56 protein-coding genes, 1 tRNA gene and 1 pseudogene (1 of these 58 running past the window's edge) are annotated in these 55,663 nt (G+C 60.9%); 37 read left to right on the top strand and 21 right to left on the bottom strand.

Going from position 1 to position 55,663, the window contains the following annotated elements; translation table 11 throughout:
- The 3 genes in view from H147_RS0106755 to murJ are tightly spaced (at most 22 nt apart) and all read left to right on the top strand, a layout consistent with a single transcriptional unit that may run on beyond the window.
- On the top strand, positions 1–621 hold the 3' portion of the coding sequence (locus tag H147_RS0106755) for a penicillin-binding protein activator (RefSeq protein WP_019954594.1). The gene continues 558 nt to the left of window position 1, outside the view; 621 of the gene's 1,179 nt are visible here — the last part of the coding sequence; its start codon lies beyond the left edge, outside the window; its stop codon occupies positions 619–621.
- On the top strand, positions 602–3,394 hold the full coding sequence (locus tag H147_RS0106760; protein WP_019954595.1) for a [protein-PII] uridylyltransferase: 2,793 nt from the start codon (positions 602–604) through the stop codon (positions 3,392–3,394). Before H147_RS0106755 ends, H147_RS0106760 begins: the two co-directional genes overlap by 20 nt.
- A 22-nt stretch (positions 3,395–3,416) precedes the next feature.
- Positions 3,417–4,979, top strand: coding sequence for a murein biosynthesis integral membrane protein MurJ (gene murJ / locus H147_RS0106765; protein WP_026352320.1), 1,563 nt, complete (start codon positions 3,417–3,419; stop codon positions 4,977–4,979).
- Between the two features lie 52 nt (positions 4,980–5,031).
- Here murJ and H147_RS0106770 read toward each other — a convergent pair whose 3' ends face one another.
- Complete coding sequence (locus tag H147_RS0106770; protein WP_019954597.1) at positions 5,032–5,709, bottom strand: rhomboid family intramembrane serine protease; 678 nt, start codon at positions 5,707–5,709, stop codon at positions 5,032–5,034.
- 93 nt (positions 5,710–5,802) lie between these two features.
- Here H147_RS0106770 and trpS point away from each other — a divergent pair, with 93 nt between their 5' ends.
- The 15 genes from trpS to H147_RS0106845 all read left to right on the top strand — a co-directional run bounded on the left by trpS (position 5,803) and on the right by H147_RS0106845 (position 18,811).
- On the top strand, positions 5,803–6,819 hold the full coding sequence (gene trpS, locus H147_RS0106775) for a tryptophan--tRNA ligase (RefSeq protein WP_019954598.1): 1,017 nt from the start codon (positions 5,803–5,805) through the stop codon (positions 6,817–6,819).
- 93 nt (positions 6,820–6,912) lie between these two features.
- Positions 6,913–7,407 carry a VOC family protein gene (locus H147_RS0106780; RefSeq protein WP_026352321.1) on the top strand — a complete coding sequence of 165 codons (495 nt, stop codon included), beginning with the start codon at positions 6,913–6,915 and terminating at the stop codon, positions 7,405–7,407.
- A gap of 192 nt (positions 7,408–7,599) precedes the next feature.
- Positions 7,600–8,055, top strand: coding sequence for a universal stress protein (locus H147_RS0106785; protein WP_026352322.1), 456 nt, complete (start codon positions 7,600–7,602; stop codon positions 8,053–8,055).
- 87 nt (positions 8,056–8,142) lie between these two features.
- Positions 8,143–8,706: a NifU family protein gene (locus H147_RS0106790; RefSeq protein WP_019954601.1), complete on the top strand. Its 564-nt coding sequence runs from the start codon at positions 8,143–8,145 to the stop codon at positions 8,704–8,706.
- On the top strand, positions 8,696–9,280 hold the full coding sequence (tsaB, locus tag H147_RS0106795; RefSeq protein WP_019954602.1) for a tRNA (adenosine(37)-N6)-threonylcarbamoyltransferase complex dimerization subunit type 1 TsaB: 585 nt from the start codon (positions 8,696–8,698) through the stop codon (positions 9,278–9,280). The genes H147_RS0106790 and tsaB overlap by 11 nt, the downstream gene beginning before the upstream one ends.
- Positions 9,277–9,696, top strand: coding sequence for a GNAT family N-acetyltransferase (locus H147_RS0106800; RefSeq protein ID WP_019954603.1), 420 nt, complete (start codon positions 9,277–9,279; stop codon positions 9,694–9,696). The genes tsaB and H147_RS0106800 overlap by 4 nt, the downstream gene beginning before the upstream one ends.
- A gap of 187 nt (positions 9,697–9,883) precedes the next feature.
- A complete protein-coding gene (locus H147_RS0106805; protein WP_019954604.1) occupies positions 9,884–10,879 on the top strand; it encodes a BMP family ABC transporter substrate-binding protein in 996 nt (331 codons plus the stop codon).
- A 78-nt stretch (positions 10,880–10,957) separates the two neighbouring features.
- Positions 10,958–12,562 (top strand): ABC transporter ATP-binding protein, encoded by a 1,605-nt coding sequence (locus H147_RS0106810; protein ID WP_019954605.1) that lies wholly within the window; start codon positions 10,958–10,960, stop codon positions 12,560–12,562.
- Between the two features lie 2 nt (positions 12,563–12,564).
- The gene (locus H147_RS0106815) at positions 12,565–13,659 is read left to right on the top strand and encodes an ABC transporter permease (RefSeq protein ID WP_019954606.1); all 1,095 of its coding nucleotides are present in this window, start codon (positions 12,565–12,567) and stop codon (positions 13,657–13,659) included.
- Positions 13,656–14,078 carry a hypothetical protein gene (locus H147_RS0106820; protein WP_019954607.1) on the top strand — a complete coding sequence of 141 codons (423 nt, stop codon included), beginning with the start codon at positions 13,656–13,658 and terminating at the stop codon, positions 14,076–14,078. Before H147_RS0106815 ends, H147_RS0106820 begins: the two co-directional genes overlap by 4 nt.
- A complete protein-coding gene (locus H147_RS0106825) occupies positions 14,079–15,047 on the top strand; it encodes an ABC transporter permease (RefSeq protein ID WP_019954608.1) in 969 nt (322 codons plus the stop codon).
- Positions 15,031–15,843, top strand: coding sequence for a purine-nucleoside phosphorylase (locus H147_RS0106830; protein ID WP_019954609.1), 813 nt, complete (start codon positions 15,031–15,033; stop codon positions 15,841–15,843). Before H147_RS0106825 ends, H147_RS0106830 begins: the two co-directional genes overlap by 17 nt.
- A 325-nt stretch (positions 15,844–16,168) precedes the next feature.
- Entirely contained in the window at positions 16,169–16,786 is a 618-nt protein-coding gene (locus tag H147_RS0106835) for an imm11 family protein (RefSeq protein ID WP_019954610.1), read from the top strand.
- A 361-nt stretch (positions 16,787–17,147) separates the two neighbouring features.
- A complete protein-coding gene (locus H147_RS0106840) occupies positions 17,148–18,065 on the top strand; it encodes a sulfite exporter TauE/SafE family protein (RefSeq protein WP_019954611.1) in 918 nt (305 codons plus the stop codon).
- Complete coding sequence (locus H147_RS0106845) at positions 18,062–18,811, top strand: TIGR02186 family protein (RefSeq protein WP_019954612.1); 750 nt, start codon at positions 18,062–18,064, stop codon at positions 18,809–18,811. The genes H147_RS0106840 and H147_RS0106845 overlap by 4 nt, the downstream gene beginning before the upstream one ends.
- Here the strand turns inward: H147_RS0106845 and H147_RS0106850 are convergent.
- The 4 genes from H147_RS0106850 to H147_RS0106865 form a co-directional block, all read right to left on the bottom strand.
- Positions 18,808–19,518: an SDR family oxidoreductase gene (locus H147_RS0106850; RefSeq protein WP_019954613.1), complete on the bottom strand. Its 711-nt coding sequence runs from the start codon at positions 19,516–19,518 to the stop codon at positions 18,808–18,810. The genes H147_RS0106845 and H147_RS0106850 overlap by 4 nt on opposite strands.
- On the bottom strand, positions 19,515–21,041 hold the full coding sequence (locus tag H147_RS0106855) for an ATP-dependent DNA helicase (protein ID WP_019954614.1): 1,527 nt from the start codon (positions 21,039–21,041) through the stop codon (positions 19,515–19,517). The genes H147_RS0106850 and H147_RS0106855 overlap by 4 nt, the downstream gene beginning before the upstream one ends.
- A 133-nt stretch (positions 21,042–21,174) precedes the next feature.
- Complete coding sequence (gene ccrA / locus H147_RS0106860; RefSeq protein ID WP_026352323.1) at positions 21,175–22,470, bottom strand: crotonyl-CoA carboxylase/reductase; 1,296 nt, start codon at positions 22,468–22,470, stop codon at positions 21,175–21,177.
- Positions 22,471–22,585: 115 nt separating this feature from the next.
- On the bottom strand, positions 22,586–23,983 hold the full coding sequence (locus H147_RS0106865) for a 1-acyl-sn-glycerol-3-phosphate acyltransferase (RefSeq protein ID WP_026352324.1): 1,398 nt from the start codon (positions 23,981–23,983) through the stop codon (positions 22,586–22,588).
- A 137-nt stretch (positions 23,984–24,120) separates the two neighbouring features.
- Here H147_RS0106865 and H147_RS0106870 point away from each other — a divergent pair, with 137 nt between their 5' ends.
- From H147_RS0106870 to H147_RS0106885, 4 genes are all read left to right on the top strand, one after another.
- Positions 24,121–26,088, top strand: coding sequence for an ethylmalonyl-CoA mutase (locus H147_RS0106870; RefSeq protein ID WP_019954617.1), 1,968 nt, complete (start codon positions 24,121–24,123; stop codon positions 26,086–26,088).
- A gap of 97 nt (positions 26,089–26,185) precedes the next feature.
- A complete protein-coding gene (locus H147_RS0106875) occupies positions 26,186–26,512 on the top strand; it encodes an H-NS histone family protein (protein WP_026352325.1) in 327 nt (108 codons plus the stop codon).
- An 81-nt stretch (positions 26,513–26,593) separates the two neighbouring features.
- Positions 26,594–27,298, top strand: a complete 705-nt coding sequence (gene deoD, locus H147_RS0106880; protein WP_026352326.1) for a purine-nucleoside phosphorylase — start codon at positions 26,594–26,596, stop codon at positions 27,296–27,298.
- Positions 27,299–27,431: 133 nt separating this feature from the next.
- Positions 27,432–28,010: a hypothetical protein gene (locus H147_RS0106885; protein ID WP_162561642.1), complete on the top strand. Its 579-nt coding sequence runs from the start codon at positions 27,432–27,434 to the stop codon at positions 28,008–28,010.
- A gap of 45 nt (positions 28,011–28,055) precedes the next feature.
- On the opposite strand, the gene H147_RS0106890 is transcribed toward H147_RS0106885, so the two are convergent.
- Together H147_RS0106890 and H147_RS0106895 are read right to left on the bottom strand one after the other, a co-directional pair.
- Entirely contained in the window at positions 28,056–28,901 is an 846-nt protein-coding gene (locus H147_RS0106890) for an urea carboxylase-associated family protein (RefSeq protein WP_019954621.1), read from the bottom strand.
- A 40-nt stretch (positions 28,902–28,941) separates the two neighbouring features.
- Positions 28,942–29,721 carry a succinate dehydrogenase iron-sulfur subunit gene (locus H147_RS0106895; protein ID WP_026352327.1) on the bottom strand — a complete coding sequence of 260 codons (780 nt, stop codon included), beginning with the start codon at positions 29,719–29,721 and terminating at the stop codon, positions 28,942–28,944.
- A gap of 201 nt (positions 29,722–29,922) precedes the next feature.
- Between H147_RS0106895 and H147_RS0106900 the strand changes: the two genes are divergently transcribed.
- On the top strand, positions 29,923–30,960 hold the full coding sequence (locus H147_RS0106900) for a glycosyltransferase family 4 protein (protein WP_043699467.1): 1,038 nt from the start codon (positions 29,923–29,925) through the stop codon (positions 30,958–30,960).
- 13 nt (positions 30,961–30,973) lie between these two features.
- Positions 30,974–31,768 (top strand): FkbM family methyltransferase, encoded by a 795-nt coding sequence (locus H147_RS0106905; RefSeq protein ID WP_019954624.1) that lies wholly within the window; start codon positions 30,974–30,976, stop codon positions 31,766–31,768.
- A 31-nt stretch (positions 31,769–31,799) separates the two neighbouring features.
- Here H147_RS0106905 and H147_RS0106910 read toward each other — a convergent pair whose 3' ends face one another.
- The 8 genes from H147_RS0106910 to H147_RS0106950 all read right to left on the bottom strand — a co-directional run bounded on the left by H147_RS0106910 (position 31,800) and on the right by H147_RS0106950 (position 37,508).
- A complete protein-coding gene (locus H147_RS0106910; protein WP_019954625.1) occupies positions 31,800–32,075 on the bottom strand; it encodes a hypothetical protein in 276 nt (91 codons plus the stop codon).
- Positions 32,075–33,880: a succinate dehydrogenase flavoprotein subunit gene (gene sdhA, locus H147_RS0106915; RefSeq protein ID WP_019954626.1), complete on the bottom strand. Its 1,806-nt coding sequence runs from the start codon at positions 33,878–33,880 to the stop codon at positions 32,075–32,077. The genes H147_RS0106910 and sdhA overlap by 1 nt, the downstream gene beginning before the upstream one ends.
- An 18-nt stretch (positions 33,881–33,898) precedes the next feature.
- Entirely contained in the window at positions 33,899–34,270 is a 372-nt protein-coding gene (gene sdhD / locus H147_RS0106920; protein ID WP_019954627.1) for a succinate dehydrogenase, hydrophobic membrane anchor protein, read from the bottom strand.
- A gap of 12 nt (positions 34,271–34,282) precedes the next feature.
- On the bottom strand, positions 34,283–34,666 hold the full coding sequence (sdhC, locus tag H147_RS0106925; RefSeq protein ID WP_019954628.1) for a succinate dehydrogenase, cytochrome b556 subunit: 384 nt from the start codon (positions 34,664–34,666) through the stop codon (positions 34,283–34,285).
- 230 nt (positions 34,667–34,896) lie between these two features.
- The gene (locus H147_RS0106935) at positions 34,897–35,922 is read right to left on the bottom strand and encodes a MaoC family dehydratase (RefSeq protein WP_019954629.1); all 1,026 of its coding nucleotides are present in this window, start codon (positions 35,920–35,922) and stop codon (positions 34,897–34,899) included.
- Positions 35,919–36,122 (bottom strand): DUF1737 domain-containing protein, encoded by a 204-nt coding sequence (locus H147_RS0106940; RefSeq protein ID WP_019954630.1) that lies wholly within the window; start codon positions 36,120–36,122, stop codon positions 35,919–35,921. The genes H147_RS0106935 and H147_RS0106940 overlap by 4 nt, the downstream gene beginning before the upstream one ends.
- 4 nt (positions 36,123–36,126) lie before the next feature.
- Positions 36,127–36,672, bottom strand: a complete 546-nt coding sequence (locus H147_RS0106945) for an NnrU family protein (RefSeq protein ID WP_019954631.1) — start codon at positions 36,670–36,672, stop codon at positions 36,127–36,129.
- A complete protein-coding gene (locus H147_RS0106950; RefSeq protein WP_019954632.1) occupies positions 36,669–37,508 on the bottom strand; it encodes an HpcH/HpaI aldolase/citrate lyase family protein in 840 nt (279 codons plus the stop codon). The genes H147_RS0106945 and H147_RS0106950 overlap by 4 nt, the downstream gene beginning before the upstream one ends.
- A 174-nt stretch (positions 37,509–37,682) precedes the next feature.
- Between H147_RS0106950 and H147_RS0106955 the strand changes: the two genes are divergently transcribed.
- Entirely contained in the window at positions 37,683–37,985 is a 303-nt protein-coding gene (locus tag H147_RS0106955) for a hypothetical protein (protein ID WP_245541117.1), read from the top strand.
- On the opposite strand, the gene H147_RS0106960 is transcribed toward H147_RS0106955, so the two are convergent.
- On the bottom strand, positions 37,986–38,741 hold the full coding sequence (locus H147_RS0106960) for a sulfite exporter TauE/SafE family protein (RefSeq protein ID WP_019954634.1): 756 nt from the start codon (positions 38,739–38,741) through the stop codon (positions 37,986–37,988).
- A 157-nt stretch (positions 38,742–38,898) separates the two neighbouring features.
- On the opposite strand from H147_RS0106960, the gene mdh reads away from it, so the two are divergent.
- The 9 genes from mdh (at position 38,899) to H147_RS0107010 (ending at position 50,326) form a co-directional block, all read left to right on the top strand.
- Positions 38,899–39,861, top strand: coding sequence for a malate dehydrogenase (gene mdh, locus H147_RS0106965; RefSeq protein WP_026352329.1), 963 nt, complete (start codon positions 38,899–38,901; stop codon positions 39,859–39,861).
- Between the two features lie 249 nt (positions 39,862–40,110).
- Positions 40,111–41,304 carry an ADP-forming succinate--CoA ligase subunit beta gene (gene sucC, locus H147_RS0106975; RefSeq protein ID WP_019954637.1) on the top strand — a complete coding sequence of 398 codons (1,194 nt, stop codon included), beginning with the start codon at positions 40,111–40,113 and terminating at the stop codon, positions 41,302–41,304.
- A gap of 598 nt (positions 41,305–41,902) precedes the next feature.
- Positions 41,903–42,784: a succinate--CoA ligase subunit alpha gene (gene sucD, locus H147_RS0106980; protein WP_019954638.1), complete on the top strand. Its 882-nt coding sequence runs from the start codon at positions 41,903–41,905 to the stop codon at positions 42,782–42,784.
- A gap of 76 nt (positions 42,785–42,860) precedes the next feature.
- The gene (locus H147_RS0106985; protein ID WP_019954639.1) at positions 42,861–45,821 is read left to right on the top strand and encodes a 2-oxoglutarate dehydrogenase E1 component; all 2,961 of its coding nucleotides are present in this window, start codon (positions 42,861–42,863) and stop codon (positions 45,819–45,821) included.
- The gene (gene odhB, locus H147_RS0106990; protein ID WP_019954640.1) at positions 45,821–47,038 is read left to right on the top strand and encodes a 2-oxoglutarate dehydrogenase complex dihydrolipoyllysine-residue succinyltransferase; all 1,218 of its coding nucleotides are present in this window, start codon (positions 45,821–45,823) and stop codon (positions 47,036–47,038) included. Before H147_RS0106985 ends, odhB begins: the two co-directional genes overlap by 1 nt.
- A 25-nt stretch (positions 47,039–47,063) precedes the next feature.
- Positions 47,064–47,531, top strand: a complete 468-nt coding sequence (locus H147_RS0106995; protein WP_019954641.1) for a hypothetical protein — start codon at positions 47,064–47,066, stop codon at positions 47,529–47,531.
- Positions 47,528–47,938: an MAPEG family protein gene (locus H147_RS0107000; protein ID WP_019954642.1), complete on the top strand. Its 411-nt coding sequence runs from the start codon at positions 47,528–47,530 to the stop codon at positions 47,936–47,938. The genes H147_RS0106995 and H147_RS0107000 overlap by 4 nt, the downstream gene beginning before the upstream one ends.
- A gap of 16 nt (positions 47,939–47,954) precedes the next feature.
- Positions 47,955–49,343, top strand: a complete 1,389-nt coding sequence (lpdA, locus tag H147_RS0107005) for a dihydrolipoyl dehydrogenase (RefSeq protein WP_019954643.1) — start codon at positions 47,955–47,957, stop codon at positions 49,341–49,343.
- Positions 49,344–49,489: 146 nt separating this feature from the next.
- Positions 49,490–50,326, top strand: a complete 837-nt coding sequence (locus H147_RS0107010) for a TerB family tellurite resistance protein (protein ID WP_110570929.1) — start codon at positions 49,490–49,492, stop codon at positions 50,324–50,326.
- On the opposite strand, the gene H147_RS0107015 is transcribed toward H147_RS0107010, so the two are convergent.
- Together H147_RS0107015 and H147_RS0107020 are read right to left on the bottom strand one after the other, a co-directional pair.
- Positions 50,323–50,973 carry a GntR family transcriptional regulator gene (locus tag H147_RS0107015; RefSeq protein ID WP_019954645.1) on the bottom strand — a complete coding sequence of 217 codons (651 nt, stop codon included), beginning with the start codon at positions 50,971–50,973 and terminating at the stop codon, positions 50,323–50,325. The two genes, H147_RS0107010 and H147_RS0107015, sit on opposite strands and share 4 nt — an antisense overlap.
- 30 nt (positions 50,974–51,003) lie before the next feature.
- The gene (locus tag H147_RS0107020) at positions 51,004–51,735 is read right to left on the bottom strand and encodes a M48 family metallopeptidase (protein ID WP_019954646.1); all 732 of its coding nucleotides are present in this window, start codon (positions 51,733–51,735) and stop codon (positions 51,004–51,006) included.
- 62 nt (positions 51,736–51,797) lie between these two features.
- On the opposite strand from H147_RS0107020, the gene H147_RS0107025 reads away from it, so the two are divergent.
- Positions 51,798–52,124 (top strand): TIGR02300 family protein, encoded by a 327-nt coding sequence (locus H147_RS0107025; protein WP_019954647.1) that lies wholly within the window; start codon positions 51,798–51,800, stop codon positions 52,122–52,124.
- Between the two features lie 81 nt (positions 52,125–52,205).
- Positions 52,206–52,281, top strand: a tRNA-Ala gene (locus tag H147_RS0107030).
- Positions 52,282–52,397: 116 nt separating this feature from the next.
- Here the strand turns inward: H147_RS0107030 and H147_RS0107035 are convergent.
- Entirely contained in the window at positions 52,398–53,279 is an 882-nt protein-coding gene (locus H147_RS0107035; RefSeq protein WP_019954648.1) for a bile acid:sodium symporter family protein, read from the bottom strand.
- A 30-nt stretch (positions 53,280–53,309) separates the two neighbouring features.
- Complete coding sequence (locus H147_RS0107040; protein WP_019954649.1) at positions 53,310–54,959, bottom strand: long-chain-fatty-acid--CoA ligase; 1,650 nt, start codon at positions 54,957–54,959, stop codon at positions 53,310–53,312.
- A 230-nt stretch (positions 54,960–55,189) separates the two neighbouring features.
- Here H147_RS0107040 and H147_RS0107045 point away from each other — a divergent pair, with 230 nt between their 5' ends.
- Positions 55,190–55,513, top strand: coding sequence for a hypothetical protein (locus H147_RS0107045; protein ID WP_019954650.1), 324 nt, complete (start codon positions 55,190–55,192; stop codon positions 55,511–55,513).
- Between the two features lie 50 nt (positions 55,514–55,563).
- Here H147_RS0107045 and H147_RS21340 read toward each other — a convergent pair.
- A pseudogene (locus H147_RS21340) lies at positions 55,564–55,663 on the bottom strand (ATP-binding protein); the annotation flags it as partial.

The raw sequence follows: 55,663 nt of genomic DNA on the forward strand, positions 1-55,663 counted from the left end.
GGCGAAATGGGCCGGGACGCGATCAGCGCAGCGGTCCGTCAGAACGGGGCGCAGGTGGTCGCGATCGAATCCTATCCATTGTCGCAAGCCGGGATCTTCTCATCGACCCGCCGGATCGTCGGCACCGCGCGGTCCTCCGGGGCGCAGGCGATCTTTACCACGGCGGGGGCGAATGCCGATCTGCCGATCATCGCCACGGGCCTGCCCGAGGCTGGCCTTGCCGTCGCCGACACCCGGCTGATCGGGCTGACCCGCTGGGATACCGTGCCGCAGCTTTTGTCTATCCCCGGTGTCCAGGGCGGCTTGTTCGCCCTGCCCGATCAAGGCCCCGCGACATTGTTCCAGAACCGCTACAGCGCGATTTACGGATCGCAGCCGCACCCGCTGGCCGGGCTTGCCTATGACGGGATCGCCGCCGTCGGGGCGCTGATGGCCACAGGCGATGGCGCGCTGACCCGTTCCGCGCTGACCACACCCCAGGGGATCCGCGGCACTTCGGGCATGTTCCGGCTGCTGCCCAACGGACGGAATGAACGTGGCCTGGCCGTGGCCACCATCCAACAGAATCAGGTCGTGATCCTTGAACAAGCCCCTAGAAGCTTTGGCGCAGCCGGGTTCTGAACCCGTCCGCACCCGCCATGTCGAAGCGCCGGACGGATTGATCTGTCCGGCGTCCGTCATTTTTGACACGGTCGCCGTCACTGCGCGCATCAATGATGAAACCGCCGGCGTCACGTCCGAAAAAGAGGTGCGCGCCATCGTCGTGCGCATCCTGACCGAGGCGCGCCAGGCGGGTCTTGCCGAGATCAGTACCGCATTTGCGATGCAGCCTTTCGCGTCGCGCCCGACGACCCGGTCCTATTCATGGCTGACCGACCAGATTGTCACAATCATCCTCGATGTGGCCACACGCCGCCTGCATCCCGCTCCGAACCCGACAGACGCGGAAAAGCTGTCACTGATTGCCGTTGGCGGCTACGGGCGCGGCGAAATGGCCCCCTATTCGGACGTCGACCTGCTGTTTCTGACGCCCTACAAAATAACCCCCTGGGCCGAAAGCGTGATTGAATCCATGCTTTACATGCTCTGGGACCTGAAGCTGAAGATCGGCCATGCCAGCCGCACCGTAAAGGATTGCGTGCGCCTTGCGCGCGAGGATTACACCATCCGCACGTCGCTCGTTGAATATCGTTATCTGGCGGGCGATGCGGCACTGGCGCGATCACTGGGACAGCGGCTCTGGCAGGACCTGTTCCGCAATACCGCCAGTGATTTCATCGAAGCCAAGCTGGCCGAACGCACCGAACGCCACCGCAAGCAAGGCGGCCAACGGTATATGGTCGAACCCAACGTGAAGGAAGGCAAAGGCGGGCTGCGCGACCTGCAATCGCTGTTCTGGATGAGCAAATACGTCAATGGCGTGAAGGACGCGGCCGAACTGGTCGGACTTGGCGTTTTCACGCAGGACGAATTTGAAACTTTCGTGAAGGCCGAGGATTTTCTGTGGTCGGTGCGCTGCCATCTGCACCTGATCGCAAACCGGGCAATGGACCAGTTGACCTTCGACATGCAGGTCGAGGTGGCGTCCGCCATGGGCTATACCGATCATGGCGGCCGGCGTGCGGTCGAACATTTCATGCAGGCCTATTTCCGCGAGGCGACACGGGTCGGCGAATTGACCCGCATTTTCCTGACCGCGCTCGAAGCCACGCACACCAAGCCCGAACCGATGCTGATGCGTCTGCTGGCCCGCCGCAAGGCAGCCAAGCCACCCTACACGATCAAGCAGAACCGCCTGACCGTGGCCGACGAAAAGGCATTCTTTGCCGACAAGCTGAACATGCTGCGCATCTTCGAGGAAGCCTTGCGGACCGGCACATTGCTGCATCCCGATGCCATGCGCCTGATCGCGTCGCATCTGGATGTGATCGACGATGATTTGCGGCAGAACCGGGAAGCCAGCCGCATCTTTCTGGATATGATGCTGAAACACGGCAACCCCGAACGGGGCCTGCGGCGCATGAACGAACTGGGGATGCTGGGTGCCTTCATGCCCGAATTCGCGCCCATCGTCGCGATGATGCAGTTCAACATGTATCACCATTACACCGTCGACGAACATACGATCCAATGCATCAGCAACCTTGCCCAGATCGAACGGGGCGAGTTGATCGAGGAATTGCCCGTCGCCAGCGGGATTCTGAAGCGCGGGATCAACCGCAAGGTGCTTTATGTGGCGCTGCTCCTGCATGACATCGGCAAGGGCCGGACCGAGGATCACGCCATTCTGGGCGCACAGATCGCGCGCAGGGTCTGTCCGCGTCTCGGGCTCAACAAGAAGGAATGCGAAACCGTCGAATGGTTGATCCGCTATCACCTGCTGATGTCTGACGTGGCGCAGAAACGCGATATCGCCGAACCGCGCACGGTGCGCGGCTTTGCCAATGCGGTCAAATCAGTGGAACGGCTGGACCTTTTGACCGTGCTGACGGTCTGCGACATCCGCGGCGTCGGCCCCGGAACCTGGAATAACTGGAAAGCGGTGCTGATCCGCAATCTCTATAAGGCGACCAAGGCCGCGCTGGAAACCGGCCTCGAGGACCTCAACCGCGAAAGCCGCGAAACCGAAGCGAAACGCGCCCTGCGCGCCGCGCTGTCGGACTGGGACGCCAAGGCGCTGAAAACCGAGGTGGGCCGCCATTACGGCCCCTATTGGCAGGGCCTGCCCAATGCCGCACAGGTCATTTTCGCCAATCTCTTGCGCGAGATCGACGATAACCAGATCTGCATCGACCTGATGCTGGACGCCGACCGTGACGCGACCCGCGCCTGTTTTGCCATGGTGGACCATCCGGGCCTGTTCAGCCGGATGACCGGCGCGCTGGCGCTGGTCGGCGCGAATATCGTGGATGCACGCACCTATACGTCCAAGGACGGCTATGCCACGGCCGTATTCTGGGTGCAGGACGACGAAGGCAACCCCTACGAGGAAAGCCGCCTGCAACGCCTGCGCCAGATGATCGTGCGCACCCTGCGCGGCGAAGTGGTGGCGCGCGAAGCGCTCAAAGACAAGGACAAGATCAAGAAACGCGAACGCGCCTTCAAGGTCGATACCAAGATCACCTTCGACAACGAAGGGTCCGAAATCTACACCATCATCGAGGTGGATACCCGCGACCGCCCCGGCCTGCTCTATGATCTGACGCGGACCTTGGCCAACGCGCATGTCTACATTGCCTCCGCCGTGATTGCGACCTATGGCGAACAGGTGGTCGATACCTTCTACGTCAAGGATATGGTCGGGTTGAAATATTATTCCGAAGCCAAGCGCCAAAGCCTTGAACGCAAACTGCGCGAGGCGATCGCGCAAGGCGCACAGCGGGCGATATCGTGATATTGTCCCAATGGGTGCAGGCATGAAACAGGTTCGCCTGATGTCCGGTTTCTTCACGGTCGGGCTCTGGACCCTGCTCAGCCGCGTGGCGGGGTTTGTGCGCGACATTTTCATCGCGGCCTATCTCGGCACCGGTCCGGTCGCCGAGGCGTTTCTGGTCGCCTTCTCGCTGCCCAACCTCTTTCGCCGGTTCTTCGCCGAAGGCGCGTTCAACATGGCCTTCGTGCCGATGTTCGCCAAAAAGGTCGAGGCGGACGACGGCGCGCATCAATTCGCGCAGGATGCCTATCTTGCGATGTGGGTGATCCTGTCGGTTTTCACCGTGATCGGGATCGTGGCGATGCCGGCCCTTGTCACGGCCATGGCCAGCGGGTTCATCGGGTCGGAACGGTTCGATCTCGCAGTCTACTACGGGCGGATCGCCTTTCCCTATATTCTGTTCATCTCGTTGACGGCCCTTCTGTCGGGCGTGCTGAATGCGACAGGCCGTTTCACCGCCGCCGCCGCTGCCCCCGTGATCCTGAACGCGGGCTTCGTCGTCGCCTTGCTGATCGCGGCGGCAACGGGCAACGGCCCCGCGATGGACGATCCCGAACGGATGGGTCTCTGGCTGGCCTATGCGGTGCCGCTGGCAGGGATCGGGCAATTGACGATGGTCTGGTGGGCGGCCAAGCGCGCGGGCTTCGCGCTCCGGATCGGCAGACCGCGCTGGACGCCCGCGCTGAAACGGCTGGCGATCATCGCAGCCCCCGCGGCACTTGCAGGTGGCGTCGTGCAGATCAACCTGCTGGTAGGCCGTCAGGTCGCCAGCTATTTCGACGGGGCGGTGGCCTGGCTGAACTACGCGGATCGACTGTATCAACTACCGCTCGGCGTCGTCGGCATCGCCATCGGCGTCGTGCTGTTGCCGGACCTGTCACGCCGCCTGCGCGCGAATGACCTTGCAGGCGGCAAGGATGCGTTCAACCGCGCTTGCGAAGTTTCGCTCGCCCTGACGATCCCGGCGGCTGTGGCGCTGATGGTCATCGCCCTGCCCTTGGTCGGCGTGCTGTTCGAACGGGGTGCCTTTGACGCCGCCGACACCGCCACCACGGCGCTGGCGGTTGCGGTTTACGGCCTCGGCCTGCCCGCCTTCGTGATGCAGAAAACGCTGCAACCTTTGTTCTTCGCGCGCGAAGACACCAAGCGCCCGTTCTATTACGCCCTTGTGGCGCTGGTACTGAATGCCGCGCTTGCCATCGGGCTGTCGCCTGTTATCGGCTTCATCGCCGCCGCATGGGGCACCAGCCTGACGGGCTGGGCCATGGTCTGGCTTCTCTGGCGCGGCAGCCGCACCATGGGCGACGCCGCCGATTTCGACGCAAGGTTCAAATTGCGCTTGCCGCGGATCATCGCGGCCTCGGCTGTGATGGGTCTGGTGCTGGCCGCGCTCGCCGCCGTGATGGCGCCGTTCTTTGACATCCCGACATGGCGCTATCTGGCGCTGCTGGTCCTGATCATGGCAGGCATCGTGACCTATTTCGGCACAGGTCAGGTCATCGGCGCATTCAAACTCGCCGAATTCCGCCGCGCGATGAAACGCTGATCTTCGATCATCTTCCGAGCCCAAATATCCCCGCCGGAGGCCTAAAAGTCATTTACGACCGCTCCCGCATCCGCGCGAGCAGAATAGCCCAGCCACCCGGCGCCAAAGGAATGGCCAGCACGAAACCTGCCACGAATCCCGCCAGTTCCGCGATCCATGACTGGCCCGCGCCGAAGATCAGCCCGAACACAAGTTGCAGCGCCAGCAGGAAACCGATCAGCCGGAAGGCCATCAGCTGGTTCTGCCCCGCCTGCCCCAGCCGCAGCCAAAGCACATAGGTATAGGCCCCGATCAGGCCATAGACAGGCGTAAAGCCGCCCAGCAACGGCGCATTGCCGTCGACCAGCAGACCAAAGGCGACCGCGCCCACAATCGCGCAGGCCAGATAGATCACCAGCACCTTCAGCCCGCCGAAATATTCGGACGTGAACTTGCCCAAGGCCAGCGTCAGTGCGGCACAAAACGCCATCTGCACGATTTCGCCGTTGATGAAAGGATAGGTCACAAACCGCATCAGGATATCGGGCGACCAATCGCCCTGCACCAGCACGCGGTCCAGCACGGCGGGGGAAAACCCGAACCGGCCCACCGCCTCCATCCGCCAGCCAAGGCCGCGCGGCCCGCCGATCAGCCCCGCATTCGCCAGCTGGAACACCACCTCGGCCCCCACGATCAGCAGCGCAAGCCCGATGACGACGGGCGACAGGTCATTGATCGGTTTTTCGGACATCAGTGTGCGGCCTTTGCGGGCAGTTGAAGTTGACGGGTCTGTCTGGCATGGGTATGCGACGCTTGCCCCGAAATCCAGCCCGGACGTTGCCCCATGACACAGCCGACCTTCACCCCGCGCGTCTTTTCCGGGATCAAACCCTCGGGCGGCCTGCAACTGGGCAATTATCTGGGGGCGATCAAGCGCTTTGTCGGCATGCAGGGCACGATGGAAACGATCTATTGCGTCGTCGATCTGCACGCGATCACCGTCTGGCAGGACCCCAAGGATCTGGCGCACGGCACGCGCGAGGTTGCGGCGGGCTATCTGGCGGCTGGCCTCGACCCTGCGAAATCCATCCTGTTCAACCAAAGCCGCGTGTCGGGCCATGCAGAGCTTGGCTGGATCTTCAACTGCGTCGCGCGCGTGGGCTGGATGAACCGCATGACCCAGTTCAAGGACAAGGCGGGGTCGAATGCGGAAAAGGTCTCGCTCGGGCTCTATGCCTATCCGTCGCTGATGGCCGCCGACATCCTGCTCTATCATGCGACCCATGTGCCCGTAGGCGAGGACCAGAAACAGCATGTGGAACTGACGCGCGACATCGCCGCCAAGTTCAACCACGATTACGGCGTCGATTTCTTTCCGCTGACCGAACCTGTCATCGACGGGCCGGCCACCCGCGTGATGAACCTGCGCGACGGCACCAAGAAGATGTCGAAATCCGGCGAAAGCGACATGGAACGCATCAACATGCTTGATGATGCCGACACGATCGCCAAGAAGTTCAAGAAAGCAAAGACAGACCCCGCCCCCCTGCCCGAAACCGTCGAAGGGCTGAAAACCCGCCCCGAGGCGCGCAATCTGGTCGAAATCTACGCAGCCCTCGACGACACCACGCCAGAGGCTGTGATCGCGCAATATCCCGGTGCCGGCTGGGGCACGTTCAAGCCTGCGCTGGCAGATCTGGCGGTGGCGAAACTGGCCCCGATTTCGCAAGACATGGCGCGGTTCATGGACGACCCCGCCGAGATCGACCGCATCCTTGCGCAAGGGGCCGACAAGGCGCGCGCCATCGCGGAACCTGTGTTGCAGCGGACCTATGACATCGTGGGCCTGCTGCGCGGCTGATCTGCAAAGGCGCACAGGGGGCCTGTTTGTATGCCCGATGACGAAAGGGCGGAACATGCCTATCCTGATAGCATAGCTGAAAGGATCGCCGCCATGTCCGCCCCCGCCACCACCCGTATCGGTCACGTGCATCTGCGCGTCGCTGACCTTGACCGCGCAATTGCCTTTTACGGCGATGTTCTGGGATTTCACGTGACGCAGCGCTATGGCGCAGGTGCGGCCTTTCTGGCGGCGGGCGATTATCACCACCATATCGGGCTGAACACATGGGAAAGCCTTGGCGCCACGCCCCCACCCGCGGGACATACGGGCCTTTATCACACCGCGATCCTGTACCCTGACCGTGCGTCGTTGGGGGCCGCCATCGCGCGGGTTCTGGCGGCAGGGATCCCGCTGGACGGTGCCGCTGATCACGGTGTGAGCGAAGCGGTCTATCTGCGTGATCCGGACAAGAACGGTGTCGAGCTTTACGTCGACAAGCCGCAGGCGGACTGGCCGCGCGATGCGACAGGCGCGCTGCGTATGGTCAATGACAGGCTGGACGTGCAGGCCTTGATCGCTCTCGCGCCAAAGCTGTCACAAAATTGAATCGGGCCGATGGGACCTTGCTATTGCGCGGCATGGATTCGCTCTGCTCTGCCCCGGCTCGGTGTCATCCCGCCCCTTTGGCGCCCCGGTCTTGCAGGCACCCGGTGTTTCCCCGGCACCGGGTGCCGACGCAGCCGCCCGTTGCCAGTGCCATTGTCCTGCTGCACTATGCCCCCGAACAGGAGAATGAACATGCGCAAGTTTCTGGTGGTGCTGGATGACAGCCGCGAATGTCTGAACGCGATGCGGTTCGCCGCGATGCGCGCTGCACGGTCGGGCGGCGGTGTGACCATTCTGTCGGTGATCCCGCCCGATGAATTCAACCACTGGATCGGCGTCGGAGAAATCATGCGCGCCGAAGCCCGCGAACGGATTGAGGTGCATTACGAGGTTTTCGCGAAATGGATGCGCGACAAGCAGAACGTCCACCCCGAACTGATCATCCGCGAAGGCGAACCGCTGGACGAGATCATCGCCCAGATCACCGAAGACCCCGAAATCGGCGTGCTGGTGCTCGGCGCGGGCAGCGACAACAAGGGCCCCGGCCCGCTGGTCACGCAACTCAGCCGTCAGGCAGGCAGCCTGCCGGTGCCGATCACCATCGTGCCGGGCGATCTGTCCAAGGAACGGCTCGAATCGATCACGTGACGGCAGAGCAATTTAGAATCATTCCAAATCCTTGACAGATCGCGCCCCGATGCGCATATTCGTAGCCTGACACAGAAGGTCCGCACCATGTTTATCCAGACCGAATCGACCCCTAATCCCGCGACGCTGAAATTCTTGCCGGGCCAAAATGTGCTCGAAGTCGGCACCGCCGATTTCCCGAGCGTGGAAGCCGCACAGAATTCGCCCCTCGCCCAGCGCATCTTTGCGACCGGCGGCGTGTCGGGTGTGTTCTTCGGGATCGACTTCGTGACCGTGACGAAAAGCGATGACGTGGAATGGGACCATATCAAGCCAGGCATCCTTGGCGCGATCATGGAACATTACCAGTCGGGCCAATCAGTCATGGCCGCCGACCATAAACCCGTCAGCGGCCATGCAGACCACAGCGGCGAAGATGCCGAGATCGTCACCCAGATCAAGGAATTGCTGGACACCCGCGTCCGCCCTGCGGTGGCGCAGGACGGCGGCGACATCACCTTCCACGGCTTTGACCGTGGCATCGTCTATCTGCATATGCAGGGCGCCTGCGCCGGTTGCCCGTCCTCTACGCTGACGCTGAAGATGGGCATCGAGAACCTGCTGCGCCACTACATCCCCGAGGTGATCGAGGTGCGGCCAGTTGCCGCCTGACACCAGACTGATCGCATTCGACACATCGGCGGCGCATTGCGCCGCCGCTTTGCTGTTGGGCGACCGTATCGTCACCCGCGTCGATGACATGGCCAAGGGACAGGCCGAACATCTGATGCCGATGCTGGAGGAAATGCTCGCCGCCGAAGGGCTGGGATGGCGCGATCTGGATGGAATCGGCGTCGGCACCGGGCCGGGCAATTTTACGGGTATCCGCATTTCGGTCAGCGCGGCGCGTGGTCTGGCCTTGGGGCTGGGCAAGCCTGCGGTGGGTGTGTCGGTGTTCGACACGACACGGCAGCTGTCCGGTTGGGCGCAGGTCGCAGTGCCTGCGCCGCGCGATCAGGCTTATCTGATGGATTTCGACCGCGCGGCCACGCCGGTCCTCGTCGCTTCGGCGGCCTTGGGCGCCGTGGCGCTGTCGACCGAACACAGCCCCGAAGCGCATATCGGTTGCATGGCACAGATCGCGGCAGGCCGGATCGGCGGGGACAATCCCCGCCCTACCCCGCTTTATGTCCGCCCCGCCGATGCCGCCCCCGCGCGGGATGCAGCACCTGTGATCCTGCCATGACGCCAGAGGCGCTGGCCAAGCTCCACGCCGCGGCTTTTTCGAGCATGCGCACATGGTCAGCGACGGAATTCCGCGACCTTCTGAACCAGCCGGGTGCGATCCTTGCGGGTGATGACCGCGCCTTTGCCCTGCTGCGCGTGACGCTGGACGAGGCCGAGGTGCTGACTGTCGCCACCGCCCCCGCGTATCGCCGCAAAGGGCTGGCGCGCTCCACACTGGCGCAGGCCGAACAGGCGGCAAAGGCGGCGGGCGCAAACGTGGTCTTTCTAGAGGTCGCCGAGGACAACCAGGCCGCGCGCGCCCTTTATGCGCAGGCGGGCTATGCCCAGATCGGCCGACGGCCGGGATATTATCTGCCCAAAGATGCAGCACCGGTCGCGGCACTTGTGCTACGCAAGGCGCTGAGCGCGCCATAACGCCGCGTCAGGCACAAAACGCGCGATCAATCCTGTGACAGATGCCCGTTTTCGCACAAAAACCAGTTGATCTTCGCCGCGCGGCCATGCCTTATCTTGCGATGGCCCGACACTGATCGGCTCGGTAATCAACAGAAGGCGCGGGCTGACAGCCGGTTGGACTTCGCAAACGACTTGGGAGACTACAATGACCATGATGCATAAATTTCTTGGCGCTTCGGCGGCGCTGGCGCTGACGGCGGGTGCCGCGATGGCCGATCCTGCGATCCTGTTCGATCTGGGTGGCAAGTTCGACAAATCCTTCAACGAAAGCGCCTATAACGGGGCCGAGCGTTGGGCGACAGAAACCGGCGGCGCCTATGCCGAGGTCGAAATCCAGTCCGATGCGCAGCGCGAACAGGCAATCCGCCGCTTTGCCGAGGCAGGCGCCAACCCGATCGTCATGGCCGGTTTCGCTTGGGCCAGCGCGCTGGAACGGATCGCACCTGATTATCCAGACACCCGCTTTACGATCATCGACATGGTCGTGGACGCACCGAACGTCCGGTCCGTCGTGTTCAACGAACATGAAGGGTCCTATCTGGTCGGCATGCTGGCCGCGATGGCATCCGAGACCGGCACCGTGTCCTTTATCGGCGGTATGGACATCCCGCTGATCCGCAAGTTCGGCTGCGGCTATGCCCAGGGCGTCAAGGCCGTGAACCCCGATGCGACCGTCATCGCCAACATGACCGGCACGACACCCGCCGCATGGAACGATCCGGTCCGCGGGTCGGAACTGACGCTGGCGCAGATCAGCCAAGGGTCTGACGTTGTATTCGCTGCCGCTGGCGGCACCGGGGTGGGCGTTCTGCAAACCGCAGCCGACAGCGACATCCTGTCGATCGGCGTCGATGCCAACCAGAACTTCCTGCACCCCGGCGAAGTCCTGACCTCGATGCTCAAGCGCGTGGACAATGCTGTTTATGAGGCGTTCACCCAGGGCGAAGCGCTGGAAACAGGCTTCAACGTCATGGGGATCGCGAACGAAGGTGTGGGTTATGCGCTGGATGAATTCAACGCCGACCTGATCACAGCCGACATGCAGGCCGCCGTGGATGCCGCCGCCGCCGAAATCGCGGCCGGAACCTTGATGGTCCATGATTACACATCCGACGAAAGCTGCCCTGCCCTGACGTTCTAAGACGCCCCTCAGGCCACAACAGACAGGGCCGCGCTGATATTCATCCGCGCGGCCTTTTTGCATAAAAACAGGTGCCGCATGACCGCCACAGCCCCCGCCATCGAACTCAAAGGCATCTCCAAGGCTTTCGGCCCGGTGCAGGCCAACAAGGATATTTCCATCCGCGTCATGCCCGGCACGATCCACGGGATCATCGGCGAAAATGGCGCGGGCAAATCGACGCTGATGTCGATCCTCTACGGCTTCTACAAGGCCGACAAAGGCGAGATTTTCATCGCCGGCAAAAAGACCAATATCACCGACAGCCAGGCCGCGATTGCCGCAGGCATCGGCATGGTGTTCCAGCATTTCAAGCTGGTCGAGAATTTCACCGTCCTTGAAAACATCATCCTCGGGGCCGAGGACAGCGGGTTGCTGCGCCCCTCTCTGGCGCGCGCGCGGCGCGAATTGAAGGCGCTGGCGGAGGAATACGAACTCAACGTCGATCCCGATGCGGTGATCGAGGATGTGGGCGTCGGCATGCAGCAGCGTGTCGAGATCCTCAAAGCCTTGTACCGGCAGGCCGACATCCTGATTCTGGACGAACCCACCGGCGTGCTGACCCCCGCCGAGGCGGACCATCTGTTCCGCATCCTTGAAAACCTGCGCCGCGAAGGCAAGACGATCATCCTGATCACGCATAAGCTGCGCGAAATCATGGATATCACCGACACCGTCAGCGTGATGCGCCGGGGCGAGATGACGGCGACCGTCAAGACATCCGAAACCAGCCCCGCGGAACTGGCCGAACTGATGGTCGGGCGCAAGGTGCTGTTGCGTGTGGACAAGACACCGCCGGTAATCGGGCGCAAGATATTGGAAGTGCGCGACCTGAACGTCACCGACGCCAAGGGCGTCCACCGCGTCAAAGGCGTCAGTTTCGATGTGCATGCGGGCGAGATTCTGGGCATCGCCGGGGTCGCAGGCAATGGGCAATCCGAATTGCTGGAGGTGCTGGGCGGCTATGAAAAGGCCACCGGCAGCGTGCGGATGAACGGCGAGGACATTGACCTGACCGGCGCGCGGTCTGACGGGCAAAGCAGGCGCGCGCGCGGCATCGCCCATGTCCCCGAGGACCGCCAGCGCGAAGGGCTGATCATGGATTTCCACGCTTGGGAAAACACCGCTTTTGGCTATCACAATGACGCGCGCTATCAACGCTCGAAGCTGTTTATGGACAACCAGGCGATCCTGAAGGACACCGAGGACAAGATGGCCCGTTTCGACGTGCGCCCGCCTGATCCGAAACTAGCGGCGAAAAACTTTTCCGGCGGCAACCAGCAGAAAATCGTCCTTGCCCGCGAGATCGAGCGCAACCCCGACCTGCTGTTGATCGGCCAGCCCACACGCGGCGTCGATATCGGCGCGATCGAGTTCATCCACCAGCAGATTGTTGCACTAAGGGATCAGGGCAAGGCAATCTTGCTGGTTTCGGTCGAGTTGGAGGAAATTTTGTCCCTTTCGGACCGGATCGCCGTTATGTTCGACGGAAAAATGATGGGCGAGCGGATGCCACAAGAAACGAACGAGAAAGAACTGGGTCTGCTAATGGCTGGCATGACGACCGAGCCTGCAGGTGGTCCATTTCAGGCGGTTGCCGACAACCTTGCCTATGCCGGCGGCGACACCGGCAAGGGGGCCTGAGCATGGACGTGATGCCGAAATGGGCCGATGTGATCCTGATCCCGCTGATCTCGATCCTGCTGGCGGCGGTGCTGTCGGCGCTGGTGATCCTTGCTATCGGTGAAAACCCGTGGGCCGCGCTCAAGCTGATGGTCGAGGGTGCGCTGGGGTCCACCTATGGCTGGGGCTACACGCTGTATTACGCCACCAACTTCATCTTTACGGGCCTTGCCGTGTCCATCGCCTTCCATGCGCGGCTGTTCAACATCGGCGGCGAAGGTCAGGCCGTGCTGGGTGGCTTGGGCGTGGCGCTGGCCTGTCTTTACATCCCTTGGCCGCATTGGACGGTCGCGCTGCTGGGTGCCAGCCTGATGGCGGCGGCATTCGGTGCGGCATGGGCGGCGATCCCCGCCTTTTTGCAAGCGAAACGCGGCAGCCATATCGTGATCACCACGATCATGTTCAACTTCATCGCGGCGGCGCTGCTCAACTACCTGCTGATCGGCGCGCTGAAGGTGCCGGGGTCGATGGAACCGGCCACCGCGACTTTCCCGCCCGCAACGCACCTGCCGTCATTTCAGGACATGTTCAATTTCGGCGAAACGACGTTTTTCCGTGGCGCACCGGCCAATGTCACCTTTTTCGTGGCGGTCGGCGCCTGTATCGCGCTTTGGGCGCTGATCTGGCGCACCCGGCTGGGGTATGAACTGCGGTCTTTCGGTCATTCGGAATCAGCCGCGAAATATGCGGGCATCAGCCCGACCAAGATTATCATGGTCACCATGCTCATTTCCGGCGGCTTGGCCGGCATGATGGCCATCAACAACGTGCAGGGCGAGGCCGAACGGCTGGTCCTGAACGCAGTGGAGGGGGCGGGCTTTATCGGCATCGCCGTCGCACTGATGGGGCGCAGCCATCCTTTCGGGGTATTGCTGGCGGCCCTTCTTTTCGGCTTCCTGTATCAAGGCGGCGCAGAACTCGCCCTATGGACGTCGATACCACGTGAACTGATCATCGTTATACAGGCTTTGGTGATCCTGTTCACGGGCGCACTGGACAATATGGTGCGCATGCCGCTCGAGCGGCTGTTCCTGACAATGAGGAGAGCAAAACAATGATGGCAGGACCTTTCAAGATCGGTGTCGAGGATGACACCGGCGCGGACCTCGGCTTTGTGCTGAGTTGTCTGGCGCTTGGCATGATCACGATGGACGAATTGCACCAGTGGATTCACCATGTGATCGCGCAAACCCCCGGTGGCGACGTGCCGCCGCATCTGGTGGCGTTGCTCGCGGTCAAGAACCGCGCCAACGTGTTCCGCCCGAACGAGGCCGTGATGCGCCGCATCCCGCATGATCCGTTCATCACCGATGACCGGTTCGACGCGATGCTGGGCTTGCAGTTCTTCATGCGCCGCGACAAGCCGCAGGTGAACGACATCACCCAGGCCGAGGCCGAGGCCGCCCTGCGCCGCAACCCCGAAGTCGCCGACCGCTTCTTCGCGCTGTTTCCTTTCCTGATGGAGGCTGTTGCCTAAATGGACTTCGCTACCCTTCTGCAAATGCTGGACGCAACACTGCGTCTGGCAACACCGCTTTTGCTGGCCTGTCTGGCCGGTTTGTTTTCAGAGCGGGCCGGTATCTTTGATATCGGGCTGGAAGGGAAAATGCTGGCGGCAGCTTTCATGTCGGCGGCGATCGCGGCGGTCACGGGCGATGTCTGGCTGGGGCTGCTTGCGGGGATCGGCGCGTCGCTGGTCCTGTCGGGCATCCACGGGCTCGCGTCGATCACGTTCCGGGGCAATCAGCTGATTTCAGGGGTGGCGATCAACTTTCTTGCTGCGGGTCTGACTGTCGTCGTCGCGCAAAGCTGGTTCCGGCAAGGCGGGCGCACCCCGCAACTGTCCGGCGACGGGCGGTTCAACCCGATCACCCTGCCTTTTGCGGAAACGCTCCGCGATGTGCCCGTGATTGGGCCGATTTATTATGAGCTGATTTCGGGGCACACGATCCTTGTCTATGTCGCGCTTTTGGCGGTTCCGGTGACATGGTGGTTGCTTTATCGCACGCGGTTCGGCCTGCGCCTACGCGCCGTGGGTGAAAACCCTGCCGCTGTCGACACTGCTGGCGTGTCGGTGGTGGGGTTGCGTTTTGCCGCTGTCGGCATCTGCGGCGTGCTCTGCGGCATCGCGGGGGCCTATCTGGCGACGGCATTGCAGGCCGGTTTCGTCAAGGACATGAGCGCGGGGCGCGGCTATATCGCGCTGGCGGCGCTGATCTTTGCCAAGTGGCGGCCGTGGTATGCGCTTTATGCCTGTCTGCTGTTCGGCTTCCTGCAGGCCTTGTCGTTGCGCCCCGATATCATCACAGGCGTGATCGGCTTCCGCGTCAACGGCCAGTTCCTCGACGTGCTGCCCTATATCCTGACCGTGATCATTCTGGCCGGTTTCGTCGGCAAGGCGATCCCCCCCCGTGCAGGAGGCGCGCCCTATGTCAAAGAACGCTGAAGCGCTTGCCGCGCAGATCAGGGCGATCGCGGGCGCTGCGCCGGTGCGGCTCGGCCTGATCCTCGGCTCCGGCCTAGGCCATATCGCCGAGGCCGTGGACGGCGTGGCAATCACCTATGACGATCTGCCGGGCTTTCCCCATGCGGGCGTGTCGGGCCACAACCCCAAGCTGGTGATCGGCGATCTGGAAGGCGTGCGTGTCGCCGTTTTCGGCGGTCGCGCGCATTACTATGAAAAGGGCGTACCCGACGTCATGCGCTTGCCGCTGGAGGTGCTGCGCGCCCTTGGCGGGCAGGCGGTGATCGCGACCAATGCCGCAGGGTCGATGCAGGCGGATATGCCCACAGGGTCGATCATGTGCATCAACGATCACATCAATTTCTCGGGCCTGAACCCGCTGATCGGGGAACCCACCGATGCGCGCTTTGTCCCGATGAAGGACGCCTATGACCCCGCGATCCGCACCGCCCTGCGCGCGGCGGCGGATAGCACGGGCACCGAGATGGCCGACGGGATTTACGCCTGGTATTCCGGCCCGTCGTTCGAAACCCCTGCCGAAATCCGCGCGATCGCGATGCTGGGGGCCGATGCCGTGGGCATGTCCACCGTGCCAGAGGTGATCCTTGCCCGTTTCCTTGGTCTGAAATCCGCCGCGATTTCCACCATCACCAATATGGCAGCGGGATTAAGCGACGAAGCAATCAGCCACGAACACACCAAGGCGATGGCCCCCATCGGTGCCGCCAAGCTGGAAACGGTGCTGCGCGCCTATCTGCGCGGACTGGCCACAGTGTGAGATCTCGGCAGGTTGTTCATCTGGTGCGGAGTTAAGCTGCGTGCGCCGGGCTTCAGCCGAGGATTCCGACGGATGAACACCCCAGATCAGAACGCCCGGACCACGTTTTATGGCCGAAACCTGACCGTTGTGCGCTTTCGGGGAAGCTGGCGCCTTTCACGCGCAAGGCAGCCGATCTTCTGGAGCAGCTTTGCCATGTCATCCTTCTGGGCCCTTCGCGTCCCTGACGCGAGGAGGTCTGACGTAGTGGCAAACCACACTTTCAAATGTCTCAATCAGGCAAGCAAGAGCGTTGCCAGAACCAAACCGATCGGAGACCGGACAAATGCCTGAACAAGCTATGTGGGTAAGCCGCGCTTTGAATGATATGTCGTTGATCAAGATGTTTACTTCCAACTTGTTTGAGACAAATAAAGATATCGCAATCGACGGGATCGATGCAAATTGGCGAGGAGAGTCACGGCTAGCCGGAAGCTTCCCGACGGAATTATATGGAAAGTTTCACGACCAACGCTTTGGAAAGTTGCCTGATTTCTTTACGGCAGGTAGCCATTGGGTCATGTCGTCGACCATGCGAGAGGTCTTCAATCGCTTCAACTTGGGTCAGACCGCCTTCTATCCGACGCGATTGTTCCAGCACGACCGCAAAACATTGATTGAAGGCGACTATTGCTGCGTGAGCTTCGGCGAAGCCCACCGCGTTTTCGTTCCTGAGGAATCGCCAAAGTTGCCTCGTTTTGGGACCCACCGGTGGAAACTCGGGGGCGGGGAGATTGATGGCGATGTTGCTGTGCGACGGTCCGCCATCCCCGATGTTGACGTGTTCCTCGACCCTCAAATGTGGGAGGTCCTGTTTCTGAGCGACAGGATTGTTCAGTCGCTGAAGGCAGCGAAGCTCACGCGGCGATTGGGGCTGCGAAAGTGCCGCATCGTCCAGAGTTAGGTCTCACCGCCAAAAGGCGGCGGTTGCGATGGCGAAGCAAAAGGCGGCAGAGCACCGTCCTTCTCCGGTTGCGCAGCGTCGCCAATCATCTACGCGAGGCTTGCCATCGGGCTTCAGGAACAGGGGCTCCGGGCGCGCAATCTGCACTTTGGTCAGCCAGAAGCGATCAGACAGTTCGCACCGCACAATTCTAGGCATGAATTATGCAAAAGACCTGAAATCAATGGGTCCTGTTTTCGGAGCGACACCGCCCCACGTGACGGAAATGCTGCGAACGCAGCTTAATCCGTGTGTGAGCATTTGACACAGGTCTCTGAAACGTCTTTGTTGCGCGCAGCGGCACAAGCCCCTGGAACAGCCCATGCTCATTTACCTTCCTATCGCCGAGGTTTCGGTGAATGCCTTTCTGTTACTCGGGTTGGGCGGTGCTGTGGGTGTGCTGTCGGGGATGTTCGGCGTCGGCGGCGGCTTCCTTATCACGCCCTTGCTGTTCTTTATCGGCATTCCGCCCGCAGTGGCCGTGGCCACCAGCACCAACCAGATCGTCGCCTCGTCGATTTCCGGCGTGCTTGCGCATTTCAAGCGCAAGACCGTCGATCTGCCCATGGGCATGGTGCTGCTGGTCGGCGGGTTGATCGGGTCGGCCATCGGCATCGTGATCTTCAACTACCTGCGGGCGCTGGGGCAGGTCGATCTGCTGGTGCAGCTTTGCTATGTCGTCTTTCTGGGCGCCATCGGGATGCTGATGTTCGTCGAAAGCCTGCGCGCGATCAGACGGGCCCGCAAGCCCGGCGCGCTGCCACAACGGCGCAAGCATAACTGGGTCCATAACCTGCCGTTCAAGATGAAATTCCGGGTGTCGGGCCTTTATATTTCGGTCATTCCGCCGATCCTGGTCGGGATGCTGGTCGGTATCCTCGCCGCGATCATGGGGGTCGGCGGCGGGTTCATCATGGTGCCTGCGATGATCTATCTGCTGGGCATGCCGACCAAGGTCGTGATCGGCACGTCCTTGTTGCAGATCATCTTTGTCGCCGCTTTCACCACGATGCTGCATGCAACGACGAACCAGACGGTGGACGTGCTGCTGGCGTTGCTGTTGCTGATCGGCGGCGTGATCGGCGCCCAGATCGGCACACGGATCGGGGTCAGGATGAAGGCCGAACAATTGCGCATCCTGCTGGCGATCATGGTGCTGGTCGTCTGCGGCAAGCTCGCCTTCGATCTGCTGGTGATGCCGTCCGAGCTTTATTCGCTTGGCCCCGAGGGACGGTCATGATCCGCCTGCTTGCCCTTTTCATGCTGCTGGCGCTGCCTGCAAAGGCCGAAGAAATCGTGCTGGGCCTCAGCCGTGACGAAGTCGCGATCACCGTCACCTTTCAAGGGTCCGAAATCGTCGTCTTTGGTGCGGTCAACAGGACGGCCCCGCCACCGCAGGACAGCAACCTTGGCGTTGTTGTCACCATTGCGGGCCCGCGTGAACCCGTCACCGTGCGGCGCAAGGCGCGGCGGATGGGCATCTGGGTCAACACGGATGCGGTTTTTGTGAATTCCGCCCCGTCCTTCTATGCGGTCGCCACCAGCGCCCCGATCGCCGAGATCCTGCGCGAGATCGAAGACCTGCGCTACCGGATCACGATCCCCCGCGCGATCCGGTCGGCGGGGGCGGTCGTCGAAGACAGCGTCGCCTTCACCGAGGCGCTGATCCGTATCAAGACAGATCAGGACCTCTATCAGATGCTCGAAGGGGCCGTGACGCTGGACCAGGACACGCTGTTCCGCAGCGCGATTTCCATGCCCGCCAACCTGATCGAAGGCAATTACGACGTCCGCATCTACCTGACCCGCAACGGTGCCGTGATCGACGATTACACAACCACCATTCCCGTCAACAAGGTCGGGCTGGAACGCTGGCTTTACAATCTCGCGCATGAACAGGCGTTCATCTATGGACTGCTGTCGCTGGCGATCGCGGTCGGTGCTGGCTGGCTTGCCTCAGCCGTGTTTTCTCTGCTGCGGCGCTAACCGCGCCCGATATGCGGCATCTTGGATGCCATGACCATCATGGTCTGCACATTCGCCTCTGGCGGCAATGACGCCATGTGGAACACCGCGCGGGCCACATCCTCGACCGCCATCGTTGGCAGAGGCGGCAGCCCTTCGGCGGCGCGCTTGACCTCCAGCCCCTGCACAAGTTCGGTGCGGGCATTGCCGATGTCGATCTGCCCGCAGGCGATATCGAACGCGCGGCCATCCAGCGTCAGCGTCTTGGTCAGGCCCGACACGCCGTGCTTGCTGGTGGTGTAACACACCGACCCTTCGCGCGGGGTATGGGCCGAAATCGACCCGTTGTTGATGATCCGCCCGCCTTGCGGTGTCTGGTGGCGCATCTGGCGGAACGCAGCGCGCGCGCACAGGAACATCCCAGTCAGGTTCACATCCAGCACCGCGCGCCAGTCATCCAACGCAATCTCGTCGATCGTGGTCTGCGGGCCGAACATCCCTGCATTGTTGAACAGGACATCCAGATGGCCGAAGGCGGTGAAAGCCGCATCGACAGCCCCTTCGTCCGTCACATCGCAAGGCAGAGGGACCGCATTGGGATGCGCCATTTCGGCCAGCGCCTCGGGCCTGCGCGCGATCAGGCCGACGCGCCAGCCCTGATCCAGAAAATGCAGCGCCGTGGCGCGACCGATCCCGGCGCTGGCGCCCGTGATGATGATGGTTTTCATGAATCCTCGCTTTGCAGTTCGAGTGTGGTGGCAGGCACGTCCAGATCATCCACGCCCAGCGCCAGTTCGGGCCGCGCCAGCCGGTTGCGCACGACCCAGCGCAATTGCGTTTCCGCCCGCGTGATCGCGACATAGGCAAGACGTTTCCACAAAGGCTGGCCCGCTTCCATCCGGCCCATGCGGCTTGCCACCTCGATATCGGGGGCGAAAACCTGCACCGTGTCCCATTGCGACCCTTGCGCTTTGTGGATCGTCACAGCCGCGCCATGCAGAAAGGTCGCGCCCATCCGCGCCGCAAAGGGGATGAAGGGTTCGGCGTCGCCTTCCAGCTCGATCTTGACGATGCTGGCGGCTGAAATGCGCGGGTCTTCGGCTCCCATCACGTGCAGGCGCGAAAAACCGGGCTTCTTGCCGGGGCCAAGATAGATGACCTGCGCGCCTTTGATCAGCCCGCGCGCCTCCAGATCCAAACGTTTCTTGCGGTGCTTGAGCGGCAGTTCGATCCCGTCGCAGATCAGGGGTTCCCCCGGCAGCAAGGCGTCGGGCGGCGCGTTGAACGCAGCGCGGAACGCATGGATCAGCTTGATCCGCGTCGCATTGCGCCAGACCAGACAGGGCGACCGCGCCATCAGATCGGCCTCGACCCGCTGGGCCATGACGACGCGCTCGTCGCGGGCGGCGGCCTCGGCCACCATCCGCTCAAAGGCGTAGAAATCCAGCATCGGATCAGCCAGGGCATGGGCCAGATCAAGGATCGGGTTGTCGGCATCCTGCCGGTGGATACGGCTGAGCGTCAGCACGCGGGATTTGGGCAGGGTTTCGAACACCATGCCGCCACTGGATTGCACGGGCGGCAATTGGGCAGGATCACCGAAGAGCAGCAGGGTCGGGAAAATTTCTTTCAGGTCCTCAAACTGCTTGGCATCCAGCATCGAGCTTTCGTCCACAAATCCGATGTCCAGCGGCTCCTCGCGCCGTTTCCAGCCTGTGATGAAATCGCTGCCGCGCAGACCCGCCGCCGCCAAGGCCGCAGGCACCGAGGTATTGACCTGATAAGACGCCCAAGCGCGGTCGAGGCCCACATCGCTCAGCCCTTCGATGGTCGGGCGCTCGCCCTGCCCCGCCAGCCATTCGGCGATCTTTTCATATTCGGGGTCATAAACGGGGGTGTAAAGAATGCGGTGGATCGTCGTCGCGGGCACGCCGCGGTTGCGCAAAACGCTGGCCGCCTTGTTGGTGGGGGCAAGGATGGCCAGCGTGCGGCGGTCCTTGCGCTTGCGCCCTTCCCAGTCGCCGGAAATCACATCGACGCCCGCCTCGGCCAAAGCTTTGTAAAGCTGGGCCAGCAGCATCGTCTTGCCCGACCCCGCCTTGCCGATCACGGCCAGAACCGAGGATTTATCGCTTTGCGGCGGTTGCAGCAGGTGATCATCCAGATCGACGCCCGCTTGGCGCAGCGCGATGGCGACATTGTCCCAGGCTTCGGCCTGGTCTTCGGAAAAGGTGATCACGGGGGCGTTCATGGCGGCGACATTAGCCGCGCCAGCCACCCGTCACCACCGCCTTCCGCATCTTCCGAGCATAAATATCCCCGCGCGGAGCGCATCCTGCCCTTTGCGCGCCACCACCCGGTGGTGATGACGCGCGGGGGTGATCTCAGCGCCCCTCCCGTGACGCTTCGATCGTGTCGGCGAAGGTCCGCAGACCCATCACCGGTGCCTGCACCAGCACGGCCATATTGCCGGGTTTGTGTTCATTGCGGCGCATCTTGGTATGAGCAAGCGGAATTTCGTTCCACACGAAACACTCCGACATACACGGATCAAGACGACGTTCCACCATCAGGTTGTTGGCGGCACTCGCTTGTTTGAGATGCGCGAAGTGGCTTCCCTGCAGGCGTTTCTGGTGCATCCACATGTAACGGACGTCAAAAGTACAGTTGAACCCCGTGGTGCCTGCGCAGATCACGACCATGCCGCCTTTCTTGCAAACCAGCGACGAGACGGGGAACGTGGCCTCGCCCGGATGTTCGAACACCATATCGACGTTCTTGCCCTTGCCGGTGATGTCCCAGATCGCCTTGCCGAACCGGCGCGCCTCTTTCAGCCAGACGTCGTAGGCGGCGGTGTTGACGGTGGGCAATTGCCCCCAGCAGGAAAAATCGTTGCGGTTGATGACACCTTTTGCGCCCAGCGACATCACGAAATCACGCTTGCTTTCGTCGCTGATCACGCCGATCGCATTGGCCCCTGCCGTATTGATCAACTGGATCGCATAGGACCCCAGCCCGCCAGAGGCACCCCAGACCAGCACGTTCTGCCCGGGTTTCAGGTCATGCGGTTCATGGCCGAACAGCATCCGGTAAGCGGTGGCTAGCGTCAGCGTATAACAGGCGCTTTCTTCCCAAGTCAGGTGCTGCGGGCGCGGCATCAACTGCTGAGATTGCACGCGGGTGAATTGCGCAAATGATCCGTCGGCGGTTTCATAGCCCCAGATCCGCTGGCTGGGCGAATACATCGGGTCGCCGCCGTTGCAATCCTCGTCGTCGCCGTCATCCTGATTGCAATGCACCACGACTTCATCGCCGACCTTCCAGCGCTTGACCTTGTCGCCCACCGCCCAGACGATGCCCGCCGCGTCGGACCCAAGGATCGCATAGGGTGCCTTGTGAACATCGAAGGTCGACACGGGCTGCCCGAGGCAGGCCCACACGCCATTGTAATTGACGCCCGCCGCCATGACGAGAATGATCACTTCGTTGCTGTCAGGCTTGGGGCAATCGACGATTTCCAACTGCAAGGCGGTTTCGGGTTCGCCATGCCGTTCGCGGCGCAGCACCCAGGCATGCATCTGCGCAGGCAGATGGCCCAAGGGGGGCATTTCGCCCATGGCATAAAGGTCTTTGCGTTCGGCCGCATAAGCCGCTTCGCCAGAGGTCAGATCAAGGGCCATTTCCATCTCCATCGCGATCTATCCGTTGCGCCGCAGTGCAGAATCACGCGGGCTTGCTGGATAAATACGAAGCGTCGCGCAAGATTGCAACACTGGAAGATGTTATTTTGTAATTTTATGTCTGCCGCGTCGCAGAAACAGGCAGGGATTCACGGACCGCGTCAAAATGATGCGCGATGGAATTCGCGTAATAGGTCAGGATCGGCGCACCAAGATCGGTGATGCTGATCACATCACCGTCGCGCCGGATCAGGCGGCGTGCTTCCAGCCTGTTCAATGCGTCCGTGACGACGTCGTCGGCAGGACGGCGCGGACGCGGCACACGCTTTGCCTGCAACAATTTCAGCGTCTCTGTCACATCCTGCACCAACTGGCCGGTGCCAATCGGCGCATTGGCCAGCAGATGCCGGGCGACCAGCGGAACGCCCGGCACCGGCGTCACGTCCGCGATCCGCTGCATCAAGGTTTCAGCCAGCACCTGCGTCAGGTCGCCATCAGCGGTCGCCGCGAATGCCGAGAGTTCCAGAGGTTCGCCGAAACTGACCGATGCAGTGCCGAAATTATGGAACCGACCTGTGATCCGTTGCCAGAAATGCCGCCCGACGCGCCGCAATACATTCACCAGCGGCGGCCGGAACCGGCGCGTGCCGGCATTATGCGCCGCGATGAGGATCGTGTCCTCCAGCACACGGTCATAATTCAGCGCAACGGGAATAAAGATGACTTCGCGCCGCGCTGGATCGAAATCCTCGACGATATAGTTCAGCAGACCCGTGCGCGGCGGCGCGAGTTTGCCGTCAAGCGTCAGACCGCCTTCGGGAAACACCGCCTGACTGACGCCTGCGCGCGTCGCCATCTGCACATAGCGGGCCAATACCTTTCGATAGAGCGCACCGCGCGAATTGCGCCTGATGAAATAGGCCCCCATCGCGCGGATGATCGGCGACAAAGGCCAGACCCGCGCCCATTCGCCCACGGCATAGGACAGCGCGCCCGCATTGGCGGCCAGATAGGTGACAAGCACGTAATCCATGTTGCTGCGATGGTTGATGACGAAAACCACGGCTGCATTGGGGTCGATCTCGGCCATGCGCCTGCGATCAAGGGTGCCAAGCTGAATCCGGTACAGCGATTTCGACAGCCACCGCGCAAACCTGATCCCGATGCTGAAATAGGCAGTCGCGGAAAACGACGGTACGATCTCGCGGGCGTAGCTGCGGGCCTTCTCGAAGGCGACATTCTCGGGGACTCCGTTTTCGCGGGCGTGATCGACGACGGCCTGTGTCACCTCGGGGTCATAGATCAGGCGCTGGATCATGTCATAGCGGCGCGCCAGCTTGAACGGCTCGATCGGACGTTGCAGATTCTTGTTGACCCGCGCGATGACCCGCTCGGCGCGTTTGCGAAAAAACCAGCGGACGGACGGAAACAGGAAATGCGACGCGAACGTGACCCCGGCGAACAGAATGATCAGGACAAACGCCCAGACCGGGATGGAGATTGTTTGCGTCATCAGCAGAAAGTGACAGGGTTCCGCAACAAGGTAAATCCCGTCATGCCGCAACGCAGCGAATTGACAGCGCCACAAAATGACCGATAAAGGGTTAAACGCGTAATTAAATTACGCCAAGTGATTCAGGAGTTGCCCCGATGTCGCAGACGCAAAAAGACCGCCCCTGGCTGTTTCGCACCTATGCGGGCCATTCAACCGCTGCGGCGTCGAACGCGCTCTATCGTGGCAACCTTGCGAAAGGGCAGACCGGCCTGTCGGTGGCCTTCGATCTGCCGACGCAGACAGGCTATGACAGCGATCACGTGCTGGCAAAAGGCGAGGTCGGCAAGGTCGGTGTGCCGGTTGCGCATCTGGGCGACATGCGCACTTTGTTCGCCGATATCCCGCTGGACCAGATGAACACCTCGATGACGATCAACGCGACGGCCCCGTGGTTGCTCGCACTCTATATCGCCGTGGCCGAGGAACAGGGTGCCGATATCAGCGCCCTGCAAGGCACGGTGCAGAACGACATCATCAAGGAATACCTGTCGCGCGGCACCTATATCTGCCCGCCGGAACCGTCCTTGCGAATGATCACCGATGTCGCGGCCTATACCCGCGAACATCTGCCCAAATGGAACCCGATGAACGTGTGTTCCTATCACCTGCAAGAAGCAGGGGCCACGCCCGAGGAAGAACTGGCCTTTGCGCTGGCCACCGCCACGGCCGTGCTGGACGATCTGCGCGGCAAGGTGCCTGCGGAACATTTCCCCGAAATGGTCGGGCGCATTTCGTTTTTCGTGAATGCCGGTATCCGTTTCGTGACCGAATTGTGCAAGATGCGTGCCTTCGTCGAATTATGGGATGAAATCTGCGCGGTGCGCTATGGCGTGGAAGACGCGAAATACCGCCGTTTCCGCTATGGTGTGCAGGTGAACTCTTTGGGGCTGACCGAGCAGCAACCCGAAAACAACGTCTATCGCATTCTGCTGGAAACTCTCGCGGTGACCCTGTCGAAAAACGCCCGCGCCCGTGCCGTGCAATTGCCGGCATGGAACGAGGCCTTGGGCCTGCCCCGCCCGTGGGATCAACAATGGTCTTTGCGAATGCAGCAAATTCTGGCCTATGAAACCGATCTTCTGGAATTCGACGATCTGTTTGATGGCAATCCGGCAATCGACCGCAAGGTCAACGAATTGAAAGAAGGCGCGCGCGCCGAATTGGCGCAGATCGACGGCATGGGCGGGGCCGTGAACGCCATCGGCTATATGAAATCGCGTCTGGTCGAAAGCAATGCCGCCCGTATTGCCGGGATCGAGAGCGGCAGCACCACTGTCGTTGGCGTGAACAAATGGCAAGCCGGCGAACCGTCGCCCCTGACAGCGGGCGACGACGCAATCATGGTGGCCGATCCTGAGGCCGAGGCCGACCAGTTGAAACGTCTTGCCGCTTGGAAGGCCGACCGCGACGCGGGGCAGGTGCACGCGGCGCTCTCCGCGCTGCACGACGCTGCGCGCAGTCAGACCAATATCATGATCCCCTCGATCGCCTGTGCACGTGCGGGCGTGACGACCGGCGAATGGGCCGATGTGGTCCGCGCCGTGTTCGGCCAGTACCGCGCCCCCACAGGGGTCAGCGCCAACCCGTCCAACCGGACAGAAGGGCTGGACGACCTGCGCGAACAGGTCAATCAGGTCAGCACGGCGCTGGGACGCAGGCTGAAATTCCTGGTGGGCAAGCCGGGGCTGGATGGCCATTCCAACGGGGCTGAACAGATCGCCGCCCGCGCGCGCGATTGCGGGATGGACATCGCCTATGAAGGTATCCGCCTAACCCCCGACGAAATCATCGCCTCCGCCCGAGAGACTGGCGCCCATGTCATCGGCCTGTCGATCCTGTCGGGATCGCATGTGCCGCTGGTGCGCGATGTCATGGCGAAACTGCAGGCCGCCGGATTGGCATCGATTCCGGTTGTCGCGGGCGGCATCATTCCTGAGGAAGACGCAATTGCGCTGCGCGCCATGGGTGTTGCGAAAGTCTATACGCCGAAAGATTTTGAACTGAACAAGATCATGGCCGATATCGTCACGCTGGTCGATCCACGATCAAAAGCGGCGGAATAATACCATATCCTTTTGGACATGCAGAACCTGTTTCCATTTCCATTTCATTACAGTATCGGTATGTGACATGCGTCTAAACCCAAAACGGATTACACCAATGAATAAAGACCTTTCATCCATGACACGGGCAGAGCTGGAAAAGCTCAAGGTCCAGGTCGAAAAAGCATTAGTCGAAGTCGCAGAAAAAGACAAAAAAGCGGCCCTTGCCGCGGCTGAAAAAGCTGCCGCGGAACACGGTTTCTCTCTGGCGGAAATCACCGGCGGTGCTGCGCGCAAAGGCAAAGGCGCGCCGAAATCCTCTGCGCCCGCGAAATACCGCAACCCTGCAGACGCCACCCAGACCTGGACCGGCAAAGGTCGTCAGCCAACCTGGTTCAAGGCAGCCCTTGCCAATGGCACCTCGCCAGAAGCCATGGAATTCTAAGCAAAGGCGCGGGAAAGGGTTTTGCCCTCTCCCGCTCGCCTGCACGGCAGGCTAGCATCCTTGCAATGACAGGAGATGCAGATGACAATCCATATTGGTGCCGCAAAAGACGATATCGCGCCGACCGTGCTGATGCCGGGCGACCCCTACCGCGCGAAATGGGCGGCTGAGACCTTTCTCGACGATGCGCGCTGCGTCAATCAGGTGCGCGGTATGCTGGGCTTTACCGGCACATGGCGCGGGCATCCGGTCACGATCCAGGGGTCCGGCATGGGCATGCCGTCTCTGTCGATCTATGCCAACGAACTGATCCGCGACTACGACGCTCAGACCCTGATTCGCATCGGGTCCTGCGGCGGTATGCAGGACCATGTCGGCATCCGCGACGTGATTCTCGCGATGACCGCGACCACGCTGTCCACACCGTCGCGCGGCATGTTCAAAGAGCTGAATTTCGCCCCCTGCGCCGATTTCGGGCTTTTGACGGCCGCGCATCAGGCGGCATTGGCCAAAGGCACGACAACCCATGTCGGCGGGATCTATTCGTCGGATGTGTTTTATGACGAACGCCCCGACCTGAACGAACAGATGATGCGCCACGGCGTGCTTGGTGTCGAGATGGAGGCTGCCGAACTCTACATCCTCGCTGCCCGCTATAAACGCCGCGCATTGGCCGTGCTGACCGTGAGCGACCACCTGATAACCCACGAGGCCCTGCCCGCCGAGGACCGCGAACGCAGCTTCGGCGACATGGTAGAGATCGCGCTACAGGCGGCTTTTGCCTGACGCTGGGTGAAGCACCGAAAAGAGCCGCTGCATCGTGGTTTCTGGTAAACAGCCCAGATCGTGCCACATTTGCCTGTTCAAAACACACGCATGCATATCTTGAACAGGACGAACTAAACTCATGCGCGTAAACTTGGCTATCGCTGCAATAGCGCTTTCAGCAGGCTGCACCGACCAGATCATCGACAACAACACCGGATCACGCTTTGTGACACCTTCTGCCACCGGCGCGATCAGCGATCCGGCGGCGGGAAACGAGAGAATCGTCAACATATCTGGGAACGGGTATGCCTATGAAGCTGGAAACGCGCGCAACGGCGATATAGTGGCAGTGGCCGGGATCATTCCCGGAACAAGCGCGTCGCCAACCCCCGGACCCGATCATGGCAGCACAACCTATTCCGGCCGCTATGAAATGGTGACGGTCGGAGGGTTTTTCCTGAATGATGGAAAAGTCGTTGGGTTTTCCCGTCCCGAAGCAGGTGACATCGCGCTGAGCGTGGATTTCGCCGCACGGACGATCCGTGGCACCGCAGACGACCTGACGGTCAACGGCGAATTCAACGGCAATGTCCTGAGCGGCAACGTCCGGTACGATGGCATTTCCGGCGATCTGCGCGGTGTGATGGGCGGCGACAAGGCGGTCGGCGCCTTCCACGGTGAATCGTCGGAACGGATTTTCGCCGGCGGTTTCTACGTGACGCCCGACTAAGATCCCCGGTCTTGCCGTTGTCGTGGGCGGCAAGACCAATCCCGCCTAACGCCCATGCGTCCCGTCATAAGCATTGACCGTAGGCGATACCCATCCGGCGAGGTCGGCCGCCTGCGGCGTGCGGACCTCCATCAGCAGCGGATAACAGACCGCCGTATCGGAGGAATGTTCGGCACTGCAATCACCGCCGGGGCAGGCGCTCAGCACCGCGAGCAAGTCGATCTCAGCAAAAAGATCAAGGTAGTCGCCGGGGCGCACCGGGCTTGCCTTCATGAAATACTGGCCGGTGTCGCGGGTAAAGCCCGTGCACATGAAAACGTTGAGAACGTCATGCACATGCCGCTCTGCCTGCGCCAAAGACAACTCTGCCGCATCGGCCAAGGCGCGGGTCAGGTTGGAATGGCAGCAATGGTGGTAATCCATGCCCGACAACAGCCGCCCCGTGTAGGGATCGCAGCGTGTGCCGATCACGTCATGAACCGACCCGCCGAAATCGTCGATTCCGTACCAGCCCAGCGTATCCGCCACGATGGTCGCCATCGGGCGCAGATGAGGAAACGATGACCAGAGCCTGTCGCCGGTCGTGACATGCGTGCCGTGCAGCGCGCGGGTCTTGCCGGAATAGAACCGCTCGTCGAGGTTATCCGCTGCAAAGAGGTTCAGATCGCCGACCTGCGGCCCATCCACCGACGAAATCCGCAACACAGACCCCGCAGGCACGCGGATCGCGGCCGCATCGCGCGGCGGAACGATCACACGCGCAGCGGCCTGCGCCCCTGCCGCCGCCCGCTGCAACAGCGGCAGATCGGGTTGCGGCAAAGTATCGGTGGGATAGCAGATCACCGGTTTGACGGCGCGCCGCGCATCGGCATCATCGGGGATATTCATCATCGTTCGAGCCCAAATATCCCCGCCGGAGGCATGAAAGTTTTTAGACCACCCGCTCCACCATCATGCCCTTGATGCTGGCGATGGCCTTGGCGGGGTTCAACCCCTTGGGGCAGGTCTTGGCGCAGTTCATGATCGTATGGCAGCGATAAAGCTTGAACGGATCTTCCAATTCGTCCATCCGCTCACCCGTGGCCTCGTCACGGCTGTCCACGATCCAGCGATAGGCATGCAACAGGGCGGCTGGCCCCAGATAGCGGTCACCGTTCCACCAATAGGACGGGCAGGATGTCGAACAGCAGGCACACATGACACATTCGTAAAGGCCATCCAGCTTCTTGCGGTCATCGATCGACTGCTTCCATTCCTTGGCGGGTGTGTTCGACTTGGTCTCGAGCCAAGGCATGATGCTGGCATGCTGCGCATAGAAATGCGTCAGATCAGGGATCAGGTCCTTGATCACGGGCATATGCGGCAGGGGGTAGATCTTAATGTCGCCCTTGATCTCGTCCATGCCATAGATACAGGCCAGCGTGTTGATCCCGTCGATATTCATCGCGCAGGACCCGCAAATTCCTTCGCGGCAGGACCGGCGGAAGGTCAGCGTCGGATCAATCTCGTTCTTGATCTTGATGAGCGCGTCCAGAACCATCGGCCCGCAGGTATCCATATCGACGAAATAGGTATCAAGCTGCGGGTTCTTCCCGTCCTCGGGGTTCCAGCGATAGATCTGCACCTTTCGCAGATTTTTGGCCCCCTCGGGCTTCGGCCAGGTCTTGCCTGTCGTCATCCGGGAATTCTTGGGAAGTGTCAGTTGTACCATGTGTCAGACCTTTATACGCGTCTTCGCCGTCAATTGCTGGTGTCTTCTTGGATATATAGCCTTTCCAGCAGGATCAAAAGTGCTCTATTCAAAGTGACGGGCAACAACAGGACGGAAGTCAAAGCGAGGTTGACACCAGACCCATCAGGTATCAGCCAAGCCGCGCGATGTATCTAGGATTTTATTATACTTATCAACATCTTGAATATACCATACGCGAAGGGCAATCCGTATCACGAACTTCTCTACGGGACATCGGGTCCCTACGCGCCGCTTGGCGGGGCAAGGGATCTGAGCCAACTTGCGCAATATGCCGCAGGGCGAGACAGCCCCGTTCTGCATCTGCATTGGGATGACCGGATGTTCGGGCGTTCAGATGACGGCGCGCTGAACCAGACGACCGGCGAAACACTGGTGCAGCGCCTTGTGGCCTTCAAAGCGGCCGGCGGACGAATTGTGTGGACAATCCACAACCGTCGCGCCCATTTCGAGCGGGACGCAGCAAGTTTTGCGTGGGGTCGGGCACAGCTTTGCGACCTGGCAGATCTGGTGCATGTCCATGCGCTCCATGCGGCACGGCACATGATTGATGATTGGGGCGTCGCTCCCGAAAAAATAAGGATCATTCGTCACCCCAGCTATCTGGGTGCTTATGAGCCCGCCGATGTCACGCTGCAACGGCCCCTGCCGGAATCGGTGAACCGTCGTTTTTTGTTCTTCGGTGCGATGCGGGGAAACAAAGGGATATCGCTCTTGCCGGAAGCCATCAAGCGGCTGGCGCAGCATCGGCCTGATTTCGAGCTATTGATCGCAGGCAAGACATTGCGCCGCGCCATGCGGCGTATGCAGCCGGTCCTTGATCTGCCACAGGTCAGCGTCAGAGACGGGTTCATCCCCGATGGCGACGTTGCCGACATCTTTGGCGCGGGGCAGGTTTTTCTTGCGCCGTTCGGTGATTTCTTTACATCGGGCAGCGTGATGCTGGCCCAAACCTTCGGCCTGCCGGTAATCGGGCCCGACCGCGAAGAAATGCGCGCCATTACCCCGCTTGGCAATCACGATCTGCTTTATGGAGGCCAACGGCCCAGGCCGCTGGTCCAGATGATGAAGCGACTGATCGACATGCCTAATGATGAATTGCAGGAACGGCGCGAGATCTGTTTGCAGTTTGCTGTCCAGACCTGCAGCGAAAGGATATGCGAAGCCTTCACTCAAGCGATGCGATCGCTCCAAAGTTAGAAAGAAAGTTCTCATGAGCCGTGCAGATCCATTTGCCTTTTTTCGCGCCTTGAAGGCGCTTGGCATAGAATTTGCTACGACGGATCCGGCGAAGGCAAAGAATCTGCATCAAAGGCCGCGACCGCTGCTGCGCCAGTTGGAGCGCCAAGGTTTTAGTGTCGAGACGACAAAGCCATCAGCGCAAGCCTTGAAACGGTTTGGTTTTCAAGTCACGACCGTCTTTGACGTCGGTGTCGATGCAGGTACGCCGCTGATCTATGACGCCTTTCCCGATGTAAAGTTTGTCCTGATTGATCCAGTCCCAGAATCGCGCGACCGCGTCTCTCCTTGGAAAGAAAAGATCGACTTCGACTTTTTCGTTTGCGGGGTCGGGGCGGCGGCTGGGCGCATGCAGATCAATATTCCGATGCGCCCCGGAAAGACGAATTTGGCCCGGGCTTCGCTGGTCACATTCGCTGATGCAAACGCGTCCATGTTTACACAGTTCGAGCAAAGAGACGTCGAAATCCGAACGCTCGACAGCATTGCGAAGGACTACGAAGGCCCGTTCGGTCTTAAGATCGACACTGAAGGATTTGAGATCGAAGTCATCAAGGGTGCGCGCGAGATGCTGACGAAATGTGAATTCGTCATAGCGGAAGTTTCGGTCAAGCGCAGATTTGCCAATGGGTACCGCTTCAGCCAGTTCATCGCCGAGATGGGTGAAAACGGCTTTGAAGCGATAGACTTCATGCGTCCCTTACGGCCCGACGCAGTCGATTGTGACGTTCTTTTTGCTCGATACGATAGTCATCGCTTCGATTTCTGATCGCAGATCAAAGACGGATGAATAGGCCCCATCACCGCAACCGCACCGGCCTGATCGGCATCTCGCCTGTCAGGCCGAAGACGCAGCTTTCGTATACTTCCAGCGGATCGCGCCCGCGGATCGCATCGGAGGTGATCGCGATACTCCCGCTGGCGACGGGACCGCTTTTGCTGTTCGCCCCAAGGCTCAGCCCGATCTGCGGCCCCTGTGCCGCTCGGGCGCGCTCTTCGCAGCGCTCGGCGGCGCGTTCCGGCGAAACAGGGCCGCAAGCCGCCAAACCCAGCAAAAGAACCGCCGCCCAGCGCATCAGAACGTCCGCACTTTCGGCTTGATCCGCTCTTGCGAAATCCCGCCTTCGGCCTCGGAGGTCAGCGGCGCCGTAATCACTGGACGATAGCTCAGCGTCGCTTTCGCTCCTTGGACATGCGCCAGCGTGTGGACCCGCCATTTCGCGTCGTCGCGGTCGGGGTAATCCTCGTGCGCATGTGCGCCACGGCTTTCCTTGCGCGCCTCGGCGCCCACGATGGTCGCCAGCGCGTTGGGCATCAGGTTGTCCAGTTCCAGCGTTTCCATCAGGTCGCTGTTCCAGACCAGCGACCTGTCAGTGACCTTCAGATCGTCCATCTTGCCTGCAATCGCGGTCATCTTGGCGACACCTTCGGCTAGCGTCTTGTCGGTACGGAAAACGGCCGCGTCTTCCTGCATCGCGCGCTGCATCTCGAGCCGCAATTCGGCGGTGCCGACATTGCCCTTGGCATGGCGCACGCGGTCGAAGCGGTCAAAGCTCGCGTCCACAGACGCCTTGTTCAGCGTCGGGTTTGGCGCCTTGCGGTCGACCACATGGCCAGCCCGGATCGCGGCGGCACGGCCAAAGACCACAAGGTCAATGAGGCTGTTCGACCCAAGCCGGTTCGCGCCATGCACAGAGGCACAGCCCGCCTCGCCGACAGCCATGAGGCCAGGCACGATCGCGGTGGGATCATCCTTGGTCGGGTTCAGCACCTCGCCATGATAATTCGTGGGGATACCGCCCATGTTGTAATGCACGGTCGGCAGGACGGGGATCGGTTCCTTGGTCACATCGACGCCGGCAAAAATCTTGGCGCTTTCCGAAATACCTGGCAGACGTTCGGCTAGCGCCTCTTTTGGCAGATGGTTCAGGTTCAGGTGGATATGGTCGCCATTCGCGCCCACACCGCGGCCTTCGCGGATTTCCATCGTCATGCAGCGGCTGACGTAATCGCGCGGTGCCAGATCCTTGTAGTTCGGGGCATAGCGTTCCATGAACCGCTCGCCTTCGGAATTGGTGAGATAGCCGCCCTCGCCCCGCGCGCCTTCGGTGATCAGGCAGCCCGCGCCGTAAATGCCGGTCGGATGGAACTGCACGAATTCCATATCCTGCAACGGCAGACCCTGCCGCGCGACCATGCCGCCACCGTCACCGGTACAGGTATGGGCTGATGTCGCGCTGAAATAGGCACGGCCATAGCCGCCGGTGGCCAGCACCACGACCTTGGCGTTGAACACATGCATGGTGCCATCGTCGAGCTTCCATGCAATCACGCCCTGACACACGCCGTCATCGGACATGATCAGGTCAAGCGCGAAATATTCGATATAGAACTCGGCTTTCTGTTTGAGCGACTGACCATAAAGCGTATGCAGGATCGCGTGGCCCGTCCGGTCGGCCGCAGCACAGGTGCGCTGGACGGCGGGGCCTTCACCGAATTCAGTCGTATGCCCGCCAAAGGGGCGCTGATAGATCTTGCCTTCTTCGGTGCGCGAAAACGGCACGCCGTAATGTTCCAGCTCGTAAACGGCCTTGGGTGCTTCACGGGCAAGATATTCCATCGCATCGGTATCACCCAGCCAGTCGGACCCCTTGACGGTATCGTACATGTGCCATTGCCAGCTGTCCGGGCCCATATTTCCAAGGCTGGCGGCAATCCCGCCTTGCGCTGCAACGGTATGCGACCGGGTCGGGAACACCTTGGTGATGCAGGCAGTCCGCAGTCCCTGTTCCGCAAGGCCCAAGGTCGCGCGCAGACCCGCGCCTCCCGCCCCTACGACGATCGCGTCATAGGTATGTGTCTCATAATCATAAGCGGCCATTTGGTCGTGCTCCGAAAATTACAATGCGATGCGGATGATCGCGAAAACCGCAAACCCCGCCGCGGCATAAGACAGGCAGATCATCCCGATGATCGCCGCCTTGCGTGCGAAACCATGAACATAATCCTCGATCAGCGTTTGGACACCCAGACGGAAGTGGAAAAACCCCACCAGCATCGTCAGGATGGCCACGATCGCCGGAAACGGCCGCTGATAATAGGCGATGACTTCGGCGTAAGGCGCGCCAAGGATCATGCCAAAGGTGAAAACGAACAACGGGACCAACACCAGAAGGGCGACCGACGTAACCATCATCTGCCAATGGTGATGCGTGCCCGCCTTGGCTGACCCCATGCCCACCGCGCGTTTGCGATCTGTCAGAAATGCCATATCGGTTGATCCTTACAAAATAATGACGGTGAGGATGGTCAGCACGACCGACAGGGCGACCATCGCCTGCCCCGCGCGTTCCGAACTGGCCACGTCCAGCATCCGCCCGCTGTCCCAGACCAGATGCCGCAACCCGCCAAGGCTATGATACCACAGCGCCCAGATCGACCCGAGCATCACCAGCTTGCCGAACCAGCTGGTCAGCATGCCGTTCGCCAGCGCAAAAGCCTCGGGGCCGGTTGCGGCTGCGACGAACCACCACACGATCAGCAGACCCGCGACAAGCAGGGCATTGCCCGTGATCCGCACAAGGATCGAGGTGATCGAGGTCCATTGCGGGCGATAAATCGTCAGATGCGGTGAAAGCGGGCGATTGCCCCGGTTCACATCGGCCATGGTCGTTCCCTTCAGTGGCGCGCGCTGTCCGGCTCGACAGCGCCTTGGCTTCCTACTTGCACCATTCCATTGCCAGAGTCACGCGCAGCACAAGGCTTTTTCGGGGGCCAAATGCCGCGATCCGGCACTTTTTTCACTTTGTGATCACGAATTTTTCGCGTGTGATCACACCCTCCCCATCTTCCGAGCCGAAATATCCCCGCCGGAGGCTTGGCATCGCGCCAGCGATGTCAAACCGGCATCAAGGCCCAGTAATCAAGGTCCAGCAGCACATGCGCGTCATATTTGCCATCCGCACCACGCAGCACGCCAGCCGCCCCTTTGGTCGCCACCAGCCGCAGCCTGATCGCGCCCACACCAGCGGCAGATGTATCAGCTATATCAAGCACTTCCGACCATGCGCGCACGGTATCGCCCGCAAAACAGGGGTTCGCATGCGCGCCGCCGTTCAGCGCCACCATGATCTGCGCATTGGCCAGCCCATTGAACGACAAGGCCCGCGCCAGCGACATCACATGCCCGCCATAGATCAGCCTTTTGCCATCGGCGCGGTTGGTCGCGTCGAAATGCACCTTGGCAGTGTTCTGCCACAGCCGCGTGGCCAGCATATGCTCGGCCTCCTCGATCGTGACACCATCGACATGGTCGATCACCTCGCCAACGGCATAGTCGCGCAAGCGGTGCGGCTCTCCTGCCAGCGTGAAATCGTAGCGGGTAAAATCCAGCCCTGCGGGGATCACCAGATCGGACGGCGCGACCACAGGTGCAAGCTCCGGCACCACCGCCTGTGGCGCAGGTCCTGACCCGCGCTTGCGCACCATGACCCAGCGCACATAGGTCAACAGCACCTCGCCATGCTGGTTGCGCCCCGTCGTACGGACCCAGACCACCCCCGAGGTTCCGTTCGAATTTTCCTTGATCCCGATCACCTCGGATGTCGCCGTGATCGTATCGCCGGGCCAGAGCGGGGTGATCCAGCGCCCTTCGGCATAGCCCAGATTGGCGACCGCGTTCAGCGAGATATCCGGCACGGTCTTGCCGAACACGGTGTGGAACGTCACCAGATCATCCAGCGGGCTGAACGGGAGACCGCAGGATTGCGCGAACATATCCGAGGAATGCAGCGCATGCCGCGCAGGGTAAAGCGCGTGATAGAGCGCCCTTTCCCCCATCTTGATCGTTCGCGGCACGGCATGTGTGATCACATCGCCGACGGCATAATCCTCGAAAAACCGGCCCGCGTTGGTCTTGGTCATTGCTGGCCCAGTTTCATGTCAGGGGAATAGGGCGTGTCGATGTCTTTTGTGACGGCCTGCCCGCAGCGCATGACGCCATTGGCCTGATCGAACGCATAGGTCGGGCTGCCGTAAAGCTCCCAGCCCTTGGACAGGGCCTCGGACACCTTGTGGCAGAAGGCAGAAGTGTCGTCTTCGGTCAGCAAGCGATAGATTTTCATGGGTTCATCCAAACGGGTTGTAGCCAAGCCATGCATGGATCGCCGCGACGACACCATAGACGACGATGGCCGCGACAACGGCGGTGATTTCCTTTTTCACGGGAACCACAGGTGGCGGCGTCCAGTCGCGGTTGGCGCGGTTGATCAGGATCACCTCGACCACCGCCCAGGCCAGCAGGCCACCGAACAGCACAAAAGACGGCACGTCGCCGTTGACCAGCAAATGCGCCAGCGCCCAGACCTTGACGGCTGTCAGTTGCGGATGCCGGATCGTCCGGGTGATCCGCGTTTTGGCCCCGCTTGCGGCATAAAGATAGAAGGCGAACAGCATCAGCAGGTTGTTGATGCCCGTCATGGCGGGCGAGCGCCCCCAATAGACCGCACCATCGGCCATCCGGTATCCGATCACCATCAGCACAACGCCAAGGATCGCACCCACAGCAACGATTCCCTTGCCCTTGTCGCCCATGCTGGCGCGGCTGGCCGGGGCAAGACGTTTCCAGAAATGCGCGCCCGACCACAGGATCAGGCCCAGAATCAACAATGTCATGCGCTCTCCAATGCGGCGATGGCTTCTGCTTTGGCCAAGGTCGCCTTTGCCGTGACGATATGCAAGTTCTCGACGATTTTGCCATCGACGACGGCGACGCCCTGCCCGTTCGCCTCGGCTTCGGTAAAGGCCGCGATCTGGCGGTGGGCCAGCGCGATTTCATCCTCGGTCGGGCCGAAGGCCGCATTGGCGATGGCGATCTGCGCGGGATGGATCAGCGTCTTGCCGTCAAAGCCCATGTCACGCCCCTCGGCACATTCGGCGCGCAACCCGTCTTCATCCTGAAACGCGTTATAGACACCATCGAGCGCGACAATCCCCGCCGCCTTGGCCGCGAGCAGGCACATCTGCAAGGCCGTCATCAAGGCAGGCCGCCCGCGCGACCCCATATCCTTGGCCAGATCATTGGTGCCCATGACGAACCCTGCGATCCGTGGATGGGCGGCAATGCTCGCGGCGTTCAGCACACCTAGCGGGGTTTCCATCATCGCCCAGAACGGCACGTCCGGGACCAGCGCAGCAAGCGCATCGACGTCCGCCGTGCTGTTCACCTTGGGCAACAGGATCGCATCACAGTCCATCGCGGCGACCGCAGCAGCATCGGCGCGGCCCCACTCTGTATCAAGCGCGTTGATCCGCACGATCCGCTGGCGGGGGCCGTAGCCACTGGCGAGTGCCGCAAACAGCGTGTCGCGCGCGGCGATCTTGGCGTCAGGGGCGACCGCATCCTCCAGATCGAAGAGGATCACGTCGACGGGCAGGCTGCGTGCCTTTTCCAAGGCGCGGTCCTTTGACCCCGGAATATAGAGCGCGGACCGTGTGGGGCGGGTGTGCATCGAATCCTCCTCGCAAGATTATTGCGCGAACATGGCCAGAACCGTGCCGATGATTCAACCCCGATCTTGCCGCGATGCAGCACAGGGGCCGGTTACCGGATGTTAACCCCTTTCCTCTATGTCAGAGCGTGAGACCTGCACGGACAGGTCATCCGGCAGAAGGCGGGCATCATTTTGCGGTACTTGTATTACGTCTGTTTCGGTTGCCTCTCGGCCTTTGTCGGGGCAACGCAGGCGCAGGCCTTGACCTGTGCGGACAATGCCGTCGTCGCGCAGCGTCTTGCGCAGGTCTATGGCGAACGGCGGCAGTTCATGGCACCCGGCCCCGACGGTGCGATGACCGAGGTGTTTGCCGCCACCGATACCGGCAGCTGGACCATCGCGATCACCCTGCCGGATGGCTTGACCTGCCTTGTCGCCTCGGGCGCGGCGTTTGACTGGCAGGATATTCTGTTCAGCCTCGGGCGTCACAGCTGATCAGGCCAGCGCCACCCAGATCAGCCGCAGGCCCGTCGCCACCAGCAGCACATAGGTCAGCGCAAAGAATGCGCGTTCCGGCACCAGCCGGTGCGCCCTGATCCCGATCCATGCGCCGATCAGCGCGAAGGGGGCCAGCACCACGCTGGCCTTCAGCGTCTCAAGCGAGAAAATGCCCAAATAGGCGTAAGGGACGACCTTCATCCAGTTGATCGCCCAGAACGACACAACTGTCGTCGCCTGAAACGCGGTCTTGCTCAGCCCTTGCGACAACAGGAAAATCGCCGTGGGCGGGCCGCCTGCGTGACTGACAAAACTGGTGAACCCGCCGACAAGACCCGCCGCCCAGGCGAAAGGCCGCGAAAACGGCATGTGCCGGACGGTCAGCCAGCCCAGCGACCGTGCCAGTTGGAACGCGACGAAAGCCAGACAGATCACCCCGATCAGCAGGAGGAACACATCGGCATCGACCAGCGCGTAAAGCACAGCACCGATGATGCAGCCCGGCACAGCCCCCTGCATGATCCCCTTGGCCGAGGGCCAGTGCCATTGCCCCCAATAGGGCCGCAAGGTCGCGGCATCGACCAGCATGAACAAAGGCAGGATGATCCCCAGCGCCAGCCCCGGCGGCACCACGAGCGCCAGAATCGCCCCCGCGACAAAGGCCGCACCAGAGCCGAAACCGCCCTTGGATATGCCACCAAAGATGATCGCGGGGACACCCACCGCGAAGAAAACCCAATCGAATGCGATCACGCGACGGCCCCAAATGCCTGTTGTTTGATCTGATTAGCGGCTTTGCCGGACCGTGACCATGACCCCGCTTGTGATGCCGCAATGCAGCACACTTGCCAGAGCGGCTGCAAAGGCTTACCCAATGCGCCAAATCCAAACCACCAAAGGATCCATTCCCATGGCCAGACCCAAGATCGCCCTTATCGGCGCCGGACAGATCGGCGGCACGCTCGCGCACCTCGCGGCTGTCAAAGAACTCGGCGATGTCGTGCTGTTCGACATTTCCGAAGGCATCCCGCAAGGCAAGGCGCTTGATATCGCCGAATCCGGCCCTGCCGCGAAATTCGACGGCAGCTTCAAGGGCACCAACGATTACGCCGATATCGCAGGCGCCGACGTCTGCATCGTGACCGCCGGGGTGCCGCGCAAGCCGGGCATGTCGCGCGACGATCTGTTGGGGATCAACCTCAAGGTCATGAAATCTGTGGGCGAAGGCATTGCCGCACACGCGCCGAACGCCTTCGTGATCTGCATCACCAACCCGCTGGACGCGATGGTCTGGGCGCTGCGCGAATTCTCGGGCCTGCCGCACCACATGGTCTGCGGCATGGCCGGCGTGCTGGACTCGGCGCGCTTCCGCCATTTCCTTGCCGAGGAATTCAACGTGTCGATGCGCGATGTCACCGCCTTCGTTCTGGGCGGCCATGGCGACACCATGGTGCCGCTGACGCGCTATTCCACCGTTGCGGGCATCCCCCTGCCCGATCTGGTCGAGCTGGGCTGGACCACGCAGGACAAGCTGGACGCGATCGTGCAGCGCACCCGTGACGGTGGCGCGGAAATCGTCGGCCTGCTGAAAACCGGATCGGCCTTCTATGCGCCCGCGACATCCGCGATTGAGATGGCCGAGGCGTTCCTAAAAGACCAGAAACGCGTGCTGCCCTGTGCTGCTCATGTTGACGGGGCCTACGGGCTGAACGGGTTCTATGTCGGCGTGCCGACGATCATCGGGGCTGGTGGCATCGAACGTGTCGTCGAGATCAAGATGAACAAGGACGAACAGGCGATGTTCGACAAATCGGTCAATGCTGTCAAAGGCTTGGTCGAGGCGTGCAAGGGCATCGACGCGACGCTTGCTTAACAAGTGCTGCCAATGATGAACGGGGGTCGCCAATGGCGGCCCCATTTTGTTGCGCCGGTCGGGTGGCGCGAATCTTTCGAAATTGTCCAAAATCTGCGGAAACGACGTGGGCGCAGATTTTGTGATCACACTTTTCAAACAAGTGATCACAAATGTCGGATTATCCGGACTGTCCCCGCTTTTCAGTTAGAAAAGCGATTTTTTATGTGATTTAGGGTGTGGCAACCGAAGTCAAATTGGACATGCCCCATGAATATCCACGAATATCAGGCCAAAGCCCTGCTGCGCAGCTACGGCGCGCCCGTATCCGACGGCCGCCCCGTGATCCGCGCCGAAGACGCGAAAACCGCCGCGGGCGAGCTTGACGGTCCGCTGTGGGTGGTCAAGGCCCAGATCCACGCAGGTGGCCGTGGCAAAGGCAAATTCAAGGAAGCCGATGCCGGTGACAAAGGCGGCGTGCGCCTGTGCCGGTCCGTGGAAGAGGCCGCTCAGGAAGCGAAAAAGATGCTGGGCCGTACGCTGGTCACGCATCAGACCGGCCCCGCAGGCAAGCAGGTCAACCGCATATATATCGAGGATGGCTCCGGCATCGAGACCGAAATGTACCTCGCCCTGCTGGTGGACCGCCAGACAAGCCGGATCAGTTTCGTCGTCTCGACCGAAGGCGGCATGGACATCGAGGAAGTCGCCGCAGCGACCCCTGAAAAGATCCTGTCGTTCAGCGTCGACCCCGCCACAGGCTATCAGGCGTTCCACGGCCGCCGCGTCGCGTTCACGCTGGGGCTGACCGGCAACCAGATCAAACAATGCGTCACGCTGATGGGCCAACTGTATAAGGCCTTCACCGAAAAAGACATGGAGATGCTGGAAATCAACCCGCTGATCGTGACCGACAAGGGCGACCTGAAGGTGCTGGATGCCAAGGTGTCGTTCGACGGCAACGCAATGTATCGCCATTCCGACATCGCCAGCCTGCGCGACGAGACCGAGGAAGATTCCAAGGAACTCGCCGCCAGCAAATACGACCTGAACTATATCGCGCTCGACGGTGAAATCGGCTGCATGGTGAACGGTGCGGGCCTTGCCATGGCGACGATGGACATCATCAAGCTTTACGGGGCCGAACCCGCCAACTTCCTCGACGTGGGCGGCGGTGCGACCAAGGAAAAGGTGACCGAGGCGTTCAAGATCATCACGTCCGACCCCAACGTCAAAGGCATCCTCGTCAACATCTTCGGCGGCATCATGCGCTGCGACGTCATCGCCGAAGGCGTGATCGCCGCGGTGAAGGAAGTCGGGCTGAAAGTGCCGCTGGTCGTCCGTCTGGAAGGCACAAACGTCGAGAAAGGCAAGGAAATCATCCGCAATTCCGGCCTTGATGTGATCGCCGCCGACGACCTGAAAGACGGCGCGCAGAAGATCGTAAAGGCGGTGAAGGGGTGATGGAGGCTGTCGTTAGGACACTGTCCTTCGTATTCATTTGCACGTCAGCGGCTTGTTCCACTCCGATTCAGACCGGGAGCAGCGGTCAGGTTTCTTCCACCTTTTCGCAAGCTGAACTTGTGTCTGCGGCTTCAAGAGCCGGGCTAGCTTGCGACAGTTTGCTTCAAAGCGACTGGGACGGAGCTGCGTCGTCACTAACTGGCTACACTGGTAGAGAGGCTTTCGGTTATGATCGAGACTTTCAATACGGAACCATCCGCCTTGCAGGGCGCGGTTCAAACTATTGTGGTTTCACAATTCGGGGAGACGCTGAAACTGCCCGACTGGCAAACGAAGCATTCCAAAGCGCCTTTATGTCTCGCGGTTACGAGATGGAAGAGAGAATTGACATGCATGGGAGAAACACCGAGCGCGCAGTCAAATCCGGTGTTGAATTTGTTGCTTACTCAAGTAGGCGCGACTCTACAAACGGCGTGACTACGGTTAGGTCCGCATACTTTAGAATGTGAAAGTACATGCCTAAAGTAAGATAAACAACGAAACGCCTATCTATTTCGACGATGTCGAAAAATAGCCGACTTGCAAAGGAGCCACCAACATGGCCATTCTCGTCAACGAAAACACCCGCGTGATCTGTCAGGGCCTGACCGGCTCTCAGGGCACGTTCCACACCGAACAGGCGATTGCCTATGGCACCAAGATGGTCGGCGGTGTCACCCCCGGCAAAGGCGGCAGCACCCATCTGGACCTGCCCGTCTTCAACTCGGTCCACGAAGCCAAACACGTGACCGAAGCCAATGCGAGCGTGATTTATGTGCCGCCGCCATTCGCCGCCGACTCGATCCTCGAGGCGATCGACGCCGAGATGGAGCTGATCATCTGCATCACCGAAGGCATTCCCGTGCTGGACATGATGAAGGTCAAGCGCGCGCTGGAAGGGTCGAAATCCCGCCTGATCGGGCCGAACTGCCCCGGTGTCATCACGCCCGACGCCTGCAAGATCGGCATCATGCCGGGCCACATCCACCGGCGCGGGTCGGTCGGGGTTGTGTCGCGGTCGGGCACACTGACCTATGAGGCCGTGAAGCAAACGTCCGACTCCGGCCTTGGCCAATCGACGGCTGTCGGTATCGGCGGCGATCCGATCAAAGGGTCCGAACATATCGACATCCTCGAGATGTTCCTGGCCGATGAAGAAACACATTCGATCATCATGATCGGCGAAATCGGCGGGTCCGCCGAAGAAGACGCCGCGCAGTTCCTTGCCGACGAGCGCAAGAAAGGCCGTTGGAAACCGACAGCCGGTTTCATCGCAGGCCGCACCGCCCCTCCGGGCCGCCGCATGGGCCATGCCGGTGCGATCGTTGCTGGCGGCAAAGGCGACGCCGAAAGCAAGATCGAGGCGATGAAATCCGCAGGGATCATCGTGGCCGACAGCCCCGCCACGCTGGGCGAGGCCGTGCTGAAAGCGATCGGGTAAATCGGGGTTCGCCCGACGCCCACTTTACGGCGGGGGCCAGCCCCCGCCGGACGACATTCAACAAAGGTCCCCTGTCATGAACGACCACTCTCCCAACGACCTGTTCCACGCTTCCAGCTTTTTGCAGGGGCATAACGCGGGTTATGTCGAACAGCTTTACGCGCGCTACGCGGACAATCCGGGGGCGGTCGATGAAAGCTGGCAGGCATTTTTCCGCAGCCTTGGTGATGCGCCCGCCGATGCGCAGGCCGAGGCCGCAGGGCCAAGCTGGGCGCGCCGCGACTGGCCGCCGGTGCCCAATGACGACCTGACCGCCGCATTGGATGGCCAGTGGCCTGCGGAACCTGCCGCTGCCGCCGAAAAGATAAAGGCGAAGGCGGCCGAAAAAGGCGTGAGCCTAGACGCCAATCAGGTCCGCAATGCGGTGCTCGACAGCATCCGCGCGCTGATGATCATCCGCGCCTACCGCATTCGTGGCCATCTGATCGCCGATCTTGACCCGCTGGGCATGCGCGAAACCGTGCCGCACCCCGAACTCGACCCTGCGAATTACGGCTTTACCGCCAAGGACATGGACCGTCCGATTTTCATCGACAACGTGCTTGGGCTGGAAGTCGCGACGATGGCCGAGATCATGGCCATCGTGCAGCGCACCTATTGCGGCACCTTCGCGCTGCAATACATGCACATCTCCAACCCCGAAGAAGCGGGTTGGCTGAAGGAACGCATCGAAGGTTACGGCAAGGAAATCTCGTTTACCCAAACGGGGCGCAAGGCGATCCTGAACAGCCTTGTGCAGGCCGAAGGGTTCGAAAAATTCCTGCATGTCAAATATATGGGGACCAAGCGTTTCGGCCTTGATGGTGGCGAAAGCCTGATCCCTGCGATGGAACAGATCATCAAGCGCGGCGGGCAGTTGGGCCTTGAGGATATCGTCATCGGCATGCCGCACCGTGGACGTTTGTCGGTGCTGGCGAACGTGATGCAGAAACCTTACCGCGCGATCTTCAACGAATTTCAGGGCGGGTCGTTCAAGCCTGAAGAAGTCGACGGGTCTGGCGATGTGAAATATCACCTTGGTGCCTCGAACGACCGCAGTTTCGATGACAACACCGTCCACCTGTCGCTGACAGCCAACCCCAGCCACCTCGAGGCAGTGAACCCCGTCGTGCTCGGCAAGGTCCGCGCCAAGCAGGACCAGAAGAACGACACGGCCAAGACCAAGGTCATGGCGATCCTGCTGCACGGCGATGCGGCATTCGCGGGCCAAGGCGTTGTCGCCGAAGGGTTCGGCCTGTCCGGCCTGCGCGGGCACCGCACAGGTGGGACGATGCATATCGTCGTCAACAATCAGATCGGTTTCACCACCGCCCCGCATTTCAGCCGCTCCAGCCCTTATCCCACCGATATCGCGCTGATGGTCGAAGCCCCGATTTTCCACGTCAACGGGGATGATCCAGAGGCTGTGGTGCACGCTGCCCGTGTGGCGACCGAATTCCGCCAGAAGTTCCACAAGGATGTGGTTCTGGACATCATCTGCTACCGCCGCTTTGGTCACAACGAAGGCGACGAGCCGATGTTCACGAACCCGGTGATGTACACAAAGATCAAGAAACAAAAGACTACGCTGACGCTTTATACCGAACGGCTGGTCAAGGACGGCCTGATCCCCGAAGGCGAGATCGAGGATATGAAAGCCGCGTTTCAGGCCCATCTGAACGAGGAATTCGAGGCCGGCAAAAACTATAAACCCAACAAGGCCGACTGGCTGGACGGGCGCTGGTCGCATCTCGACCGGATGAAGGAGAAGAAATACCAGCGCGGCAAGACCGCCATTTCCGACGACACTTTTGCCGCCGTCGGCAAGGCGCTGACGACCGTGCCGGACAATTTCCCGACGCACAAGACCATCGACCGCCTGCGCGACGCCAAGGCGCAGATGTTCGACAGCGGCAGCGGCATCGACTGGGCCACTGGCGAGGCGCTGGCGTTTGGGTCGCTCCTGCTCGAAGGGTTCCCCGTCCGTCTGTCCGGTCAGGACAGCACGCGCGGCACGTTCAGCCAGCGGCATTCCGCCTTTATCAATCAGGAAAACGAAGACCGCTATTACCCGCTGAACAACATCCGCGAAGGACAGGCACGCTATGAGGTCATCGATTCGATGCTGTCCGAATATGCGGTCCTCGGCTTTGAATACGGCTATTCGCTCGCCGAACCCAACGCCCTGACCATCTGGGAAGCCCAATTCGGCGATTTCGCCAACGGCGCGCAGATCATGTTCGACCAGTTCATCAGTTCCGGTGAAAGCAAGTGGTTGCGCATGTCGGGCCTCGTCTGTCTGCTGCCGCATGGCTATGAAGGGCAAGGGCCGGAACATTCCAGCGCGCGTCTGGAACGGTTCCTGACCATGTGCGGCGGCGACAACTGGATCGTGGCCAATTGCACGACGCCGGCCAATTATTTCCACCTGCTGCGCCGCCAGCTGCACCGCACCTATCGCAAGCCGCTGATCCTGATGACGCCGAAATCCTTGCTGCGGCACAAACTGGCCGTGTCCAAGAAAGAGGAATTCACGACAGGATCCAGTTTCCACCGCGTTCTGTGGGACGATGCACAATACGGCAATTCCGAAACCAAGCTGGCTGCGGATGACAAGATCAAGCGCGTGGTGATGTGTTCGGGCAAGGTCTATTACGACCTGCTGGAAGAACGCGATGCGCGCGGGATCGACGACGTCTATATCCTGCGGTTCGAACAATTCTATCCCTTCCCCGCCCAGTCCGCGATGAAGGAACTGCAACGGTTCCAGAACGCGGAAATGGTCTGGTGTCAGGAAGAACCCAAAAATCAGGGGGCATGGACCTTTATGGAACCCAACCTTGAATGGGTGCTGACCCGCATCAAGGCAAAACATACCCGCCCCGTCTATGCCGGTCGCGCCGCCGCCGCGAGCCCTGCAACCGGTCTCGCGAGCAAGCACAAAGCAGAACAAGAAGCGCTGGTTGACGATGCGCTGACCATCAAAGGAACAAAATAATGAGCACCGAAGTCCGCGTCCCCACGCTTGGTGAATCCGTGACCGAGGCCACCGTCGCCACATGGTTCAAGAAACCCGGCGATGCCGTTGCCGTCGACGAAATGCTGTGCGAACTGGAAACCGACAAGGTCACGGTCGAGGTGCCAAGCCCCGTCGCCGGCACCCTGTCCGAAATCGTCGCCGCCGAAGGTGAAACCGTCGGCGTCGATGCGCTGCTGGCGCAGATCGCTGAAGGTGCCGCAGCCGCAGCCCCTGCGAAAGAGGCTCCGAAAGTCGCACCCGCGCCGGAAGCTGCCGCCACCCAGACCGATGCTGGCCCCGAGGATACCAAGCTGCGCGATCCCGAAGACGCGCCATCCGCCAAGAAACTGATGGCTGACAACGGTCTTTCGGATGTCAAAGGCAGCGGCAAGGACGGCCGCGTGATGAAAGAGGACGTGCTGAAAGCGCTGACCGCGAAATCCGACGCCCCCGCCTCTGCCTCGGCCCCCCGCGCGCCTGTGGCCGCCAGCGACGAGGCCCGCGAAGAGCGCGTCAAGATGACCCGTCTGCGCCAGACCATCGCCAAGCGGCTGAAAGACAGCCAGAACACCGCCGCGATGCTGACCACCTATAACGAGGTCGACATGACCGAGGTGATGGCGCTGCGCGACGCCTACAAGGACCTGTTCTTTAAGAAACACGGCGTGAAACTGGGCTTCATGTCCTTCTTCACCAAGGCCTGTATCCACGCCCTGAACGAAGTCCCCGAAGTGAACGCCGAAATCGACGGCAATGATGTGGTCTACAAGAACTACGTCCACATGGGAATCGCCGCAGGCACGCCCACGGGTCTTGTGGTGCCGGTGATCCGCGACGCCGACCAGATGTCATTCGCCGCCATCGAAAAGGCAATCGCCGAAATGGGCGCCAAGGCCCGCGACGGCAAACTGTCGATGGCCGAAATGCAGGGCGGCACCTTCACCATCTCCAACGGTGGGGTTTACGGCTCGCTGATGTCCTCGCCCATCCTGAACCCCCCGCAGTCGGGTATCCTTGGCATGCACAAGATCCAGGACCGCCCGATGGCGATCAACGGTCAGGTGGTGATCCGGCCGATGATGTATCTGGCGCTGTCCTATGACCACCGGATCGTGGACGGCAAAGGAGCCGTGACCTTCCTTGTGCGTGTGAAAGAAGCGCTGGAAGATCCGCGCCGGCTGTTGATGGATTTGTGAGCTGGCGGCTGTCGGGAATGGTAAAATGACAAATGTCGATACCGCCAAAGTCTTCTTTGGAGTTGTATTGAAGCAACTTCAGGCCTCATTCCCGGCAGCGTATCATATCACATACCTTGATATCTGGCCTGAATTTGAAAGTCTCGCCAAGGACGGAGTCTTAGCGCTCAAGTACAACCGGCGGCACCGCGTTCTTACGGTCACTGAAGCGTCGGAGAACGAAGAATTGAGGAAGCTGTATACTAAGCAAATGCTGCTATGGATGGTTGATGAGGACTACATCAGGCCAGATCCAACCAGCGGTTATAAGCTGGATTACGTTTTGTCTTCTAAGTCGTTAGCAGTATTAAACTTGAATCTTTCCGACAAAGAGGACACCATCGGTAACACTCTAAAACGCCTTGTTTCAAGCGCGGGTGACAAGGCTACGGGAGAAGTCATTTCCTTGCTTATCGGTAAAGCATTTGCAGCAACACAGGGAATGGCTCAATGACCCCCGAACTGACCGTCCTCGCGCTCGCCGGCCTGCTGCAAGGGGTGCAATTCGTCCTGATGTCGGTGCCTGCCAATCTCGAGCTTGGGCCCGGCAAGACGGCCGGGCCGCGTGACCCCGGCCGCCTTGGCAAGCCCCTGATCGAACAGGTCAGCCCCAAGACGGGCCGTCTGTTCCGGGCGCTGAATAACCATTTTGAAGGTTTGATCCTGTTCACACTGGCCGTTGTCGTCGTTACGCTGGGCGACAAGGCGACGGGTCTGTCTGCGGTCTGCGCCTGGGTCTACCTTGGCGCGCGGGTCCTTTATGTGCCTGCATATTATTTCGGCCTGACGCCCTGGCGTTCGGTGATCTGGCTGGTCGGCTTTCTGGCCACCATGCTGATGATCGTCTCGGCCCTTATCTAAATCTGAAGGAGTTTCCATGTCCAGCTATGATGTCATCTTTATCGGGTCCGGCCCCGGCGGCTATGTCGGCGCGATCCGCGCGGCACAACTGGGCCTCAAGGTCGCCTGCGTCGAAGGGCGCGCCACCTTGGGCGGCACCTGCCTGAACGTCGGCTGCATCCCGTCCAAGGCGCTGCTGCACGCCACGCATATGCTGCACGAGGCGGAACACAATTTCGCGGGCATGGGGCTGAAGGCCAAGGCACCCACGGTCGACTGGAAACAGATGCTGACCTACAAGGACGAAACCATCGCCCAGAACACCGGCGGCATCGAATTCCTGTTCAAGAAAAACAAGGTCGACTGGATCAAGGGCTGGGCCACCATCCCCGAAGCGGGCAAGGTCAAGGTCGGCGACGACGTGCATGACGCCAAGCATGTCGTGATCGCGACCGGGTCGCAGGCGGCCAGCCTGCCGGGTATCGAGGTGGACGAAAAGATCGTCGTCACATCGACCGGCGCGCTGGAGCTTGGCAAGATCCCCAAGACGATGGTCGTGATCGGTGCCGGTGTCATCGGGCTGGAACTCGGGTCGGTCTTTGCCCGCCTTGGCGCGGAGGTGAACGTGATCGAATATCTCGATGCGATCACGCCCGGCATGGATGCCGAAGTCGCGCGCCAGTTCCAGAAGGTGCTGACCAAACAGGGGCTGAAATTCACCCTTGGCGCCGCCGTGCAGGGCGTCAGCGTCAAAGGCGGCAAGGCGACCGTGACGTTCAAGCTGCGCAAGGACGACAGCGAACATGAAATGACCGCCGACACCGTGCTGGTGGCAACGGGCCGCAAGCCATACACCGACGGTCTGGGGCTGGCCGATTTGGGTGTGGAGCTGACCGAGCGTGGCCAGATCAAGACGAACGGCAGCTTTGCGACCAATGTCGCGGGCATCTACGCCATCGGTGACACGATCACCGGCCCGATGTTGGCCCACAAGGCCGAAGACGAAGGCATGGCTGTCGCCGAAATCCTTGCAGGCCAGCATGGCCATGTGAATTACGGCGTGATCCCCGGCGTGATCTACACCCACCCCGAGGTCGCCAATGTCGGCGAAACCGAAGAATCGCTGAAAGCGGCGGGGCGCGCCTACAAGGTCGGCAAATTCCCCTTCATGGGCAATGCGCGGGCCAAGGCGAACCATGCCGCCGAAGGCTTCGTCAAGATCCTTGCCGACAAGGAAACCGACCGCATCCTCGGGGCGCATATCATCGGCCCGATGGCGGGTGACCTGATCCACGAAATCTGCGTCGCGATGGAATTCGGTGCCGCGGCCGAGGATCTGGCCCGCACCTGCCACGCCCATCCGACCTATTCCGAGGCCGTGCGCGAAGCGGCACTTGCCTGCGGCGACGGCGCGATCCACGCCTGATTGTTGCGCTGCGGCGATGATTTAACCATCATCGCCGCAGCCTGCGCGGCGCAAATGCCGCTTTCGTGGACCCAATCCACCACATCCGCGCCACAATCGTTTCGTTAAGTCTGTCTTCATTTATTGTGATGAAACGCGGGTCAACGATGCAGAAGATCTGTCTTGCGGTATTGATATGGGTTGGCCTGACAGCCCCTGCGCAAGCATTTATCGGCGATTCCGGCTATTTCGATGGGCTGGAATATGTGGCCGAAACCCGTATTCCCGGCCCTGCCGAAACGCCGTTGTCGCTGTGCCATACGACCTATGATTTTCGGGTGCTGGGTGTCACACTGTCCCGCCGGATCACGGGCTATGCGCTATCATCGGATGGCTGCACGACGGTGCCGGACAGATTGTTCACGGCCGAACAAATGGCGACCGCGCAATCCCTTGGGCTGGTCGCTGACGACATTCCGCCGCTTGACGCCAACGACCTCCAACGCAGCCTGCGCAATTACGGGCTTTGGGCTGCAATCGGTCTGGCGCTGGTGGCGGTCATGATCCGGCGTGTCAAATCGCTGCTGGGCTTCGATCCGACTGCCCCGATGCGCAAGAAGGCAGCGACACGTATCCTGTCAGCGATGTGCCATGTGGGCAAATGCGACGGGATCGTCGCCTCGGCCGAAGTGGCGCTGATCGGCGATACGATTCAGCGCCTGACCAGACGCAGCTTTGCCGCCTCCGAGATCATGCGCTTGGTCGACCACATCGACATGACCCTGCAACCCCAGGATTACATCGCCTTTGGCAAGGGCCTGCGCGATCACGAAAAGGACGTGATGATGCGCGGCGTTCTGTCGATCGCGATCGCAAGCGGCCGCATCTTTCCGGCAGAATATGAATTCGCCACAAACCTTGCCCATGGCCTCGGGATGCCGGGCGAGGATTTCCGCCGCGTGCTGGATCTGGCCATCGCGGATATGAACGCGCGCGGCACCTAGCCTTTGAGCATCCGCAAGCCCTGCGTCACATCCGTGCGGATCGCCAGACGCAGGCCCGGTTCATCACCGGCCTTCAACGCCCCAAGGATCAGCTTGTGATGATAGGGCGGTTCCTTGCGGTTCAGCCGCCCGTAAAGCGCCCGCATGGTCGGGCCCAGTTGCAACCAGACCGTTTCGGTCATCGCCAGCATCGCAGGGGCCTGCGCGCGCAGGTACAGCATCCGGTGAAATTCAAGGTTCATGCGGATATAGCCCGTCGCGTCATGCCGCGCGACCATCTGGCTGACGCCTTGGTTGATCGTCTCCAACCTCTCGATCAACGCGAAATGCGCGCGCGGCAGGGCGCGCGAGGCCAGTTCCGGTTCCAGCATGGCGCGCAGGGTCGCCAGCTCCTCGATCCGTTCGTTGGACAGGGCGGGTGTGGACACACGCCCGGATGACGACAGGAACAAGGCCCCTTCCGCGACCAGCCTGCGCACTGCTTCGCGCGCGGGGGTCATGGACACGCCGTAGGTCTTGCCGATGCCGCGCAGGGTCAGTGCCGCACCGGGCGCCAGTTCGCCATGCATGATCTGCGTGCGCAAGGCGCGGTAAACCCGTTCATGCGCAGAGGTGTTTGAATCGACCGGACGGGGCTGGATCAGCATGGGAATATGTGATCACAAAAATCTGCCGCGTCAATCGTCGAAACGCAGGCGGTGCAGGCTTTCGCCATGATCGCGCAGCCATTGCCGGTGCCGGGCATGATCAGGGCAAAGCCGCGCCACCACGGCCCAGAATGCGGGCGCATGGTTCATCTCTTGCAAATGGGCGACCTCGTGCGCGGCCACATAATCCAGCACGGCAGGCGGCGCCATGATCAGCCGCCATGAATACATCAGCACGCCTTTGCTGGAACAGGACCCCCAGCGCGACCGTGTGTCCCGGATCGCCAGCGTGGTGTAACTGACCCCCAGCACTGCGGCATGCCGGTCCGATGCCTCGGCCAGCGCATCACGCGCAATCGCACGCAGCCGCGCACGGATTGGCGCCGCTGCGGGGCGGTGCGGCGGCACTTCGATCCGGTCATCCAGAAACCGGACCCGCGCGCCCGCCACCACCGGCAGCCCCCTGCCCTGCACCGGCACGACCGATCCGATGCCGACCGCTTCTGCCGGACCGATCCGGTCCAGATGCCCGCGCAGCCAGGTTTCCTTGTCGCGCAGAAAGGCGATCCCTTCACGATCCGGCAGGCCGGACGGCATCGTCAGCGTCACCCGCCCATCCAGGCGCGACACCCGCAACGACAGCCGCCGCGCCTGTGCCGATTTGCGCAGTGTCACGTCAATCGGGGGGTTGCCATGCAACGTGTGACGGCCCATATCCAGCTTTCTGTAATCGCCCGCGCCAAAGCCTTTGACACCTGTCAATGCTTATGGCAGTTGGCAGCGATCCCCCGCAAGGGGCGACCAAGTTTTTGAAGGGATAGCCTATGCCTAAGGAAGAATGGGGCACAAAGCGCCTTTGCCCCGAAACCGGCAAACGCTTTTACGACCTGAACGCGACACCGATCATCAGCCCCTACACGGGCAAAGAGGTGGCGATCGACACATCCAAGACCCGCACCATGGTGGCGGATGCCGAGGATCTGCAATCCAAGAAAGCGCGCGACGTCGATGACGAAGACGATCTGATCCTCGACGACGAAGAGGAAGACGATGTCGATCTGGGCGATGACGTGCTCGAAGATGACGACGACGAAGACACTGTGTCCTTCGACGATCTGGGCGATGTCGCAGCCAAACCCGACGACGATTAAAAGCTGATCCCCGGGCGCGATTTGCACTTGATCTCGCCCGGTCTGCTGCCTAAACAGCGGCACGCAACGCCGGTTGCACAGGGGGCCATAGCTCAGATGGGAGAGCGCTTGCATGGCATGCAAGAGGTCAGGGGTTCGATTCCCCTTGGCTCCACCACTTCACCAGAACATGATGTGATCTCGTCGAAGGCCGAAGACCGGGTCCGCCCGCGTCTTCATGTTTCGAGTCCAAGTATCCCCGCCGGAGGCATCAAACCTTTTTTGACGCCGCCCTCACAACAACCCGTTGGGCAGCGGCTGTTCGGCCGCCGTGTTGATCCGCCGGAACCAGAGCGTCAGCGCCGCCGACGTCATCACGATGAACAGTGAATAAAGCGCGGGAACAGCCATGATCGCCTGCGCCTCGGTCCCGGCAAAGGTGAAGGCGATGATCGCGATGGCCAACGGGCCGTTCTGAATCCCCGTCTCCAGCGCCACAGTCCGGGCGTTGCGTGGATGCAGTTTCAGCAGCTTGGCAAAACCGTAGCCGATGGCAAACCCGAACACGCCCAGCATGATCGACGCAAAATAGGTGCCCCAGGTGGTCGCAAGCAGGAATTCCCAGTTGCGCGGAATCCACGACACGATCAGGAACAGGATAAACACAAGCGCAAGAAGCGAGCCGAAAAACTCGGTCACGGCCCCCACATTTGCGCTGAACTTGCGCAAGACCATCCCGATGGCGACGGGTACCAGCAGCAGGATCAGCGTCACGATGATATTCTCGCGCGGGATATCAAGATCCAGCGCACCGGCATAAACAACCAGCACGATGGGGATCAGGATCACCCCGAAGACCGTCGATGTCACGGTCATCAGCACCGAGAGCGCCAGATTCCCCTTCGAGAAATAGGCGAAGATATTCGACGTGGTCCCGCCCGGCATACAGGCCATGATCAGGATGCCGATCTTGATCGGGTCCGACACCGGCAGGGTCGTGGCCAGCACGAAACCGATCAGCGGCATGAACCCAAATTGCGAGATTACCCCGACGCCGAGACCATAAGGCCGCTTGAGCGCAAGCGCAAAATCACGCGGGGTCAAAGACGCACCCATCCCCAGCATGATCACGAAAATCATCAGCGCCAGAACGGCCTGTTCGAGTGGGCCGACCATGTTACACGATCCCTTTCAAAAACACCCGCATCACGCCGCCTGCGCCTTTTCCTGCGCGCGCAGATCCTTGCGCAGTATTTTTCCGACGTTGGATTTCGGCAATTCGTCACGGAATTCCACGAATTTGGGCACCTTGTAGCCAGTCAGGTGGTCCTTGCAGTAGGCGCGCAGGTCGTCCTTGCTCAGGCCCTCGTTGCGACTGACGACATAGGCCTTCACCGCCTCGCCCGCCGCACCGTCCGGTACGCCGATCACGGCGACCTCGACCACATCGGGGTGGGCGGCGATGATATCCTCGATCTCGTTGGGATAGACGTTGAAGCCCGACACAAGGATCATGTCCTTCTTGCGGTCCACGATGCGGAAATAGCCATCCGCATCCATGATCCCGATATCTCCGGTCAAAAGCCAGCCGTTCTGGACTGTCTTGGCCGTCTCTTCGGGTTTTCGCCAATAGCCGAGCATGATCTGCGGCCCCTTGGCGATAAGCTCGCCGGGTTCGCCCTGCGGCACGTCGGCCCCGTCTTCATCGACGCAGCGCAGATCCGTGGAAGGGATCGGCACGCCGATACTGCCGTGCCGGACCTGCCTGAACGGGTTGAAGGTCAGCACAGGCGAGGATTCGGTTAGCCCGTAGCCTTCGAGCACGGGTTTGCCTGTCACCTGTTCCCAGCGTTCGGCCACGGATTTCTGCAAGGCCATCCCGCCGGCCGAGGCGAATTTCAGGTGCTTGGGTGGCGTGTCGAGAAACCAGACCTCGTTGTTGAGCCCGTTGAAGAGCGTGTTCACCCCGCTGATCCATGTGATCTTGTAATTCTCGAAGGCACGCTTGAGGTTCGACAAAGGGCGCGGGTTCGGGATCAGGATGTTGCGCGCGCCGATGGAATAAAACCCGAGGAAATTCACCGTAAAGGCAAAGATGTGATAAAGCGGCAGCGCGGTCAGCGCCACTTCCTTGCCCTTGTCCAGATTGGTGATCAACGACATGGTCTGCACCATGTTCATCAGGATATTGGCGTGTGACAGCATCGCGCCCTTGGACACCCCCGTCGTGCCGCCGGTATATTGCAGGCAGGCCACGTCATCGGGGCTGATTGCGCTGCGGTAAGCCTCGATTGCGTTGTGCAGGCTGTCGTGTTTCGCGCGCCCCGCCGCGATCGCATCGGGCAGGCGGATATGGGGGATGCTGATCGGCAGCACGGATTTGTCCCAGTGTTTCTGCACCAGCCCCACGATCATCTTGGGCAGGCGCGGCAGGTATTCGGCGACGCGCGTGACGATGACGGTCTTGATCGGATAGGTCTTGACCGCCTCGGCCAGTTTGTCGGCGAACATGTCCACCACGATAACGGCGGCGGGTTCGGCGTCGATGAACTGCTTGGCCATTTCCTCGGCGGTGTAAAGCGGGTTGACGTTGACCAGCACGCAGCCCGCCTTGAACACCGCCATCGCCGCGACCGGATAGGACAGGCAATTGGGCACCTGCACCGCCACACGGTCGCCTGCCTGCAACCCTGCAACGTCGCGCAGATAGACGGCAAGCGCATCAGACATTTCATCGGCCTGCCGGAACGTCAGCGTGCCATTCATGCCGTTGGGCAAAACAGTCGTAAAGGCGGGCAAGTCGCCATAGACAGCAGCGGTCGAGGTGATGAAATCGCCAAGGCTCCGGTATGGCATGTCGTCGATCGAGCTTGGAACGGACGGGCCGTAAAAGGCCGTCCACGGACGGTCATTCCCCAAAGTGCTTCCTCCCAAAAGCGTTTCAATGAGCGTAGCGAGATTATTTTCTTTGTGAAGCCGATGATTTATCATGGACGTTACGTCGCGACACGCGGCCACCCGCCTTGGGCTGGACGGGGCAGGTTAATCCGCGTGACTCTTGCCGACGGATATGGGACGCAATAACCATGACCTATACGACACCGATCCTGCTGACGGGCGACCAGATCGCTTCGGTCGCTGGACAGCCGACGAACCCGCCTGGTATCAACCCCGGCAATCCGAATTTCGGTATGGTCATGAACGGTGTCACCGCGCTGGGTGGACCGGACGACATCTACAGGCTTGTCTGGTTCCAGAACACCAATACCAACGACACGTTTTTCAGAAATGGCCAAGGCTGGCGGCTGGAGCGTTACACAGGCACCAACGACCCCGCGACAGACACCGGCAACTGGTCCAATGTCCCGGGAATCGGCAATCTCGGGCTGTTGATTGTCACTGAGAACTGACCCGGCATTTTCATCGAGATCTGACCCACCCAGTCGTTATGATCTGCGTATTATGATGGCGTCAATGGTGGTGTCTCCTTTCGCTTTTTCTTGGCTGTTTCGGAGCTGGCCTTGAAGCGGTAGCTGTCATTGCCGGTTTCGAGGATGTGG

The sequence above is a fragment of the Yoonia vestfoldensis DSM 16212 genome, from assembly GCF_000382265.1.
Classification (GTDB): Bacteria; Pseudomonadota; Alphaproteobacteria; order Rhodobacterales; family Rhodobacteraceae; genus Yoonia; species Yoonia vestfoldensis.

Coding starts and splice junctions, on each gene's coding strand:
- murJ (WP_026352320.1), top strand. CDS start 3,417: ATGAAACAGGTTCGCCTGATGTCCGGTTTCTTCACGGTCGGGCTCTGG.
- H147_RS0106770 (WP_019954597.1), bottom strand. CDS start 5,709: ATGTCCGAAAAACCGATCAATGACCTGTCGCCCGTCGTCATCGGGCTT.
- trpS (WP_019954598.1), top strand. CDS start 5,803: ATGACACAGCCGACCTTCACCCCGCGCGTCTTTTCCGGGATCAAACCC.
- H147_RS0106780 (WP_026352321.1), top strand. CDS start 6,913: ATGTCCGCCCCCGCCACCACCCGTATCGGTCACGTGCATCTGCGCGTC.
- H147_RS0106785 (WP_026352322.1), top strand. CDS start 7,600: ATGCGCAAGTTTCTGGTGGTGCTGGATGACAGCCGCGAATGTCTGAAC.
- H147_RS0106790 (WP_019954601.1), top strand. CDS start 8,143: ATGTTTATCCAGACCGAATCGACCCCTAATCCCGCGACGCTGAAATTC.
- H147_RS0106800 (WP_019954603.1), top strand. CDS start 9,277: ATGACGCCAGAGGCGCTGGCCAAGCTCCACGCCGCGGCTTTTTCGAGC.
- H147_RS0106805 (WP_019954604.1), top strand. CDS start 9,884: ATGACCATGATGCATAAATTTCTTGGCGCTTCGGCGGCGCTGGCGCTG.
- H147_RS0106810 (WP_019954605.1), top strand. CDS start 10,958: ATGACCGCCACAGCCCCCGCCATCGAACTCAAAGGCATCTCCAAGGCT.
- H147_RS0106815 (WP_019954606.1), top strand. CDS start 12,565: ATGGACGTGATGCCGAAATGGGCCGATGTGATCCTGATCCCGCTGATC.
- H147_RS0106820 (WP_019954607.1), top strand. CDS start 13,656: ATGATGGCAGGACCTTTCAAGATCGGTGTCGAGGATGACACCGGCGCG.
- H147_RS0106825 (WP_019954608.1), top strand. CDS start 14,079: ATGGACTTCGCTACCCTTCTGCAAATGCTGGACGCAACACTGCGTCTG.
- H147_RS0106830 (WP_019954609.1), top strand. CDS start 15,031: ATGTCAAAGAACGCTGAAGCGCTTGCCGCGCAGATCAGGGCGATCGCG.
- H147_RS0106835 (WP_019954610.1), top strand. CDS start 16,169: ATGCCTGAACAAGCTATGTGGGTAAGCCGCGCTTTGAATGATATGTCG.
- H147_RS0106840 (WP_019954611.1), top strand. CDS start 17,148: ATGCTCATTTACCTTCCTATCGCCGAGGTTTCGGTGAATGCCTTTCTG.
- H147_RS0106845 (WP_019954612.1), top strand. CDS start 18,062: ATGATCCGCCTGCTTGCCCTTTTCATGCTGCTGGCGCTGCCTGCAAAG.
- H147_RS0106850 (WP_019954613.1), bottom strand. CDS start 19,518: ATGAAAACCATCATCATCACGGGCGCCAGCGCCGGGATCGGTCGCGCC.
- H147_RS0106855 (WP_019954614.1), bottom strand. CDS start 21,041: ATGAACGCCCCCGTGATCACCTTTTCCGAAGACCAGGCCGAAGCCTGG.
- ccrA (WP_026352323.1), bottom strand. CDS start 22,470: ATGGCCCTTGATCTGACCTCTGGCGAAGCGGCTTATGCGGCCGAACGC.
- H147_RS0106865 (WP_026352324.1), bottom strand. CDS start 23,983: ATGACGCAAACAATCTCCATCCCGGTCTGGGCGTTTGTCCTGATCATT.
- H147_RS0106870 (WP_019954617.1), top strand. CDS start 24,121: ATGTCGCAGACGCAAAAAGACCGCCCCTGGCTGTTTCGCACCTATGCG.
- H147_RS0106875 (WP_026352325.1), top strand. CDS start 26,186: ATGAATAAAGACCTTTCATCCATGACACGGGCAGAGCTGGAAAAGCTC.
- deoD (WP_026352326.1), top strand. CDS start 26,594: ATGACAATCCATATTGGTGCCGCAAAAGACGATATCGCGCCGACCGTG.
- H147_RS0106890 (WP_019954621.1), bottom strand. CDS start 28,901: ATGATGAATATCCCCGATGATGCCGATGCGCGGCGCGCCGTCAAACCG.
- H147_RS0106895 (WP_026352327.1), bottom strand. CDS start 29,721: ATGGTACAACTGACACTTCCCAAGAATTCCCGGATGACGACAGGCAAG.
- H147_RS0106905 (WP_019954624.1), top strand. CDS start 30,974: ATGAGCCGTGCAGATCCATTTGCCTTTTTTCGCGCCTTGAAGGCGCTT.
- H147_RS0106910 (WP_019954625.1), bottom strand. CDS start 32,075: ATGCGCTGGGCGGCGGTTCTTTTGCTGGGTTTGGCGGCTTGCGGCCCT.
- sdhA (WP_019954626.1), bottom strand. CDS start 33,880: ATGGCCGCTTATGATTATGAGACACATACCTATGACGCGATCGTCGTA.
- sdhD (WP_019954627.1), bottom strand. CDS start 34,270: ATGGCATTTCTGACAGATCGCAAACGCGCGGTGGGCATGGGGTCAGCC.
- sdhC (WP_019954628.1), bottom strand. CDS start 34,666: ATGGCCGATGTGAACCGGGGCAATCGCCCGCTTTCACCGCATCTGACG.
- H147_RS0106935 (WP_019954629.1), bottom strand. CDS start 35,922: ATGACCAAGACCAACGCGGGCCGGTTTTTCGAGGATTATGCCGTCGGC.
- H147_RS0106940 (WP_019954630.1), bottom strand. CDS start 36,122: ATGAAAATCTATCGCTTGCTGACCGAAGACGACACTTCTGCCTTCTGC.
- H147_RS0106945 (WP_019954631.1), bottom strand. CDS start 36,672: ATGACATTGTTGATTCTGGGCCTGATCCTGTGGTCGGGCGCGCATTTC.
- H147_RS0106950 (WP_019954632.1), bottom strand. CDS start 37,508: ATGCACACCCGCCCCACACGGTCCGCGCTCTATATTCCGGGGTCAAAG.
- mdh (WP_026352329.1), top strand. CDS start 38,899: ATGGCCAGACCCAAGATCGCCCTTATCGGCGCCGGACAGATCGGCGGC.
- sucC (WP_019954637.1), top strand. CDS start 40,111: ATGAATATCCACGAATATCAGGCCAAAGCCCTGCTGCGCAGCTACGGC.
- sucD (WP_019954638.1), top strand. CDS start 41,903: ATGGCCATTCTCGTCAACGAAAACACCCGCGTGATCTGTCAGGGCCTG.
- H147_RS0106985 (WP_019954639.1), top strand. CDS start 42,861: ATGAACGACCACTCTCCCAACGACCTGTTCCACGCTTCCAGCTTTTTG.
- odhB (WP_019954640.1), top strand. CDS start 45,821: ATGAGCACCGAAGTCCGCGTCCCCACGCTTGGTGAATCCGTGACCGAG.
- H147_RS0106995 (WP_019954641.1), top strand. CDS start 47,064: ATGACAAATGTCGATACCGCCAAAGTCTTCTTTGGAGTTGTATTGAAG.
- H147_RS0107000 (WP_019954642.1), top strand. CDS start 47,528: ATGACCCCCGAACTGACCGTCCTCGCGCTCGCCGGCCTGCTGCAAGGG.
- lpdA (WP_019954643.1), top strand. CDS start 47,955: ATGTCCAGCTATGATGTCATCTTTATCGGGTCCGGCCCCGGCGGCTAT.
- H147_RS0107010 (WP_110570929.1), top strand. CDS start 49,490: ATGCAGAAGATCTGTCTTGCGGTATTGATATGGGTTGGCCTGACAGCC.
- H147_RS0107015 (WP_019954645.1), bottom strand. CDS start 50,973: ATGCTGATCCAGCCCCGTCCGGTCGATTCAAACACCTCTGCGCATGAA.
- H147_RS0107025 (WP_019954647.1), top strand. CDS start 51,798: ATGCCTAAGGAAGAATGGGGCACAAAGCGCCTTTGCCCCGAAACCGGC.
- H147_RS0107035 (WP_019954648.1), bottom strand. CDS start 53,279: ATGGTCGGCCCACTCGAACAGGCCGTTCTGGCGCTGATGATTTTCGTG.
- H147_RS0107040 (WP_019954649.1), bottom strand. CDS start 54,959: ATGCCATACCGGAGCCTTGGCGATTTCATCACCTCGACCGCTGCTGTC.
- H147_RS0107045 (WP_019954650.1), top strand. CDS start 55,190: ATGACCTATACGACACCGATCCTGCTGACGGGCGACCAGATCGCTTCG.